53 protein-coding genes and 1 riboswitch (2 of these 54 only partly in view) are annotated in these 56,848 nt (G+C 71.1%); of the genes, 35 read left to right on the top strand and 18 right to left on the bottom strand.

The genetic code is table 11. The features are described 5' to 3' along the window. The 3 genes from ACIRR8_RS29175 to ACIRR8_RS29165 form a co-directional block, all read right to left on the bottom strand. Positions 1 to 647 carry the 5' portion of a S1C family serine protease gene (locus ACIRR8_RS29175; RefSeq protein ID WP_404070374.1) on the bottom strand. The gene continues 451 nt to the left of window position 1, outside the view, so only the first 647 of its 1,098 coding nucleotides appear in the window; the start codon lies at positions 645 to 647; its stop codon lies off the left edge, out of view. Positions 648 to 753: 106 nt separating this feature from the next. After that, the gene (locus tag ACIRR8_RS29170; RefSeq protein ID WP_404070403.1) at positions 754 to 1,458 is read right to left on the bottom strand and encodes a class I SAM-dependent methyltransferase; all 705 of its coding nucleotides are present in this window, start codon (positions 1,456 to 1,458) and stop codon (positions 754 to 756) included. A gap of 95 nt (positions 1,459 to 1,553) precedes the next feature. Continuing rightward, the gene (locus ACIRR8_RS29165) at positions 1,554 to 2,153 is read right to left on the bottom strand and encodes a DUF3043 domain-containing protein (RefSeq protein WP_404070372.1); all 600 of its coding nucleotides are present in this window, start codon (positions 2,151 to 2,153) and stop codon (positions 1,554 to 1,556) included. A gap of 298 nt (positions 2,154 to 2,451) precedes the next feature. Here ACIRR8_RS29165 and ACIRR8_RS29160 point away from each other — a divergent pair, with 298 nt between their 5' ends. From ACIRR8_RS29160 to ACIRR8_RS29140, 5 genes are all read left to right on the top strand, one after another. Then, positions 2,452 to 3,234: a PspA/IM30 family protein gene (locus tag ACIRR8_RS29160; protein WP_018511919.1), complete on the top strand. Its 783-nt coding sequence runs from the start codon at positions 2,452 to 2,454 to the stop codon at positions 3,232 to 3,234. A gap of 13 nt (positions 3,235 to 3,247) precedes the next feature. Continuing rightward, the gene (locus ACIRR8_RS29155) at positions 3,248 to 3,526 is read left to right on the top strand and encodes a hypothetical protein (protein ID WP_018511920.1); all 279 of its coding nucleotides are present in this window, start codon (positions 3,248 to 3,250) and stop codon (positions 3,524 to 3,526) included. Positions 3,527 to 3,726: 200 nt separating this feature from the next. Next, on the top strand, positions 3,727 to 5,067 hold the full coding sequence (locus ACIRR8_RS29150; protein WP_404070369.1) for a sensor histidine kinase: 1,341 nt from the start codon (positions 3,727 to 3,729) through the stop codon (positions 5,065 to 5,067). Next, on the top strand, positions 5,064 to 5,786 hold the full coding sequence (locus ACIRR8_RS29145; RefSeq protein WP_404070367.1) for a response regulator: 723 nt from the start codon (positions 5,064 to 5,066) through the stop codon (positions 5,784 to 5,786). Before ACIRR8_RS29150 ends, ACIRR8_RS29145 begins: the two co-directional genes overlap by 4 nt. Positions 5,787 to 5,985: 199 nt before the next feature. Next, the gene (locus ACIRR8_RS29140; RefSeq protein ID WP_404070365.1) at positions 5,986 to 9,144 is read left to right on the top strand and encodes an efflux RND transporter permease subunit; all 3,159 of its coding nucleotides are present in this window, start codon (positions 5,986 to 5,988) and stop codon (positions 9,142 to 9,144) included. A 143-nt stretch (positions 9,145 to 9,287) separates the two neighbouring features. Here the strand turns inward: ACIRR8_RS29140 and ACIRR8_RS29135 are convergent, their stop codons facing one another. Together ACIRR8_RS29135 and nadA are read right to left on the bottom strand one after the other, a co-directional pair. Then, entirely contained in the window at positions 9,288 to 11,717 is a 2,430-nt protein-coding gene (locus ACIRR8_RS29135; protein WP_404070363.1) for a tetratricopeptide repeat protein, read from the bottom strand. A 226-nt stretch (positions 11,718 to 11,943) separates the two neighbouring features. Then, positions 11,944 to 13,122 (bottom strand): quinolinate synthase NadA, encoded by a 1,179-nt coding sequence (gene nadA, locus ACIRR8_RS29130; protein ID WP_404070361.1) that lies wholly within the window; start codon positions 13,120 to 13,122, stop codon positions 11,944 to 11,946. 251 nt (positions 13,123 to 13,373) lie between these two features. On the opposite strand from nadA, the gene ACIRR8_RS29125 reads away from it, so the two are divergent. After that, complete coding sequence (locus ACIRR8_RS29125) at positions 13,374 to 13,730, top strand: iron-sulfur cluster assembly accessory protein (protein WP_003969624.1); 357 nt, start codon at positions 13,374 to 13,376, stop codon at positions 13,728 to 13,730. A gap of 80 nt (positions 13,731 to 13,810) precedes the next feature. Here the strand turns inward: ACIRR8_RS29125 and ACIRR8_RS29120 are convergent, their stop codons facing one another. Together ACIRR8_RS29120 and ACIRR8_RS29115 are read right to left on the bottom strand one after the other, a co-directional pair. Continuing rightward, complete coding sequence (locus ACIRR8_RS29120) at positions 13,811 to 15,244, bottom strand: hypothetical protein (protein ID WP_404070359.1); 1,434 nt, start codon at positions 15,242 to 15,244, stop codon at positions 13,811 to 13,813. 167 nt (positions 15,245 to 15,411) lie between these two features. Further along, entirely contained in the window at positions 15,412 to 15,609 is a 198-nt protein-coding gene (locus ACIRR8_RS29115) for a hypothetical protein (protein WP_404070357.1), read from the bottom strand. 156 nt (positions 15,610 to 15,765) lie between these two features. On the opposite strand from ACIRR8_RS29115, the gene ACIRR8_RS29110 reads away from it, so the two are divergent. Beyond that, the gene (locus tag ACIRR8_RS29110) at positions 15,766 to 16,740 is read left to right on the top strand and encodes a carbohydrate kinase family protein (RefSeq protein ID WP_404070355.1); all 975 of its coding nucleotides are present in this window, start codon (positions 15,766 to 15,768) and stop codon (positions 16,738 to 16,740) included. Here the strand turns inward: ACIRR8_RS29110 and ACIRR8_RS29105 are convergent, their stop codons facing one another. Further along, positions 16,741 to 18,123: a cysteine desulfurase/sulfurtransferase TusA family protein gene (locus ACIRR8_RS29105; protein WP_404070353.1), complete on the bottom strand. Its 1,383-nt coding sequence runs from the start codon at positions 18,121 to 18,123 to the stop codon at positions 16,741 to 16,743. Between the two features lie 271 nt (positions 18,124 to 18,394). Between ACIRR8_RS29105 and coxB the strand changes: the two genes are divergently transcribed. From coxB to ACIRR8_RS29085, 4 genes are all read left to right on the top strand, one after another. Beyond that, positions 18,395 to 19,366: a cytochrome c oxidase subunit II gene (gene coxB / locus ACIRR8_RS29100; protein ID WP_404070351.1), complete on the top strand. Its 972-nt coding sequence runs from the start codon at positions 18,395 to 18,397 to the stop codon at positions 19,364 to 19,366. After that, complete coding sequence (gene ctaD, locus ACIRR8_RS29095) at positions 19,363 to 21,099, top strand: cytochrome c oxidase subunit I (protein WP_404070349.1); 1,737 nt, start codon at positions 19,363 to 19,365, stop codon at positions 21,097 to 21,099. The genes coxB and ctaD overlap by 4 nt, the downstream gene beginning before the upstream one ends. Then, positions 21,096 to 21,494 carry a cytochrome c oxidase subunit 4 gene (locus tag ACIRR8_RS29090; protein ID WP_404070347.1) on the top strand — a complete coding sequence of 133 codons (399 nt, stop codon included), beginning with the start codon at positions 21,096 to 21,098 and terminating at the stop codon, positions 21,492 to 21,494. The genes ctaD and ACIRR8_RS29090 overlap by 4 nt, the downstream gene beginning before the upstream one ends. A gap of 127 nt (positions 21,495 to 21,621) precedes the next feature. Further along, positions 21,622 to 22,875, top strand: coding sequence for an Ig-like domain-containing protein (locus ACIRR8_RS29085; RefSeq protein WP_404070345.1), 1,254 nt, complete (start codon positions 21,622 to 21,624; stop codon positions 22,873 to 22,875). A 60-nt stretch (positions 22,876 to 22,935) separates the two neighbouring features. On the opposite strand, the gene ACIRR8_RS29080 is transcribed toward ACIRR8_RS29085, so the two are convergent. Beyond that, on the bottom strand, positions 22,936 to 23,337 hold the full coding sequence (locus ACIRR8_RS29080; protein ID WP_326706264.1) for a hypothetical protein: 402 nt from the start codon (positions 23,335 to 23,337) through the stop codon (positions 22,936 to 22,938). A 187-nt stretch (positions 23,338 to 23,524) separates the two neighbouring features. On the opposite strand from ACIRR8_RS29080, the gene ACIRR8_RS29075 reads away from it, so the two are divergent. From ACIRR8_RS29075 to ACIRR8_RS29050, 6 genes are all read left to right on the top strand, one after another. Beyond that, positions 23,525 to 24,145 carry a heme-copper oxidase subunit III gene (locus ACIRR8_RS29075; RefSeq protein ID WP_026241469.1) on the top strand — a complete coding sequence of 207 codons (621 nt, stop codon included), beginning with the start codon at positions 23,525 to 23,527 and terminating at the stop codon, positions 24,143 to 24,145. A 55-nt stretch (positions 24,146 to 24,200) separates the two neighbouring features. Beyond that, a complete protein-coding gene (locus ACIRR8_RS29070) occupies positions 24,201 to 25,010 on the top strand; it encodes a c-type cytochrome (protein ID WP_404070342.1) in 810 nt (269 codons plus the stop codon). After that, the gene (locus tag ACIRR8_RS29065) at positions 25,007 to 26,059 is read left to right on the top strand and encodes a Rieske 2Fe-2S domain-containing protein (RefSeq protein WP_404070340.1); all 1,053 of its coding nucleotides are present in this window, start codon (positions 25,007 to 25,009) and stop codon (positions 26,057 to 26,059) included. Before ACIRR8_RS29070 ends, ACIRR8_RS29065 begins: the two co-directional genes overlap by 4 nt. After that, positions 26,056 to 27,702, top strand: coding sequence for a cytochrome bc complex cytochrome b subunit (locus ACIRR8_RS29060; protein WP_404070337.1), 1,647 nt, complete (start codon positions 26,056 to 26,058; stop codon positions 27,700 to 27,702). Before ACIRR8_RS29065 ends, ACIRR8_RS29060 begins: the two co-directional genes overlap by 4 nt. A gap of 123 nt (positions 27,703 to 27,825) precedes the next feature. Further along, a complete protein-coding gene (trpD, locus tag ACIRR8_RS29055; RefSeq protein WP_404070335.1) occupies positions 27,826 to 28,890 on the top strand; it encodes an anthranilate phosphoribosyltransferase in 1,065 nt (354 codons plus the stop codon). A 75-nt stretch (positions 28,891 to 28,965) separates the two neighbouring features. Then, a riboswitch (SAM riboswitch) is annotated at positions 28,966 to 29,083 on the top strand. A gap of 205 nt (positions 29,084 to 29,288) precedes the next feature. Further along, a complete protein-coding gene (locus ACIRR8_RS29050; protein ID WP_404070333.1) occupies positions 29,289 to 30,668 on the top strand; it encodes an aminotransferase class V-fold PLP-dependent enzyme in 1,380 nt (459 codons plus the stop codon). Positions 30,669 to 30,733: 65 nt separating this feature from the next. Here the strand turns inward: ACIRR8_RS29050 and ACIRR8_RS29045 are convergent, their stop codons facing one another. Both ACIRR8_RS29045 and ACIRR8_RS29040 read right to left on the bottom strand, forming a co-directional pair. Then, positions 30,734 to 31,015, bottom strand: a complete 282-nt coding sequence (locus tag ACIRR8_RS29045) for an Lrp/AsnC family transcriptional regulator (protein WP_003969641.1) — start codon at positions 31,013 to 31,015, stop codon at positions 30,734 to 30,736. After that, complete coding sequence (locus ACIRR8_RS29040) at positions 31,012 to 31,776, bottom strand: rhomboid family intramembrane serine protease (protein ID WP_404070331.1); 765 nt, start codon at positions 31,774 to 31,776, stop codon at positions 31,012 to 31,014. Before ACIRR8_RS29040 ends, ACIRR8_RS29045 begins: the two co-directional genes overlap by 4 nt. Before the next feature lie 194 nt (positions 31,777 to 31,970). Between ACIRR8_RS29040 and ACIRR8_RS29035 the strand changes: the two genes are divergently transcribed. The 5 genes from ACIRR8_RS29035 to ACIRR8_RS29015 all read left to right on the top strand — a co-directional run bounded on the left by ACIRR8_RS29035 (position 31,971) and on the right by ACIRR8_RS29015 (position 37,496). Next, complete coding sequence (locus ACIRR8_RS29035; protein WP_015608051.1) at positions 31,971 to 32,213, top strand: hypothetical protein; 243 nt, start codon at positions 31,971 to 31,973, stop codon at positions 32,211 to 32,213. Between the two features lie 39 nt (positions 32,214 to 32,252). Next, positions 32,253 to 33,614: an NYN domain-containing protein gene (locus ACIRR8_RS29030; protein WP_404070329.1), complete on the top strand. Its 1,362-nt coding sequence runs from the start codon at positions 32,253 to 32,255 to the stop codon at positions 33,612 to 33,614. A gap of 289 nt (positions 33,615 to 33,903) precedes the next feature. Continuing rightward, the gene (locus ACIRR8_RS29025; RefSeq protein WP_404070327.1) at positions 33,904 to 34,938 is read left to right on the top strand and encodes an NlpC/P60 family protein; all 1,035 of its coding nucleotides are present in this window, start codon (positions 33,904 to 33,906) and stop codon (positions 34,936 to 34,938) included. A 256-nt stretch (positions 34,939 to 35,194) separates the two neighbouring features. Then, the gene (locus ACIRR8_RS29020; RefSeq protein WP_404070325.1) at positions 35,195 to 36,223 is read left to right on the top strand and encodes an NlpC/P60 family protein; all 1,029 of its coding nucleotides are present in this window, start codon (positions 35,195 to 35,197) and stop codon (positions 36,221 to 36,223) included. Between the two features lie 16 nt (positions 36,224 to 36,239). Next, positions 36,240 to 37,496: a hypothetical protein gene (locus ACIRR8_RS29015; protein WP_404070323.1), complete on the top strand. Its 1,257-nt coding sequence runs from the start codon at positions 36,240 to 36,242 to the stop codon at positions 37,494 to 37,496. On the opposite strand, the gene ACIRR8_RS29010 is transcribed toward ACIRR8_RS29015, so the two are convergent. Next, on the bottom strand, positions 37,472 to 38,713 hold the full coding sequence (locus tag ACIRR8_RS29010) for a glycosyltransferase 87 family protein (RefSeq protein WP_404070321.1): 1,242 nt from the start codon (positions 38,711 to 38,713) through the stop codon (positions 37,472 to 37,474). The two genes, ACIRR8_RS29015 and ACIRR8_RS29010, sit on opposite strands and share 25 nt — an antisense overlap. 123 nt (positions 38,714 to 38,836) lie before the next feature. Between ACIRR8_RS29010 and ACIRR8_RS29005 the strand changes: the two genes are divergently transcribed. Further along, positions 38,837 to 39,979, top strand: coding sequence for a glycosyltransferase family 4 protein (locus tag ACIRR8_RS29005; RefSeq protein WP_404070319.1), 1,143 nt, complete (start codon positions 38,837 to 38,839; stop codon positions 39,977 to 39,979). Positions 39,980 to 40,062: 83 nt separating this feature from the next. Here ACIRR8_RS29005 and ACIRR8_RS29000 read toward each other — a convergent pair whose 3' ends face one another. Further along, complete coding sequence (locus tag ACIRR8_RS29000) at positions 40,063 to 41,859, bottom strand: AMP-dependent synthetase/ligase (RefSeq protein WP_404070317.1); 1,797 nt, start codon at positions 41,857 to 41,859, stop codon at positions 40,063 to 40,065. 280 nt (positions 41,860 to 42,139) lie between these two features. Here ACIRR8_RS29000 and ACIRR8_RS28995 point away from each other — a divergent pair, with 280 nt between their 5' ends. The 6 genes from ACIRR8_RS28995 (at position 42,140) to ACIRR8_RS28970 (ending at position 47,176) form a co-directional block, all read left to right on the top strand. Then, a complete protein-coding gene (locus ACIRR8_RS28995) occupies positions 42,140 to 42,937 on the top strand; it encodes a metallophosphoesterase (protein ID WP_404070315.1) in 798 nt (265 codons plus the stop codon). 109 nt (positions 42,938 to 43,046) lie between these two features. After that, entirely contained in the window at positions 43,047 to 43,496 is a 450-nt protein-coding gene (locus tag ACIRR8_RS28990) for an SRPBCC family protein (protein ID WP_404070313.1), read from the top strand. A gap of 5 nt (positions 43,497 to 43,501) precedes the next feature. Beyond that, positions 43,502 to 44,695, top strand: coding sequence for an ArsA family ATPase (locus ACIRR8_RS28985; protein WP_404070311.1), 1,194 nt, complete (start codon positions 43,502 to 43,504; stop codon positions 44,693 to 44,695). Between the two features lie 108 nt (positions 44,696 to 44,803). Beyond that, positions 44,804 to 45,283 carry a DUF5304 domain-containing protein gene (locus ACIRR8_RS28980; protein ID WP_404070309.1) on the top strand — a complete coding sequence of 160 codons (480 nt, stop codon included), beginning with the start codon at positions 44,804 to 44,806 and terminating at the stop codon, positions 45,281 to 45,283. 119 nt (positions 45,284 to 45,402) lie between these two features. Continuing rightward, positions 45,403 to 46,344 (top strand): ROK family glucokinase, encoded by a 942-nt coding sequence (locus ACIRR8_RS28975; protein ID WP_018511956.1) that lies wholly within the window; start codon positions 45,403 to 45,405, stop codon positions 46,342 to 46,344. A gap of 79 nt (positions 46,345 to 46,423) precedes the next feature. After that, on the top strand, positions 46,424 to 47,176 hold the full coding sequence (locus tag ACIRR8_RS28970) for an endonuclease/exonuclease/phosphatase family protein (RefSeq protein WP_404070307.1): 753 nt from the start codon (positions 46,424 to 46,426) through the stop codon (positions 47,174 to 47,176). A 4-nt stretch (positions 47,177 to 47,180) separates the two neighbouring features. Here ACIRR8_RS28970 and ACIRR8_RS28965 read toward each other — a convergent pair whose 3' ends face one another. Next, complete coding sequence (locus tag ACIRR8_RS28965) at positions 47,181 to 47,894, bottom strand: hypothetical protein (RefSeq protein WP_404070305.1); 714 nt, start codon at positions 47,892 to 47,894, stop codon at positions 47,181 to 47,183. Next, entirely contained in the window at positions 47,887 to 48,666 is a 780-nt protein-coding gene (locus ACIRR8_RS28960; RefSeq protein ID WP_404070303.1) for an alpha/beta hydrolase, read from the bottom strand. Before ACIRR8_RS28960 ends, ACIRR8_RS28965 begins: the two co-directional genes overlap by 8 nt. Positions 48,667 to 48,858: 192 nt before the next feature. Here ACIRR8_RS28960 and ACIRR8_RS28955 point away from each other — a divergent pair, with 192 nt between their 5' ends. From ACIRR8_RS28955 to ACIRR8_RS28940, 4 genes are all read left to right on the top strand, one after another. Beyond that, a complete protein-coding gene (locus tag ACIRR8_RS28955) occupies positions 48,859 to 49,671 on the top strand; it encodes a lysophospholipid acyltransferase family protein (protein ID WP_404070301.1) in 813 nt (270 codons plus the stop codon). 31 nt (positions 49,672 to 49,702) lie between these two features. After that, a complete protein-coding gene (macS, locus tag ACIRR8_RS28950; RefSeq protein ID WP_404070299.1) occupies positions 49,703 to 50,950 on the top strand; it encodes a MacS family sensor histidine kinase in 1,248 nt (415 codons plus the stop codon). Between the two features lie 71 nt (positions 50,951 to 51,021). Next, complete coding sequence (locus ACIRR8_RS28945) at positions 51,022 to 51,708, top strand: response regulator (protein WP_404070401.1); 687 nt, start codon at positions 51,022 to 51,024, stop codon at positions 51,706 to 51,708. Positions 51,709 to 51,817: 109 nt separating this feature from the next. Next, positions 51,818 to 52,813 (top strand): 2-hydroxyacid dehydrogenase, encoded by a 996-nt coding sequence (locus ACIRR8_RS28940; protein ID WP_404070297.1) that lies wholly within the window; start codon positions 51,818 to 51,820, stop codon positions 52,811 to 52,813. Positions 52,814 to 52,823: 10 nt separating this feature from the next. On the opposite strand, the gene ACIRR8_RS28935 is transcribed toward ACIRR8_RS28940, so the two are convergent. After that, entirely contained in the window at positions 52,824 to 54,710 is a 1,887-nt protein-coding gene (locus ACIRR8_RS28935) for an anthranilate synthase family protein (RefSeq protein ID WP_404070295.1), read from the bottom strand. A gap of 129 nt (positions 54,711 to 54,839) precedes the next feature. Then, entirely contained in the window at positions 54,840 to 54,908 is a 69-nt protein-coding gene (locus ACIRR8_RS28930) for a trp operon leader peptide (protein WP_106429850.1), read from the bottom strand. Positions 54,909 to 55,010: 102 nt separating this feature from the next. Between ACIRR8_RS28930 and ACIRR8_RS28925 the strand changes: the two genes are divergently transcribed. Next, on the top strand, positions 55,011 to 56,357 hold the full coding sequence (locus ACIRR8_RS28925; protein ID WP_404070293.1) for a class II 3-deoxy-7-phosphoheptulonate synthase: 1,347 nt from the start codon (positions 55,011 to 55,013) through the stop codon (positions 56,355 to 56,357). Positions 56,358 to 56,533: 176 nt separating this feature from the next. Next, positions 56,534 to 56,806, top strand: coding sequence for a bacterioferritin-associated ferredoxin (locus ACIRR8_RS28920; RefSeq protein ID WP_404070291.1), 273 nt, complete (start codon positions 56,534 to 56,536; stop codon positions 56,804 to 56,806). 21 nt (positions 56,807 to 56,827) lie between these two features. Here ACIRR8_RS28920 and bfr read toward each other — a convergent pair whose 3' ends face one another. Next, positions 56,828 to 56,848 carry the 3' end of a bacterioferritin gene (gene bfr / locus ACIRR8_RS28915; protein WP_387550899.1) on the bottom strand. 459 nt of this gene lie beyond the right edge of the window, so 21 of the gene's 480 nt are visible here — the last part of the coding sequence; its start codon lies off the right edge, out of view; the stop codon is at positions 56,828 to 56,830.

Here is a 56,848-nt window from a genome sequence, read left to right as displayed (position 1 = left end):
TTGCCCGGGTTGATCGCGGCGGAGGTCTGCACCATGTCGGCGATCGTCGCGCCCGTCCCGCCGCCCGCCCGGCTCTCGCTCACCGTCCGGCCGAGCGCCGAGACGATGCCCTGGGTGACGCTGCTGGAGAGGCCGAGCGGAGAGCCCATCGCCATCACGATCTGCCCCACCTCGACCTTCTCCGCGTCACCGAACTTCGCCGGCTTCAGGCCCTCGGGCACCTCGTCCAGCTTGATGACCGCCAGGTCCTGCTCCGGATAGGAGGAGACCAGCGAGGCGTTCAGCACCGCCTCGCCGGTGGCGGCGGTGACCTTGAACTTCTTCTCGTCACCGATCACATGGGCGTTGGTGACGATATGGCCCTTGCCGTCGTAGACGATCCCGGAACCGAGGCTGTCCGACGCGTCGATCTGGACGACCGACGGCAGGACGTCCTTGATGACGTCCTGGTAGGCGCTCTCCAGGTCGTTGGTGGCGCGGGCCGCCGAGCCCTGGGCCGTACCGGAAGGGCTGGCCTGCGGGGCGGGAGCGGCCGCAGGAGACCCGCCGGAACAGCCGGCCGTCGCGGCCAGTGCGATCGCACAGACACCTGCGGACAGGAACAGCGGCACACGGCGCGCGGAGCGGCGGGAGGGGGATGCGTCCATATCCGGAGTCTGGTGGACCCACCCTTTCGGGTGCCTGCGCTGATGGGCCGAACGAGGCCCGTACGGTTTCTCAGGGCGTGTCCGGCGGATCAGGACCGGACACCCCCTAGCCGCGCACTCCGCACAGATGCAGCAGCGCCGCGACACCCCGGTACGGGTCGGTCCGCCCGGCCCGGTCCTCCAGGGCCAGCACCCGCTCCAGCTCGCCGGCGGGCAGCTCGGTCCCGTCGGCCACGTTGTCCGTGAAGACCCGCACGCCGTACCAGGCGTGCAGCGGCGCGGCGATCCCGGCCAGCGTGGCCCGCAGCGCGTCGAGCCGGTCGGCCCGCACGGTGAGGCCGAGGTCGTTCGTGTACGTCGCCGAGTCGAAGGCCGCCAGCGCCGCACCGAAGTCGCCGGTGAGGCCGGGGCGCATCGCGAGCGCGTCCGCGTTCCGTACGAGCAGCGAGAGCAGGCCGCCCGGCGCCAGCATCCGGGCCAGCCCGGCCAGCATCGGGTCGGGCTCCTCGACGTACATCAGGACGCCGTGGCAGAGCACCAGGTCGAAGCTGCCCGGCAGGAAGTGCACACCGGTCTCCCGGCCGTCCCCCTCGATCAGCCGGACCCGCTCCCGGATCCCCTCCGGTTCGCCTCCCAGCTCCTCGCGGGCCGCCCGCAGCAGCTCGGCGTCGGCCTCCAGACCGGTCACCGAGTGACCGGCCCGTGCGAGCCGCAGCGCCTGGACGCCCCGGCCCATGCCGACGTCCAGGACGCGCAGCCGCTGACCGACCGGGAACCGCCCGGCTATCTGCTCGTCCAGCTGCCGGGCCACGAGCTCCTGGCGGACGGTGTCCCGTACGCCCACGGCTCCACGCACACCACCGGAGCTCACCGGACGGACCCCGGTGGAGCCGGAGGTTTCCGTGCTCAGGGCCGCTCTCCGCGCTTGACCTGCGGCTTCGGGAGCCGCAGACGACGCATCTGGAGCGTGCGCATCAGGCCGTAGGCGACGGCACCGCGCTTGGGCGTGTCCGGGAAGCGCTCCCGCAGCTGCTTCTTCAGCCGGATCGACAGACCGATCGAGTCGATCACGATCAGGATGATCACGGCCATCCAGAGCATCAGCGAAATGGTCTGGATGTTCTGCACCTGGATCACGCTGAGGATCAGGATGACCACGGCGAGCGGCAGGAAGTACTCCGCGATGCAGAAGCGCGAGTCCACGAAGTCGCGGACGAAGCGCCGCACCGGGCCCTTGTCGCGAACCGGGAGGTACCGCTCGTCGCCCGAGGCGAGCGCCTCACGCTGCCGGGCCAGATCGGCCCGGCGCGCTTCGCGCTGGCGCTTCACGGCCGACTTGCGGTCGGCCGGAGCGCTGGACGCGGCACGCCGGCGCTGCGTCTGGGCCTCGCTGCGCTTGGGGGTGGGGCGACCCTTGGGAGCCTGCGGGTCGCGGGGCTGCTGGGAGAGATCCGCCGTCACCTTGTCGGTGGGGGTCTTCTCTGTCTTGGCACGGCTACGGAACACAAAACCCAAGGGTACGGGGTCGGCACACGGGTTCGCGGACCCGGGCGGGAACGATCCGGCAACGGACGGCGTCCCTGTAGGCACCCGACCCGGGCAGAACAGGCCTTAACCACCGGTTTCCCTGACGGCCACCTACACCCTGGGCGGGAGCGTCGGCGGTCCGCAGTCGTCCTTGGGGAGGAGCACATCGGGACTCGAACAGTGCGGTAATAGAGGTAGGGCCCGTACTGTGGGTTCTATCGGGAGTGCTGGAGCTCAGTCCGTCAGAAGGGGGCGCGCGAAGCCCATGAGCGGTGTCATGAAGCGTATGGGGATGCTTTTCCGCGCGAAGGCAAACAAGGCCCTTGACCGGGCCGAGGATCCGCGCGAGACCCTGGATTACTCGTACCAGAAGCAGCTGGAGCTGCTTCAGAAGGTGCGCCGCGGCGTCGCCGACGTCGCGACGTCCCGCAAGCGGCTGGAGTTGCAGCTGAACCAGCTGCAGGGCCAGTCGTCCAAGCTGGAGGACCAGGGCCGCAAGGCGCTGGCGCTCGGCCGCGAGGACCTGGCGCGTGAGGCGCTGTCCCGGCGTGCCGCCCTCCAGCAGCAGGTCACCGACCTGGAGACGCAGCACACGACGCTGCAGGGCGAGGAGGAGAAGCTCACCCTCGCGGCCCAGCGGCTGCAGGCCAAGGTCGACGCCTTCCGCACCAAGAAGGAGACCATCAAGGCGACCTACACGGCGGCCCAGGCGCAGACCCGGATCGGCGAGGCCTTCTCCGGCATCTCCGAGGAGATGGGCGACGTCGGCCTGGCGATCCAGCGGGCCGAGGACAAGACGCAGCAGCTCCAGGCGCGGGCCGGCGCCATCGACGAGCTGCTCGCCTCCGGCGCCCTGGACGACCCGACCGGCACGGCGAAGGACGACATCGCCGCCGAGCTGGACCGGATCTCCGGCGGCTCGGACGTGGAGCTGGAGCTCCAGCGCATGAAGGCCGAGCTGGCCGGTGGCTCCTCGTCCTCGCAGCAGGCGATCGAGGGCGGTGCCCAGGACGGCACGCAGCAGTCGCAGCAGTCCCCGCACAAGTTCGACAAGCAGTAGTGAGGGCGGCGTCATGATCGTACGGATCATGGGGGAAGGCCAGGTCAAGCTGGCCGACAGTCACTTCGTCGAACTCAACGAGCTCGACGACGTCCTGCTCAAGGAGATGGACAGCGGGGACGGTCCCGGCTTCCGCACCACGCTCCACGCACTCCTCGACAAGGTGCGCGAGCTCGGCACTCCGCTGCCCGACGACTCCCTGGAGCCGTCGGAGCTGATCCTGCCGGCGCCCGACGCGACCCTCGAAGAGGTGCGCGCCATGCTCAGCGACGACGGGCTCATCCCGAACTAGTCCATCTCGACCAGCTCATCTCGAACTGGCTCATCCCGAACTGGACGTACCTGCTCCACCAGCACTCGTGGTCACTCCTGTGCCCCGTGCCCGGTCCGCCGGCGCGGGGCACAGGCGTCACCGGTCCTGTGCGGTTCCGTGGCCGTACCGGCACACCGCGGAGACGGATCCGTACGCGACACGCCGTACCGTTGCTCGACGTGACCACCCTTCCCTCCGGGTTCGCGCGCGCCCGCCGCTGGCTCCGGGACCACCCGCTCGCGTTCGACGCGGCCCTGGCGTTCTGTGTTCTGATCGCGATGATCTGCGGTTCGTTCGCGGACCCGGGCAAGGGCCACGGGCCGACGTTCGGGACCCGCACGCCCGAGGCCTTCAGCGTGCTGCTGATGGTGCTCGCCGCCTCGGCGCTCGTCCTGCGCCGACGGCACTCCATGCCGGTCCTGGCGGTGACCGGTGGCCTCGCGGCCGTCGAGTACATCTTCATCGACCCGCCGGCCCCGGTCGTGATGAGCACCGTCATCGCGCTCTACACCGTCGCCTCGCGCACCGACCGCCCGACCACCTGGCGGGTCGGCCTGCTGACCATGGGGATCCTGACGGTGGCCGCGATGGTCTTCGGCTCGACGCCCTGGTACAGCCAGGAGAACCTCGGGGTCTTCGCCTGGACCGGGATGGCGTCGGCCGCCGGGGACGCCGTACGCAGCAGGCGCGCCTTCGTCGACGCGATCCGGGAGCGCGCGGAGCGGGCCGAGCGCACGCGGGAGGAGGAGGCCCGGCGCCGGGTCGCCGAGGAGCGGCTGCGGATCGCCCGGGACCTCCACGACGTGGTCGCCCACCACATCGCGCTGGTCAACGTGCAGGCCGGGGTCGCCGCCCACGTCATGGACAAGCGCCCGGACCAGGCCAAGGAGGCGCTCGCCCACGTCCGGGACGCCAGCCGCTCCGCACTCAACGAGCTACGCGTCACCGTCGGCCTGCTCCGCCAGTCCGGCGACCCCGAGGCCCCCACCGAACCGGCCCCCGGCCTCGCGGTCCTGGACGAGCTGGTGGCCACCTTCCGCAACGCCGGCCTCCCGGTCGAGGTGGTCGGCGCCGACCGCGCCCCGCGCCTGCCCGCCGCCGTCGACCTGGCCGCGTACCGGGTCATCCAGGAGGCCCTGACCAACGTACGCAAACACGCGGGCGCGGACGCCAGGGCCGAGGTCAGCGTCGTACGGGTCGGAACGACCGCCGAGATCACGGTGCTGGACAACGGCCGGGGGAGCGCGGCGCGGAGCCCGGGCGCGGCGAGCGGCGGCAGCGACCCGGCGGACGGCACCGGCACCGGCACCGGCACCCAGGCAGGAGGCACCGGCTCTCCGGACGGCGGCGGCCACGGCCTCCTCGGCATGCGCGAACGTGTCACCGCGCTCGGCGGCGCCCTCACGGCGGGACCTCGCTACGGAGGCGGGTTCCGGGTCCATGCGATCCTGCCCGTCGAGGCCCGCACGGGTGAACCGGAACCACCCGGTCCGGCGGCCGTGACGGGGGAGCGCCGATGAGTGAGTCCGTACAGACACCTGAGACACCTGAGGCACCCATCAAGGTGCTGCTCGCCGACGACCAGGCACTGCTGCGCAGCGCGTTCCGGGTGCTGGTGGACTCCGAACCCGACATGGAGGTCGTCGGCGAGGCGGCCGACGGCGCCCAGGCGGTCGAGCTGGCCCGGGAGACCGGTGCCGACGTGGTGCTGATGGACATCCGGATGCCGGGCACGGACGGGCTCGCCGCCACCCGCATGATCAGCGCCGACCCGGCACTGGCGGCGGTACGGGTGGTCATGCTCACCACGTTCGAGGTCGACGAGTACGTGGTCCAGGCCCTGCGTGCCGGCGCCTCCGGCTTCCTCGGCAAGGGCGCGGAGCCGGAGGAGCTGCTCAACGCGATCCGGATCGCCAACGCGGGCGAGGCGCTGCTCTCGCCGGCGGCGACCAAGGGGCTCATCGCCACTTTCCTTGCGCAGGGCGGGAGTTCGGGGGAGGGGCCGGACAGCGCGGAGTACGCGGAGAGGCTGGCCGCGCTCACCGTGCGCGAGCGGGAGGTGCTCGTCCTGGTGGCGGGCGGCCACTCCAACGACCGGATCGCCGAGCGGCTGGCGGTCAGCCCGCTCACCGTCAAGACCCATGTGAACCGGGCGATGGCGAAGGTGGCGGCCCGGGACCGGGCCCAGCTGGTGGTCATCGCGTACGAATCGGGCCTGGTACGACCCCGGGTGGAGTGACGGGCGGTCGCGGGACGCGGAGGGTGGAGAGACGGCGTACTCCACCTGCGGTATGCGCGGCATAAGAAGGCAGCCCGGGGACCGACGTCCGGGCGGACGGGGTCGGAGATCGTATAGGCGGGCGGGCTTGTCCCCGTAGCGCTCCGTTTTCCTCCCTCCCGCCCCTCCGCCTCGCACGCCACAGAAGAGAGACCCACCCATGTCCTGGCTGTCCAGATTCAGCCTCGCGCAGCGGGCCCTGATCGGGCTGATCTCGATCGTCGCGCTCGTCTTCGGCGCGATCGCGATACCGCAGCTCAAACAGCAGCTGCTGCCCACCATCGAACTCCCGATGGTCTCGGTCCTGGCCCCTTACCAGGGTGCGTCTCCCGATGTGGTGGAGAAGCAGGTCGTCGAGCCGCTGGAGAACTCCCTCAAGGCCGTCGACGGCGTCGAGTCCATCACCTCCACCGCCAGCGAGGGCAACGCCCTCATCATGGCCACCTTCGACTTCGGCGACGAGGGCACCAAGCAGCTCGTTGCGGACATCCAGCAGGCGGTGAACCGGGCCCGCGCCCAGCTGCCGCCGACCGTCGACCCGCAGGTCATCGCCGGTTCCACGGACGACATCCCGACCGTGGTCCTCGCCGTCACCTCCGACAAGGACCAGCAGGCGCTCGCCGACCAGCTGGACCGCACGGTCGTCCCGGCCCTCCAGGACATCGACGGCGTCGGCCAGGTCACGGTGGACGGTGTCCAGGAGCTCCAGGTCTCCGTCGTCCCCGACGGCAGGAAGCTCGCCGCGGCCGGCCTGGACGCCGGCGCGCTCGCCCAGGCGCTCCAGGCGGGCGGCGCCACGCTGCCGGCCGGCTCCTTCTCCGAGGCCGGCAAGAACCGCACCATCCAGGTCGGCGGCGGCTACACCTCGCTGAAGCAGATCGAGGACCTGCAGATCGCCCCCCAGCCCCGGTCCGGCGCCACGGAGCAGGGCCCGGCCGAACCGGTCCGGCTCGGCGACGTCGCCGAGGTGAAGCAGGAGCCGTCCACCGCGGTCTCCATCACCCGGACGAACGGCAGGCCGAGCCTTGCCGTGATGGCCACGATGGACAAGGACGGCAGCGCCGTCGCCATCTCCGACGCCGTCAAGGAGAAGCTCCCCGACCTCCGCAAGGACCTCGGAGCGGGCGCCGAGCTGACCGTCGTCTCCGACCAGGGCCCGGCCGTCTCCAAGTCGATCTCCGGCCTCACCACCGAGGGCGCGCTCGGCCTGGTCTTCGCGGTCCTGGTGATCCTGGTCTTCCTCGCCTCGATCCGCTCGACGCTGGTCACCGCGGTCTCGATCCCGCTCTCGGTCGTCCTGGCGCTGATCGTGCTCTGGACCCGCGACCTGTCGCTCAACATGCTGACGCTCGGTGCGCTGACCATCGCGATCGGCCGGGTCGTCGACGACTCGATCGTGGTGCTGGAGAACATCAAGCGCCACCTCGGCTACGGCGAGGAGCGCGAGACGGCGATCATCACGGCGGTCAAGGAGGTGGCCGGAGCGGTCACCTCCGCGACGCTCACCACCGTCGCCGTGTTCCTGCCGATCGGTCTGGTCGGCGGCATGGTCGGCCAGCTCTTCGGCTCGTTCTCGCTGACCGTCACCGCCGCACTGCTGGCCTCGCTGCTGGTCTCGCTCACGGTGGTCCCGGTCCTCTCGTACTGGTTCCTCCGCGCCCCCAAAGGCACCCCCGAGGACGCGGCGGAGGCCCGCCGCCTGGCCGAGGAGAAGGAGGCGGCGAGCAAGCTCCAGCGCCTGTACGTCCCCATCCTGCGCTTCGCGACCCGCCGCCGGATCACCAGCCTGGTCATCGCCGCGGCGGTACTGCTGGCCACCTTCGGCATGCTCCCCCTCCTCAAGACCAACTTCTTCGACGCGGGCGAGCAGGAAGTCCTCACCGTCAAACAGGAGCTGGAACCCGGCACCAGCCTCCAGGCCGCCGACGAGGCGGCGCGCAAGGTCGAGAAGGTCCTCTCCGAGGACAAGGGCGTCAAGGACTACCAGGTCACCGTCGGCTCCTCCGGCTTCATGGCGGCCTTCGGCGGCGGTACGGGCTCCAACCAGGCGTCCTACCAGGTCACGCTCAAGGACGCGGCGGACGGCGAGGCCGCTCAGGACCGCATCTCCGAAGCCCTCGGCAAGCTCGACTCCATCGGCGACACCACCATCGCCGCGGGCGACGGCTTCGGCTCCCAGGACCTGAGCGTGGTGGTCAAGGCGTCCGACGGCGACGTCCTGAAGAGGGCGGCGGAGGCGGTACGGACCGAGGTCGCCACCATCAAGGACGTCACCGACGTCCAGAGCGACCTGGCCCAGAGTGTCCCGCGCATCGCGGTCACCCCGAACGACAAGGCGGCAGCCGCCGGATTCGACGCGACCGCCCTCGGCGGGATCGTCGCCGGAGCCGTACGCGGCACCCCGGCCGGCTCCGCGATGCTGGACGACACCGAGCGCGACATCGTCATCAGGTCCGCGCGCCCGGCGGTCACCATGGCCCAGCTCAAGGCCCTCCCGCTCGGCCCGGTCAAGCTCGGCGACGTCGCCACGGTCGAACTGGTCCCCGGCCCGGTATCGATGACCCGCATCGACGGTCAGCGGGCGGCGACGATCACCGCCAAGCCGGTCGGCGACAACACCGGCGCGGTCAGCACCACCCTCGCCACGAAGATCGACGCACTGGACCTCCCCGAGGGCGCCACCGCCACCATCGGCGGCGTCACCGAGGACCAGAACGAGGCGTTCGCCCAGCTCGGCCTCGCCATGCTGGCGGCCATCGCGATCGTCTTCATGCTGCTGGTGGCCACGTTCCGTTCGCTCGTCCAGCCGCTGATCCTGCTGGTCTCGGTCCCGTTCGCGGCGACCGGCGCCATCGGCCTCCTGCTCATCACGGGCACCCCGCTGGGTGTCCCCGCGATGATCGGCATGCTGATGCTCATCGGCATCGTGGTCACCAACGCGATCGTGCTGATCGACCTGATCAACCAGTACCGCTCACGCGGCCTCGGCATCGTCGAAGCCGTCATCGAGGGCGGCCGCCACCGCTTCCGCCCGATCCTGATGACGGCCCTGGCCACGATCTTCGCCCTGCTCCCGATGGCGCTCGGCGTCACCGGCGAGGGCGGCTTCATCTCGCAGCCGCTGGGCGTCGTGGTGATCGGCGGCCTGATCAGCTCCACGGTCCTGACCCTGGTGCTGGTCCCGACGCTGTACGCGATGGTCGAACTCCGCAAGGAACGCCGAGCCGAGAAGAAGGCCGCCAAGCGCGCGGCCAGGGCGGGCGTCCCGGCGCAGGCGGAGCCGGAGGAGGCGAAGGAGACGGAGCCCGCGAAGGCCTGACGACCTGCCACACGGCAAAGGGGCCCGCCCCACGCAGGTGCGTGGGACGGGCCCCTTCCCGGCTTACTCGACCGCAGAGGCGAACGTGCCTGCGGATCGCGGCGAGCCGGGGCGGGCCGCTGGAGGGCGCCGGCTGAACGGGGTCAGGCGTCCCCGCCCAGGGCCTGGATGATCCGGCGCAGCGTCTCACCGTTCCGTTCCGGGTGGCGGGCGCCGACGGCGAGGGCCTCCTTCAGCAGGCGGATACGGGTCTCCTCGTCGGACTTGTACCGGAGCGCGGCCAGGTCGCCGGGGTCGAAGCCCTCGCTCTCGCCCGAGAGGACCAGGGCCACCTGGGCGTGGGTGAGGGAGGAGAGGCGGTCGCCGAAGACCTGGCCCTCGATGCCCCCGCCGTGCATCAGCGCGGTGCCGTCACCGGTCTCCAGCGACCGGTCCACGTACGCCTGGAGGGCCTCCCGGTCCGCCACCAGGCGGTACGCCGCGTCCAGGCCCTCCGCGCGGCTGATGTCGAGCATGGCCACGTGGGCCAGCGGGGTGTCCTGCGGCGGCGCCACGGTCAGCAGGCGCGGGTGCTCCTCCAGGTAGGTCCGGGACTCCGCCCAGTCCGCGCACTCCAGCCACTCCGCCAGCTGCTCGCTCAGGATCAGCGGATCGTAGGCGGCGGTCACCCCGTGGACGAGTACGGCGTCACGGAGCGCGGCGTGCCGTTGCGCGCCGCGCGGGTCCAGGACCGCCAGCTCGTCCAGGGCCGTCGCCGCCTCCGCGCCGGCGAGGGCCTCGGCGTTCTCGGACCAGAAGTCCCGTGACCGGGGCCAGTTGGGCGCGAACATCCACGCGCTGACCAGGTCCAGCATCTCCGGCCGCAGCGCGAGCCAGGCCGGTACGGGCGTGAACGTCTCCTCCTCCCACGCCGTGCGCACCGCAGCCCTGTCACCGTACGAACGCAGCGCCTGCCGGGCCCGTACGGTCACCGTGTCCGCGCCCTTGCCACCCTCCGCTTCGCGGTCCAGCCACGCCACCAGCTCGGTCAGCCCGTTCCCGGGCCAGTGGTCGGGGCAGCGCAGCAGGAAGACGTCCCGCTCCACGCCCAGGCGCCGCGCGGTCGCCGGGTCTCTCTCGTCGAACTCCTCGACGGTCTCCTCGTACTCCTCGATCGCCGCCATGTGCTCGCCGGTACGCACCAGAGCCCGGGTCAGGTCGTCGAGAGCCGAGGACAGCCGGTCGGCCGACGAGCCGGGGGCCTCCAGCGCCAGGGACTTGTGGAGCGCCACCGCCTCCCAGAACGCCTCCACAGCCCCGTCGGTGTCACCGTTCAGCTCCACGTACGTGCCGAGCACCTGGAGGCAGTCGGCCAGCTCGGGCAGGGAGGCGACCCCCTCCTCCCGCAGCAACTCCACGGCCTCCCGCACCGGAGGCAGCGCCTCCGCCGGGTCGCCGGTGTCCGCCAGGGTCCGCGCGAGGACCCGGAGGGCGGTGGCGAGGCCCGCGCGGTGGGCCTCGGGGTGCTCGGCCGCCGATTCGCGGTACAGGGCTACGGCCTCCCGTGCCGCCCGTACGCCCGCCGCCGGATCTCCGGCCTTGTCCAGATGGCCGGCCAGACCGGCCAGGGCCCCGGCCAGTTCCGTCCGAAAGGCGGCCGGTTCCGGGCGGGACGTGGCCGGGTTCGCGCGGAAAGTGGTCGAGTCCGTGCCGGCGGTGCCCGGCTCGGTGCCCGATCCGGTCGGCGCCGACCGCTGTACGGCGAGTTCGCGGAACAGGTCGCAGGCCTCCCGGGCCGCTTCCAGCGCCCCCGAGGTGTCGCTCACGGCCGCCCGGCGGCCGCCCAGCGCGTGGAGGGCGGTGGCCAGCCGGTGCCGGAACGCCTCCGGGTCCGCCGCGGCGAGGCTCCGGAGATGGCCGACCGCCTCCTCGGCCCGGGGCACGGCCTCCACCGGCTCGCCGGCGGCCGCCAGATGCCGGGCGTAGTTCAGCAGGTACTCCACGAGCGCCGGTAGGGACGCGTCCGGCTGCTCCTCCTCCACCAGCTCCCGCTGGAGCCGTACGGCCTGCTTCGCGAACGGCACGGGGGTCGTCCGGTCCCCGGTGTCGGCGATCCGGTCGCCCAAGGCGTCCATGGCCTCGGCCAGCTCGGCCTGGTAGCGGTCCGGGCGCTTCATGCCGAGCTCGGCGTACAGCGTCGCGGCCTCCTCCGCCGGGGGCAGGGCGGCGGCGTGGTCGCCGGTGGCGGCGATCCGGTTCGACAGCTGGTGCAGGGCTCCGGCCAGCGTGGGTACGAAGCCGTCCTCGGGGTTCTCGCCGAGCGACCGGTAGATCTCGACCGCCTCCCGTGCCGGAGCCACCGCCCCTTCCCGGTCCCCGGCCTCGGCCCGGAGCGCGGAGAGGACACCCAGGGCGGCCGCCAGCCCGGGCCGGCCGGTGGCAGGATCACGCTCGGCCGCGCCGAGCCGACTCCGCACCTCCTCCTCGGCCTGAGCGAGGCCGCCGGGCTCCACGCCGCCCCGGCCGTCCGCGACCCCCACGCCCGCCCCACGTGCCTCGTCGCCCGCACCCGTCCCACGGTCCTCGTAGCTCATGCCCGCCCCACCGTTCTCGCCGTTCCGTCACCATCCGGTCAGTGCCGCGCGCACCAAGGCCCGCTGCGGTGAGTAGCAGCGTAGTTACGGGGAGGAGGGGTCGGGGAGTGTATGGGGCAGATTCAGCCTCCCCGCGAACGCGCGAAAAGCCCCGCGGGCAGCGAAAAGCCCGGGTGTGCCGCACCTGCGGCATACCCGGGCTTTCCTGGCGGACGAGGCTCCGCCGCTACGGCAGCGCCAGCATCCGCTCCAGCGCGAGCTTCGCGTACTTCTCCGTCTCCGGGTCGACCTCGATCCGGTTCACCAGCTTGCCGTCGGCCAGCGACTCCAGGGTCCAGACCAAGTGCGGCAGGTCGATGCGGTTCATCGTCGAGCAGAAGCAGACCGTCTTGTCGAGGAAGACGATCTCCTTGTCCTCAGAGGCGAAACGGTTCGCCAGGCGGCGGACCAGGTTCAGCTCCGTACCGATGGCCCACTTCGAACCGCGCGGAGCCGCCTCCAGGGCCTTGATGATGTACTCCGTCGAGCCCACGTGGTCCGCGGCGGCGACGACCTCGTGCTTGCACTCCGGGTGCACCAGCACGTTGACCCCGGGCATCCGGGCCCGGACGTCCTCGACCGACTCGACCGAGAAGCGGCCGTGGACCGAGCAGTGGCCGCGCCACAGGATCATCTTCGCGTTGCGCAGCTGCTCGGCGGTGAGGCCGCCGTTCGGCTTGTGCGGGTTGTAGAGGACGCAGTCGTCCAGGCTCATCCCCATGTCCCGTACCGCCGTGTTGCGGCCCAGGTGCTGGTCGGGGAGGAAGAGGATCTTCTCGCCCTGCTCGAAGGCCCACTCCAAGGCCCGCTTCGCGTTGGACGAGGTGCAGATCGTGCCGCCGTGCCTGCCGGTGAAGGCTTTGATGTCGGCGGAGGAGTTCATGTACGAGACGGGCACCACATGGTCGGCGACCCCGGCCTCCGTCAGTACGTCCCAGCACTCGGCGACCTGCTCGGCGGTGGCCATGTCGGCCATCGAGCAGCCCGCCGCCAGGTCCGGCAGTACGACCGCCTGGGCGTCCGTCGTCAGAATGTCCGCGGACTCGGCCATGAAGTGGACACCGCAGAAGACGATGTACTCCGCCTCCGGGCGCGCGGCCGCGTCCCGGGCGAGCTTGAACGAGTCGCCGGTGACGTCCGCGAACTGGATGACCTCGTCGCGCTGGTAGTGGTGGCCGAGGACGAAGACCCGGTCCCCGAGCTTCTCCTTCGCCGCGCGGGCGCGGGCGACCAGGTCCGGGTCGGAGGGGGAGGGGAGGTCGCCGGGACACTCGACGCCCCGCTCGCTCCTCGGGTCGGCCTCGCGGCCGAGCAGCAGCAGCGCGAGGGGTGTCGGCTGTACGTCCAGGGGCTGGGCCGTGGTCACGTCACGCACCCTTTCTTCTCTGCGTTCTGCTCTGCGCTTCTGCGAACGCGCCTTTTCGTCTATTTGACGCTATCTATCATAGCTCCTTCGTGTCACTTTGACGATGCCGATAGCGTCGATGTGACGCATCCCCCGGGCGACCGGGTGTGCGAGCATGAAAAGGAACAGACAAGCGCTTGGCCCGGAATGAATCCGCGGCGCAGGCGGTTGAACCGTCGGCAAGCAGTCCGTACAACCCGGGAGAGAAGCAGATGTCCGTATCGGACGAGACCACCACCGTGAGCGACGGCATCCTCCTGTCCGACGCCGCCGCAGCCAAGGTCAAGGGCCTGCTGGAGCAGGAAGGCCGCGAGGACCTGGCGCTGCGCGTCGCCGTCCAGCCCGGCGGCTGCTCCGGCCTGCGCTACCAGCTCTTCTTCGACGAGCGTTCGCTCGACGGTGATGTCGTCAAGGACTTCGACGGCGTCAAGGTCGTCACCGACCGGATGAGCGCCCCGTACCTGGGCGGCGCCTCCATCGACTTCGTCGACACCATCGAGAAGCAGGGCTTCACGATCGACAACCCGAACGCCACCGGCTCCTGCGCCTGCGGCGACTCGTTCAGCTGACCGCTGCGAGCATGGCAACGTAACGACGAGGGCGGCCCCGGGAATCACTCCCGGGGCCGCCCTCGTACGTCACCGCACACTCAGCCGCGCGGCACCGTCGCCCCGCTCTCCGCGTCGATCACCGTCCGGTCGCCCAGCGGCTTCTCCAGCGTCACCGTCCGCTTCAGCTCCTTGGCGATCATGATGCAGGCGCCGCCCTTCTGCGGCTTCTCCGTGATCGTGATCCGCACCTGACCCGGGCTCTCCTCGGCGCTCGCCGTGTACGTGGAGCAGACGCTGCCCCAGAACGTCACCTCGACCGTCCGGCCGTCGGCCGCGTACGAGGTCGCCTTCCGGTCGCCCGAAGGCGTCGGCCCGGCCGGCTTCTCGACGAACTCCGGCGCCACCGCGATCTGCGTCACCGTGCTCTCCGGCCCGCCCGGCGCCTGCCGGACGTGGAACAGCCAGGACGGTACGAGGGTCTGCCGGCCGTCCACGTAACTCAGCGCCAGACCGAACACCGCGTCCTCGACCGTCTGCGTCACCGGCGCCCGCTTGCCGTTCGACGGCACGCACTGCGGGTCCGAGGGCTTCGGCTCACCCTCCAGCGGTACGGGAGTGGCGCATCCGCCGATGTCCCGGCTCGCGTCCCCCTCGGCCTTGCCCGCCTCGTTGAGCTGCTTCAGCGCCGCGTCGGCCCCGATCACCGGGTAGGTGGCGCCCTTCTCCAGCGCCTTCAGCTGCCCGCTGCCTCCGGCCACCTTGCCGTCCGGCCCGATCTGCACCCCGGTCGACCAGCCGTACGTCGGCAGCCCGTCCACCTTCGGATCGGCGTTCACCACACGTACGTCGCCCATGAGCTGGCCCGCGTTCAGCGCCGCGTCGTCCTGGCCGACGGCCTTGAGCACCGGCACCGCGGCGGCCTTCGCGGCCTTCTCGCTCACCGGCTGCCCCTCGGCCTCCGGCGGGCTCTGGTTCGCGCACATCTTCCCCGGGTCGCAGGGCTTGGAGGGCGTGGTGCGGGCGAACGTCCAGGTGCCCGGGGCCTGCTTGGTGACCCTCAGGAGCGCACCGGGCCCGTCCTCGTCACCGACCACCCAGGACGCGTCCACGGTCCGCGGGGTTCCCGGAACGCCGAGCGCCTCCGCCAGCCGGGCCACCTCCGCCGAGGCGACCGTCCCGGTGGCGCGGTGGACCGCCGCCTCGTCCGGCCCGTCGGGCAGCTGGCCCGCCGCCCGGTAGACCACCGGCGGACCGCCCGGGTCCGGCTCACCCGGTGCGATGCCCGGCGGCGGGCCGCTCGGGTCGCCGGGCGTGGCCGGGGCCGCCTCTGCGGCGTCCAGGGCCAGCACGGGAGCCTTGTCGCGGGAGGCGGAGCCGCTGTCCGCCGCGCTGCCGTCGCCGGAGGCGGTGGCGGCCCAGTAGGCCCCGCCGCCTCCGGCCAGCAGCACAGCCGCTGCCACCGAGGCCACCGCGAGCGGCGGACGCCGCCGCCGGGGGCCGGTCACGTCGTTGTCGGGTCGCTCGGTGCTCACCGGATCGCTCCTTCGACTGCGTTGCCGTCGCGTTCACTACCGCGTGCCCCCGGACGGGGACACCGATGGGACGGAGCGGAGGAGGATGCGGTTCCCGTACGCCGGTGAACCGGGCGCGGAGCCCGTACGGTTCCGGCCGAAAAACGCGCCGAGCTGCGCCGAAGTGCTCAGTCCCCGTACTCGGACATCGCGTCGATCAGCCGCGCCGAGGCGGGCGGCACCGTCACTCCGTGGATCAGGGACGGCTTCACCGGCGTGGTCACGGCCTTCTTGGGTGCGGCCCAGTGCGGAGCCATGCGCGCGCAGTCCCCGCGCAGCTCGGCCAGGCTCACTTCGGACTCTCGCGATGCGGTGTGGTTCGACATATCCGCACCGTAACCACGGTCACGCTCAGGTAGAAAGACCTACTATCGGGTAGTTTTCCCTTTTCCCACCCGGAGGAGTCACCCGGTAGCGTGAACTGTCACGCCGTCCCGGAGGGCGCACCTCGGCCCTTCGCCTTCCGCAGGAGAAGCCTCCCCGTGCGTATCGCAGTCACCGGCTCCATCGCCACCGATCACCTCATGACCTTCCCCGGCCGCTTCGCCGACCAGCTGGTCGCGGATCAGCTGCACACGGTCTCCCTCTCCTTCCTGGTCGACAACCTCGATGTGCGCCGGGGCGGTGTCGCCGCCAACATCTGCTTCGGCATGGGCCTGCTCGGCACCGAGCCGATCCTCGTGGGTGCCGCGGGCTCCGACTTCGACGAGTACCGCGCCTGGCTCGACCGGCACGGCGTGGAGACCGGCTCGGTCCGGATCTCCGAGGTCCTGCACACCGCCCGCTTCGTCTGCACCACCGACGCCGACCACAACCAGATCGGCTCCTTCTACACGGGCGCGATGAGCGAGGCCCGCCTGATCGAGCTGAAGAGCGTCGCGGACCGGGTCGGCGGCCTCGACCTGGTCTCGATCGGCGCGGACGACCCGGAGGCGATGCTCCGCCACACGGAGGAGTGCCGCTCCCGGAGCATCCCGTTCGCCGCCGACTTCTCGCAGCAGATCGCGCGGATGGACGGCGAGGAGATCCGCATCCTGCTGGACGGCGCCACGTACCTCTTCTCCAACGAGTACGAGAAGGGGCTCATCGAGTCCAAGACGGGCTGGAGCGACGAGGAGATCCTCGCCAAGGTCGGCCACCGGGTCACCACCCTCGGCTCGCGCGGTGTCCGGATCGAGCGGGCCGGCGAGCCGGTCATCGAGGTCGGCTGCCCCGAGGAGGACACCAAGGCCGACCCGACCGGCGTCGGCGACGCCTTCCGGGCCGGGTTCCTCTCCGGTCTCGCCTGGGGGGTCAGCCTGGAGCGCGCCGCCCAGGTCGGCTGCATGCTCGCCACGCTGGTCATCGAGACGGTCGGCACCCAGGAGTACACCCTGCGCCGCACCGCCTTCATGGACCGCTTCACCAAGGCGTACGGCCACGAGGCCGCCGCCGAGGTCCAGCAGCACCTGGCGTGATCAGCTGAGCCGGCGGACCACATAGGCCGAACCCCGGTCCGCCGGCTCCTCGCCCACGTACTCCTGCTCCCGCATCTCGCACCAGGCGGGGATGTCGAGCCGCGCCGCCTCGTCGTCGGCGAGGACCGTCACCGTGGCGCCCACCGGTACCTCTCCGATCACCTTTGCGAGCTCGATCACCGGGATCGGGCAGCGCCGGCCGAGCGCGTCGACCACCAGGGACCGGCCCGATGCGGGGGAGGGGGGTGCCGAAACCGGCGCGCCGAGCCGCTCCCGTACCTCCGCGACCACGCCGGGCACCACCTCCAGGAAGCGGTCCACGTCCGCCTCCGCCGTGCCCATCGGCAGCGACACCCGGACGTTCCCTTCCGACAGCACGCCCATCGCCTTGAGCACATGGCTCGGCTCCAGCGTGCTGCTCGTGCAGGACGAACCGGACGATACGGAGAAACCGTGCCGGTCCAGTTCGTGCAGCAGGGTCTCTCCGTCGACATAGAGACAGGAGAAGGTGACCAGATGCGGCAGCCGCCGCTCCGGATCGCCGACCACCTCCACATCGCCGACCCGCTCGGCCACCACCGTCCGGATCCGGTCGACCAGCCCGCGCAGCCGCACCGCCTCGGCCGCCGCCTCCTCCCGTACCGCACGGAGCGAGGCCGCCGCCGCCACGATCGCCGGCAGGTTCTCGAACCCCGGCGCCCGGCCCGACTCCCGCTCACCGGCCGGACCTTGCGGCGCGAACCGGACCCCCTTCCGTACCGCCAGCAGCCCCACCCCGGCCGGCCCGCCCCACTTGTGCGCGCTCCCCGTCAGCACCGACCAGCCGCCCGCCACCGGCCCCCACCCCAGCGACTGCGCGGCGTCCACCAGCAGCGGTACCCCGGCCTCGGCGCAGAGCGCGGCCACCTCGGCCACCGGCTGCCCGGTCCCCACCTCATGGTTGGCCGACTGGAGGCAGGCCAGCGCGGTGTCGGGCCGGAGCGCTCCGGCGTACGCCACCGGGTCCACCGCCCCCGACCGCTCCACCGGCACCTCGGTGAACGAGCCGCCCGCAGCCTCGTGCGCCGCAGCCGCATGCAGTATGGAGGAGTGCTCGACGGCCGAGAGGGCCAGATGGCGGCCGACACGCCGACGGCCCGAAAGGGCGCCGGCAATTCCCGCGTGGACGGCGGTGGTCCCCGAAGAGGTGAAGACCAGCTCGTCCGGACGGCAGCCGACCGCGTCCGCCGCGGCCTCCCGGGCGGCGTCCAGCAGCAGCCGGGCGCGCCGGCCCTCGCGGTAGAGCCGGGCTGGATCGGCCCAGCCCTCGTCCAGCGCGGCAAGCAGCGCCTGGCGTGCGACGGGGTGCAGAGGGGCGGCGGAGGCGGCGTCGAAGTAGGGCACACCGTCACGCTAGCCCGCACCGCCCCCCACCCCGGCGCCCGCCTGCCCGGCCGCCTGTCCTAGAGGGCGTCAGATGACGGCCGGAGGCCCGGATTCCACCCCTTCGGGGAGTCGGGCGGCGCGTTGGGCACCCTCCCCGCGCGACCCCAAATAGCGTCCAGTAGGGTTTGGTCCGCATAAACATCCAAACCCCTGCCCGCGACAGGGACGGCGACCGACCAGCGAGACGGGCGCGCCGACCGTGCGGGCGAGACTCTCGGGAAGGCGCTACGTGAGTCCCAACGGCTCCGACCGCTCGTCGCGGCGCCCGATGCGGCGGAAGCTGCCGCAGGTGCTGACTGCGGGCCTGGTCCTGGCGACGGCCTCCGGTTGTTCATACAACTGGGAGGATTTTCCCCGCCTCGGTATGCCCACCCCGGTAACGGAAGAGGCCCCTCGGATCCTCTCCCTCTGGCAAGGCTCGTGGGCGGCAGCGCTCGTCACGGGTGTCCTTGTCTGGGGGCTGATCCTCTGGAGCGTCTTCTTCCACCGGCGTAGCCGGACCAAGGTGGAGGTACCTCCGCAGACCAGGTACAACATGCCCATCGAGGCGTTGTACACCGTGGTACCGCTCATCATCGTCTCGGTGCTCTTCTACTTCACCGCGCGTGATGAGTCGAAGCTTCTTGAGCTCTCCGACAAGCCGGCCCACACCATCAACGTGGTCGGCTACCAGTGGAGCTGGGGCTTCAACTACATCGAGAAGGTGGAAGGCCAGCCCGCCCCGGCGGGCAACGAGATCCCCAAGGAGCTCGACGCCATCCCCAAGAAGTTCCAGGACGACTTCCCCGCTGACGCCACCGGCGTCTACGACGCGGGCATCCCCGGAACGCGCAACCCCCAGAACGGCAACCCGGGCCCGACCCTGTGGCTGCCGAAGGGGGAGAAGGTCCGCTTCGTCCTCACTTCGCGTGACGTCATCCACTCCTTCTGGGTGGTGCCGTTCCTCATGAAGCAGGACGTCATCCCGGGCCACACCAACGTCTTCGAGGTCACTCCCAACCGGGAGGGCACCTTCATGGGCAAGTGCGCCGAACTCTGTGGCGTCGACCACTCCCGGATGCTCTTCAACGTCAAGGTTGTCTCCCCGGAGCGGTACCAGCAGCACCTCAAGGAGCTGGCTGAGAAGGGTCAGACGGGCTACATGCCGGCAGGTATCGAGCAGACCGACCCGGCCAGGGATTCGGAGAAGAAGCAACTGTGAGCATCCTCAACGAACCTCAGGGTGCGGCACCGGCAGACGACTCGTACGAGGACGAGCTGCCCGTCCGCCGCAAGGAGCCGGGAAACGTCGTCATCAAGTGGCTGACCACCACTGACCACAAGACGATCGGCTCGCTCTACCTGGTCACGTCGTTCGCCTTCTTCATCATCGGCGGACTCATGGCGCTCTTCATGCGCGCCGAGCTCGCTCGTCCCGGCACGCAGATCATGTCGAACGAGCAGTTCAACCAGGCGTTCACGATGCACGGCACGATCATGCTGCTGATGTTCGCGACGCCGCTGTTCGCAGGATTCGCCAACTGGATCATGCCGCTGCAGATCGGCGCGCCCGACGTGGCGTTCCCGCGGCTGAACATGTTCGCGTACTGGCTGTACCTCTTCGGCTCGCTCATCGCGGTGGCCGGCTTCCTCACGCCGCAGGGCGCCGCCGACTTCGGCTGGTTCGCCTACGCGCCGCTGAACGACGCCGTCCGCTCGCCGGGCATCGGCGCCGACATGTGGATCATGGGTCTGGCCTTCTCCGGCTTCGGCACGATCCTCGGCTCGGTCAACTTCATCACCACGATCATCTGCATGCGCGCCCCCGGCATGACGATGTTCCGCATGCCGATCTTCACCTGGAACGTCCTGCTGACCGGTGTCCTGGTCCTGCTGGCCTTCCCGGTTCTCGCCGCCGCGCTCTTCGCGCTGGAGGCGGATCGTAAATTCGGTGCGCATGTCTTCGACTCCGCCAATGGCGGCGCGTTGTTGTGGCAACACCTCTTCTGGTTCTTCGGACACCCAGAGGTGTACATCATCGCCCTGCCGTTCTTCGGAATCATTTCCGAGGTCATCCCGGTATTCAGCCGCAAGCCGATGTTCGGCTACATCGGCCTGATCGCCGCGACGATCGCCATCGCCGGTCTTTCGGTGACGGTGTGGGCGCACCACATGTACGTGACGGGCGGCGTGCTGTTGCCGTTCTTCTCCTTCATGACGTTCCTCATCGCGGTGCCAACCGGTGTGAAGTTCTTCAACTGGATCGGCACCATGTGGAAGGGGTCGTTGTCCTTCGAGACACCGATGCTCTGGGCCGTCGGCTTCCTCATCACCTTCACCTTCGGTGGTCTGACCGGCGTCATCCTGGCCTCGCCGCCGATGGACTTCCACGTCTCCGACTCGTACTTCGTCGTCGCGCACTTCCACTACGTCATCTTCGGCACCGTGGTCTTCGCGATGTTCTCCGGATTCCACTTCTGGTGGCCGAAGTTCACCGGCAAGATGCTGGACGAGCGGCTCGGGAAGATCACCTTCTGGACGCTGTTCGTGGGCTTCCACGGCACGTTCCTGGTGCAGCACTGGCTCGGTGCCGAGGGAATGCCGCGTCGCTACGCGGACTACCTCGCCGCCGACGGCTTCACCGCGCTGAACACGATCTCCACGATCGCGTCCTTCGTGCTCGGCCTGTCGATGCTGCCGTTCTTCTACAACGTCTGGAAGACCGCCAAGTACGGCAAGAAGATCGAGGTCGACGACCCGTGGGGCTACGGCCGTTCGCTGGAGTGGGCGACCTCCTGCCCGCCGCCGCGGCACAACTTCCTCACCCTGCCGCGGATCCGTTCCGAATCCCCGGCGTTCGACCTGCACCACCCGGAGATCGCGGCGCTCGAACAGCTTGAGCACCACTCCGAGTCGGACAAGGCCATCGTCGGCGGCAAGGAGGCAGGCAAGTGAAGATCCAGGGACATCTGTTCCTCTGGCTGAGCGCCTTCATCCTCATCATGGCCGGCGTGTACGGCTGGTGGTCGAAGGAGCCGGTCGGCACCACCGCCCTCTTCCTGGCCTTCGGGCTCTCGGTCATGATCGGCTTCTACCTGGCCTTCACGGCCAACCGGGTCGACGCCATGGCCCAGGACAACAAGGAGGCGGACGTCGCCGACGAGGCGGGCGAGCTGGGGTTCTTCTCCCCGCACAGCTGGCAGCCGCTCTCCCTGGCCGTCGGTGGCGCCTTCGCCTTCATGGGCGTCATCTTCGGCTGGTGGCTGTTGTACTTCTCGGCTCCGCTGCTCCTGTTCGGCCTCTTCGGCTGGGTCTTCGAGTACTACCGGGGTGAGAACCGCACCCAGTGACACCCTCCCGAGGGTGACACCGCACTACCCCACGAGGGGCCCGCGTCGCAAGGAAGCGACGCGGGCCCCTCGCTCGTTCGGCGTCATTGAACGCGCTGGATCGGATGAATCTTCTTAGCGTGATGACATGAACCACACGCCGCGCATCCGCACCGTAGTGAGCTGCACTCTGCTGGTCGTGACCCTTGGCGCGGGTGCGACCGCCTGTGGTGAGCCCGACGGACACCCGCTGTCGACGAAGCCGTACGACGCCGGGGACCAGGTCTCCTTCAACGGCCCCTCCAAGAACGAGAAGGCCGACCCCGACAAGCCGCTCGAAGTCACCGTCAAGGGCGACGACGGCCGGATCACCGACGTCAGCGCTGTCGACACCGGCGGCCGCCACCTCGCCGGCGAGCTCTCCGCCGACGGCAGGCGCTGGCGCTCCACGGCCCCGCTGGCCGCCGGCACCGGATACACCGTCAGGGTCTCCACCGAGAACGGCGACGGCGCTCCCGGCACCCGTACGCTCTCCTTCGACACCTCCTCGCCCAAGAAGCTGCTGAAGGTCGCCTTCGGCCCGGAGGCGGGCACCTACGGCGTCGGCCAGCCCATCACCGCGGAACTCAGCGCTCCGGTCACCGACAAGGCCTCCAGGGCCACCGTGGAGCGCGCCCTGAAGGTCCGCTCCACCCCGGCCTCCACCGGTTCCTGGTACTGGGTCGACGACAAGAAGCTCCACTACCGGCCCCGGGAGTTCTGGCCCGCCAACGCCACCATCGAGGTCCGCTCCAACCTCACCGGCATCAAGGTGGCCAACGCCCTCCACGGGGCCGAGGCCAAACCCCTGAAGATCACCACCGGCGACCGTGTCGAGGCCCTCACGGACGCCTCGACCCACACCATGACGGTCCTGCGCAACGGAGAAGTGATCAACACCATCCCGGTCACCACCGGCAAACCCGGCTTCTCCACCCGCAACGGCGTCAAGGTGGTCCTCGCCAAGGAGCAGTTCGTACGGATGCGCGGGGAGTCCATCGGCATCGCGGCCGGCTCCTCGGAGTCGTACGACCTGCCGGTCTACTGGGCCACCCGGGTGACCTGGAGCGGTGAGTACGTCCACGCCGCGCCGTGGTCCGTCGGCTCGCAGGGCAGCGCCAACGTCAGCCACGGCTGCACCGGCATGAGCACGAGCAACGCCGAGTGGTTCTTCGACACCGTGCGCCAGGGCGACATCGTGAAGGTCGTCGGGAGCGCCGGGGAGACCATGACCCCATTCGACAACGGGTTCGGCGAGTGGAACCTCTCCTGGGAGAAGTGGCAGAAGGGCAGCGCCCTCAACGAAGGGGTGCCGGACAGCCCGCAGACGCTCCAGGCCGCCCGTCTGCGCCCGCATGTCTGACCGGACACACCAGGAGCGCCCCGCACGGCGGGGCGCTCCTCACGGGGTCACAGGGCCCTCTCAGGCCTCCACGGCGAGCCGCGCGCGCAGCAGGGCCGCCAGCGCGTCGGCGAACTCCACCGGGTCCACCGGCAGCGTCACAGCGGCCTCGGCACGGCTCCAGGTGGCCAGCCAGGCGTCCTGCGGACGGCCGATCAGCAGGAGGACCGGGGGGCAGTGGAAGATCTCGTCCTTGATCTGACGGCAGACGCCCATGCCGCCGATCGGAGCCGTCTCGCCGTCCAGGACGCAGACGTCGACCCCGCCGCCGTCCAGCGCCGCCAGGACGGCCGGAAGCGTCGCGCACTCCAGGAACTTCACCGGTGGCACGTCGGCGGCAGGCCTCCGACCCGCTGCCAGCTTCACCTGCTCGCGGATGTTGGCGTCGTCGCTGTAGACCAGGACCGTGGCGGTCGCCTGCATTGTTCCTCCGTGACATCTGTGTCTTCGGGGCTCTCGGGGCATGAACCGATGCGCGGATCGTACTCCGGTCGACCGGCCGTCAGCACCGGTAAGGACACCGATTCGATGGGCCGTTCGGGCAGGACACACGGGACTGACACACCGAACGGCACCCCCCGGAGTGAGGGCGGGATAAGCGACCGACATAATGTCGGTCGTGGCGACAGCAACGACAGTAGAAACCGGGCACGCGCACCCGTCGGTCAATCGGCCGAACCTCACCAGCGTCGGAACCATCATCTGGTTGGCGTCCGAGCTGATGTTCTTCGCGGCCCTCTTCGCGATGTACTTCACCCTTCGATCGGTGATGGGACCCGATTACTGGAAGGAGATGGCCGGGCATCTGAACTTCCCGTTCTCGGCCACGAACACCACGATCCTGGTGCTCTCCTCACTCACCTGCCAGCTCGGCGTCTTCGCCGCCGAGCGGGGCGACGTGAAGAAGCTCCGCACCTGGTTCATCGTGACGTTCGTGATGGGCTCGATCTTCGTCGGCGGCCAGGTCCTGGAGTACGTGGAGCTGGTCAAGGAGGCGGGGCTCTCCCTCTCGTCCGACCCGTACGGCTCGGTGTTCTACCTGACCACCGGCTTCCACGGTCTGCACGTGACGGGCGGTCTCATCGCCTTCCTGCTGGTTCTCGGCAGGACGTACGCGGCCAAGAGGTTCACCCATGACCAGGCCACCGCAGCCATCGTCGTGTCCTACTACTGGCACTTCGTCGACGTGGTGTGGATCGGCCTCTTCGCAACGATCTACATGATCAAGTAACCGGGCTCGCACCCACCCACCATCGACGCAGAAGATCCTGACACCGGGGTAATCCGTGAAAAAGCTCTCCGCACGACGACGCCATCCGCTGGCGGCGGTCGTCGTACTACTCCTCGCGCTGGCGGCTACCGGGGGGCTGTACGCCGCGTTCGCGCCTGCGGGTAAGGCGCAGGCCGAAGAAACCGCCCAGTCCCTCGCCATCGACGAGGGCAAGAAGCTCTACACCGTAGGCTGCGCCAGCTGCCACGGAACCGGCGGTCAGGGCACCACCGACGGGCCGTCCCTCGTGGGCGTGGGCTCCGCCGCCGTCGACTTCCAGGTCGGTACGGGCCGTATGCCCGCGCAGCAGCCGGGCGCCCAGGTACCGAAGAAGAAGGTCATCTACACCCAGGCGGAGATCGACCAGCTCGCGGCGTACGTCGCGTCGCTCGGCGCCGGTCCGATCACGCCGACCGACAAGCAGGTCGACCCGGCCGGCGCGGACGTCGCCAAGGGTGGCGAACTGTTCCGCAACAACTGCGCCCAGTGCCACAACTTCACGGGCAAGGGCGGCGCCCTGACCAAGGGCAAGTACGCCCCGGACCTCGAAGGCGTGAGCCCGAAGCACATCTACGAGGCCATGCAGACCGGCCCGCAGAGCATGCCCTCCTTCCCGGACACGACGATGCCGGAGCAGGAGAAGAAGGACATCATCGCGTACATCCAGACCGTGAACGGTTCGGAGACGGCGAGCCCCGGTGGCCTCTCCCTCGGCGGTCTGGGTCCGGTCAGCGAAGGTCTGTTCGCCTGGATCTTCGGGCTCGGCGCTCTCATCGCAACCGCCGTCTGGGTCGCGGCCCACACCGCTAAGGCCAAGAAGTCATGAGTAGCCAACAGATTCCAGAAGACAACCTGCCCGTAGTGCAGGAGACCGCGCACGGCGCGGTGGAGGGTACGGACGACCCGTTCGCCGACCCGGGGCTGCCGGCCCACAAGCCGCGCATCCAGGACCTCGACGAACGCGCGGCGAACCGCTCGGAGCGGGCCGTCGCGTTCATGTTCGTCCTCTCGATGCTGTCGACGGTGGGCTTCATCGCCTCCTACGTCATCTTCCCGGTGGACAAGATCGTCTTCATCTGGCCCTTCGGCCATGTGAGCGCGCTCAACTTCTCCCTGGGACTGACGCTCGGCTTCGCGCTCTTCTTCATCGGAGCGGGCGCCGTCCACTGGGCGCGCACCCTGATGTCCGACGTCGAGGTCGCCGCCGAACGGCACCCGATCGAGGCGCCGGCCGAGGTCAAGGCCCAGGTCCTGGCGGACTTCAAGGCCGGTGCCGAGGAGTCCGCGATCGGCCGTCGCAAGCTGATCCGCACCACCATGTTCGGCGCGCTGGCCCTGGTGCCGCTCTCCGGTGTGGTGCTGCTGCGCGACCTCGGTCCGCTCCCGGAGAAGAAGCTCCGGACCACGATGTGGGCCAAGGGCAAGCTGCTCGTCAACATGAACACGGGTGAGCCGCTGCGTCCCGAGCACGTGGCCGTGGGGTCGCTGACCTTCGCCAAGCCCGAGGGGCTCGAGGAAGACGCGCACGACTTCCTGTCGCAGATCGCCAAGGCCGCCCTGATGATCGTCCGCATCGAGCCGGACGACATCAAGGACAAGCGCCAGCGTGACTGGGCCCACGAGGGCATCGTGGCCTTCTCCAAGATCTGCACCCACGTCGGCTGCCCGATCAGCCTGTACGAGCAGCAGACACACCACGTGCTCTGCCCGTGCCACCAGTCCACCTTCGACCTCTCCGACGGCGCCCGCGTCATCTTCGGTCCGGCCGGCCACGCGCTCCCGCAGCTGCGGATCGGCGTGAACAGCGAGGGCAACCTCGAGGCGCTCGGTGACTTCGACGAGCCCGTCGGCCCTTCCTTCTGGGAGCGCGGATGAGTACTGCAGCAACCAACGAGCCCGCCGACCAGGCGGGACAGCGCAAGGCACCCGCGGGCGAGCGGGTCGCCGACTGGGCGGACGGCCGGCTCGGCATCTACGGCCTGGCCAAGGCCAACATGCGCAAGATCTTCCCGGACCACTGGTCCTTCATGCTCGGCGAGGTCGCGCTCTACAGCTTCATCATCATCATCCTCACGGGTGTGTATCTGACGCTGTTCTTCCAGCCGAGCATGAACGAGATCGTCTACCACGGTCCGTACGAGCCCATGCAGGGCATCCGGATGTCGGAGGCCTACGCCTCCACGCTGAAGATCAGCTTCGAGGTCCGCGGTGGTCTGCTCGTCCGGCAGATCCACCACTGGGGCGCGCTGATCTTCCTGGCCGCCATGTTCGTGCACATGTGCCGTGTCTTCTTCACCGGTGCCTTCCGCAAGCCGCGTGAGGTCAACTGGGTCTTCGGCTTCCTGCTCTTCGTGCTGGGCATGTTCACCGGCTTCACCGGCTACTCCCTCCCGGACGACCTGCTCTCCGGTACGGGTGTCCGCTTCACCCAGGGCGCGATCCTGTCCGTGCCGATCGTCGGTACGTACATCTCGATGTTCCTGTTCGGCGGCGAGTTCCCCGGCCACGACTTCGTGGCCCGGTTCTACTCGATCCACATCCTGCTGCTGCCGGGCATCATGCTCGGACTGCTGGTGGCCCACCTGATCCTGGTCTTCTACCACAAGCACACGCAGTTCGCGGGTCCCGGCCGGACCAACAAGAACGTCGTGGGCATGCCCCTGCTGCCGGTGTACATGGCGAAGGCCGGAGGGTTCTTCTTCCTGGTCTTCGGCATCATCGCGATCATCTCGGCCATCGCCACGATCAACCCGATCTGGGCGCTCGGCCCGTACCGCCCGGACCAGGTGTCCACCGGCGCCCAGCCCGACTGGTACATGGGCTTCGCCGAGGGTCTGGTCCGCGTCATGCCGGGCTGGGAGATCGTGTTCTGGGGTCACACGCTCAACCTGGGCGTGTTCATCCCGCTGGTCCTCTTCGGCCTGGTGCTCTCGCTGCCCGCGGTGTACCCGTTCATCGAGTCCTGGATCACCGGGGACAAGCGCGAGCACCACATCCTGGACCGCCCGCGCAACGCCCCCACCCGTACGGCGCTCGGTGTCGCCTGGATCACGGCGTACTTCATCGGCCTCGTCGGCGGTGGTAACGACCTGTGGGCCACGCACTTCCACCTGTCGCTGAACGCCATCTCCTGGTTCGTCCGGATCTTCTTCTTCGCCGGACCGGTCATCGCGTTCATCGTCACGAAGCGGATCTGCCTCGGCCTCCAGCGCCGTGACAAGGAGAAGGTGCTGCACGGTCGTGAGACCGGCATCATCAAGCGCCTGCCGCACGGTGAGTTCGTGGAGATCCACGAGCCGCTCTCGCCCGGTCAGCTGCACACGCTTACCGCGCACGAGCAGTACAAGCCGGTCGAGCTCGGCCCCGAGGTCGACGAGAACGGCGTCAAGCGCAAGATCTCCCCGGTCCAGAAGGTGCGAGCCAAGCTCAGCAAGGGCTACTACGGCGAGAACAACCAGATCGTCAAGCCCACCGCGGAGGAGTACAAGGAGATCACCTCGGGCCACGGCCACCACTGATCTCCTGACCTGATCGCCACCGTGAGAGCCCCGTCCATCCGATGGACGGGGCTCTTCGCGGTCCCGGCGGCTGGATAGGGTGGAGCCGTATCTTTCCCGGCTGTGGACCCCCTGGAGCGGACCATGAACGTTGTGACCCCGAGCGGCGGCGACAGCGTGGCGGACCGTTCCTGGCCCGGCCTGCTGAACCCCCTGCTCCGCGGCGAGAACCTCTCCACCGAGGAGACCGCCTGGGCGATGGACCGCATCATGAGCGGCGAGGCGACCGACGCGCAGATCGCCGGCTTCGCGGTCGCTCTGCGGGCCAAGGGCGAGACCGTGGAGGAGGTCACCGGCCTGGTGCGCGCGATGTACGCGCACGCCAACACCATCCACGTGCCCGGCCGCACCGTCGACATCGTCGGCACCGGCGGCGACCTCGCCAAGACGGTCAACATCTCCACCATGTCCGCGATCGTCATCGCCGGGACCGGCGCCAAGGTCGTCAAGCACGGCAACCGGGCCGCCTCGTCGGCGAGCGGCTCCTCCGACGTACTGGAGAAGCTCGGCGTCAACCTGGAGCTGACCCCGCAGCGGGTGGTCGAGGTCGCAGAGGCGGCGGGCATCACCTTCTGCTTCGCCGTGAAGTTCCACCCGGCCCTGCGGTACGCGGCCAAGGCCCGCCGGGAGCTCGGCGCGCAGACCACGTTCAACATCCTGGGCCCGCTCACCAACCCGGCCCAGGTGCGCTCCCAGGCCATCGGGGTGGCCGACGCCAGGATGGCGCCCATCGTCGCGGGCGTGCTCGCGGAGCGGGGCAACTCGGCGCTCGTCTTCCGGGGCGACGACGGACTCGACGAGCTGACCACCACCGCCACCTCGCGGGTCTGGGTGGTCCGCGACGGCACGGTCCGCGAGGAGCCCTTCGACCCGCGGGACGTCGGCCTCCCGCTGGTCCCCGTCGAGGCGCTGCGCGGCGCCGACGCCTCGTACAACGCCGATGTGGCCCGCCGCCTGCTGGATGGCGGGACCGGCGCGGTACGGGAGGCGGTGCTGCTCAACTCGGCGGCGGCGCTGGTCGCGCTCGACCCGGGCACCGGCACGCTGACCGAGCAGATCGCGGCGAAGATCCAGGTGGCCGCCGAAGCCGTCGACTCCGGTGCGGCGAAGCACGCGCTGGAGCGGTGGGTGGCGGCCAGCAACGCCTGAAACCGGCCAAGGGCGCAGTCCGGATGCCGGACTGCGCCCTTGCGCGTGCGCATACATATGGCAAGATGCTGCGCAGGTCATGAGTGACAGCGACTACGGCCCCGGCCCGCTGTCCGGCAACCCTCCGTCCGTGGCGGGGTGCCCCGGGTGAAGACCAGGCCGTAGGCAGCGAGGTCTGCGGCAAGCGCGGGCCCCTCGGCGTCCAGTGGACGTCAGCCCCCGGGGTCCTGGTCCCTAGGGAGCCTTCTGTGAGCAAGCGAATGCGTTAGGGCTCGTCCCAGGGCTTCTTCACGCCCTGAGCTGACCGCCCTTCTTCAGCGCGCCTTTCCCCCTTCCCCTCCTGCGTTGCCGCGTACCCGCCGACGCCGGATTTCGCCTGCCTGTTACGGGAGTTCGCCATGTCTGTCTCCACCGCTGCCATCGACCCGTCGGTTTGTGCCCCGCTGCCCGTTCTGGGGCAGGATGTCACCGTTCCGCTCGTCACCGGCGGTGAGGTCACCTACGCCGCACTCGACTACGCCGCCAGCGCCCCGGCCCTCCAGCGGGTCTGGGACGACGTGGCCGCGTACGCCCCGTACTACGGCAGTGTCCACCGCGGGGCCGGATACCTCTCGCAGCTCTCCACCGACCTCTTCGAGAGCAGCCGCCGCACGGTCGCGGAGTTCCTCGGCTGCCGCGCGGAGGACCAGGTCGTCTTCACCCGCTCCACCACCGACTCCCTCAACCTGCTGGCCGCCGCGCTCCCGGCGGACTGCCAGGTCTTCGTGTACGAGACCGAGCACCACGCCTCCCTGCTGCCCTGGCGCGACGCCCGGGTCACCTACCTCAACGCGCCCCGTACGCCGGGCCAGGCGGTCCAGGCGCTGGAGCGGGCGCTCGCCGACCGCGACCCCTACGGCCCGGCCCTCGTCTGCGTCACCGGCGCCTCCAACGTGACCGGTGAGCTGTGGCCGGTGAAGGAACTGGCCGCCGCCGCCCACGCGCACGGCGCCCGCATCGTCCTCGACGCCGCCCAGCTGGCCCCGCACCACCCGGTGGACATCGCGGAACTGGACGTCGACTGGGTCGCGTTCTCCGGCCACAAGCTGTACGCGCCCTTCGGCTCAGGGGTCCTCGCGGGCCGCGCCGACTGGCTCCAGGCGGCCGAGCCGTACCTCGCCGGTGGCGGTGCCTCCCGCAAGGTCGCCCGGCGCGCCGACGGCGGCGTGGACGTCGACTGGCACACCACGGCCGCCCGCCACGAGGCCGGTTCGCCCAACGTGATCGGCGTCTACTCCATCGCCTCCGCCTGCAAGGCCCTGACCGAGGCCGGCTTCGACACCCTGGTCGCCCGGGAGCAGGAGCTGGTGCGCCGGGTACGCGAGGGCCTCGCCGAGGTCCCCGAGGTCCAGGTGCTCTCGCTCTTCGGCGACGACGCGCCCCGCGTCGGCGTCATCTCCTTCGTGGTGCGCGGCTGGAACAGCTCGCACTTCGCCGCCGCCCTCTCCGCCGAGTACGGCATCGGCGTCCGCGACGGCCTCTTCTGCGCCCACCCGCTGGTCCGCACCCTCCTCGGCAGCGACCCGCAGGACCCGGGGGAGTGCGGCGCCCCGGAGGCCGAGCCGGGCGAGCGCTTGCTCAACGCGATCCGGGTCAGCTTCGGCGCCGGTACGCCGGACGAGCACATCGAGCGGTTCCTGCGCGCGGTCACCGAGCTGGTCCGCGAGGGCGCCCAGTGGAAGTACCGCACCGAGGACGGCCGCTGCGTCCCGGACCGGGGCACGGCCGCCCAGGTCTGAGGCCTGCACAGCACGTCGGCCGGGAACAGGCGCGCTGCCTGTTCCCGGCCGAGGTATGTCGGAGGTTACGCGTCCAGGCCGATGGCGAACGCCGCTTCCAGGTCGTGCTGGGAGTACGTACGGAACGCCACATGCGTGTCCGTGCCCTCGACGCCCGGGATCTTGCTGATCCGGCCGGGGATGACGTCGGCGAGGTCGTCGTGGCGGGCCACCCGGACCATGGCGATCAGGTCGTAGGTGCCGGTGACGGAGAAGACCTCGCTGACACTGTCCAGCGCGGCGATGGCCTCGGCGATCTCCGGAATCCGGTCCACGCTGGTCTTGATGAGCACGATCGCGGTGATCACGGCTGTCTGTCTCCCTCGGTCGCCGTGGCTGGAACCTTCACTCTAGTGCGTCCCCGATAGCGTCCCCAGGCGTACAGGAACCCCGCCGCGAACCCCGCCACATGCGCCAGATACGCCACCCCCGGCCCCGCGTCCGCCGCCTGCGCCGCCGCCCACTGGAGCCCGAACCAGAAGACCAGCACGATCCAGGCCGGAAAGCGCAGCGGCAGGAAGAAGAGGAACGGGAACAGGCTGGTCACCCGGGCCTTCGGGAACAGGTAAAGGAACGCGCCGAGCACCGCCGAGATCGCGCCCGACGCCCCGACCAGCGTCTGCTCCGAGTCCGCGTGCGCCGCCGCGTAGCAGACCAGCGCCAGGTAGCCGCACCCCACGTAGAAGAGGGCGAAGTGCACGTGGCCCATGCGCTCCTCGGCCATCGCCCCGAACACGTAGAGGAAGAGCAGGTTGCCCAGCAGGTGCAGCCAGCTGCCGTGCACGAACAGCGCGGTGAACGGCGTGGCCAGCACGCGTGCCGAGCCCTCCCACAGCTCGGCCGGGATCACGCCCCACCGCTCGAAGTACCCGGCCTGCGCGGCGAGCAGCGCGTCCTGGCTGCCGTAGGAGGCGCCGCCGAAGCCGGAGAGCGGGCTGATCACGAAGATCGCGCAGCACAGGGCGATCAGCCCGTACGTCACCGGCGCCCCGCCCACCGTCCCGCCCGCCGCGCTGTCCCGGACCTTCCCGGCCGAGGCCCGCCAGTCGAACCGCCGTACGTCGATCATGTACAGAGCATGACGTACCAGCGGAGAACGGGACGGAGCGCCTCGCCGTGCCGATGCCTATACGCGAGGCCGTAGGGTTACGCCAGGACTTCCGCAGTTCGACGGCGCACCGCGAGATCCTTGACGTAGGACAGGAAGCGACACGGCGGCACGCCCTGCGCGCGCTGTCGGAGACGACGAAAGAGGACGCAACGATGACGACGGTTCCCCTGCCGACCGACGGGACCCGCTGGCGCTGCACCCTGTGCGGCAATCTCACGCGCTTCGACGTGACGCGGTCCTCCAAGGTCGTGGAGTACGTGCACCTCGACCTGGCCGGTGAGTCCAGTGTCGAGGAGCGGGAGGTGGTCAGTGAGACCATCGAGTCGGTCCGCTGTCGTTGGTGCAACGCGGTGGACCAGATCGAACTGGTGGACAGGCCGGGTGCCGCCTCCTGAGGGAGCGCGCCGACAGACAGATCTATGGGGTGACGGACGGTGGATCAGCCGACCAGTGGCGCCGAATCGGCCGATGCGGCCGACGACGGTGCCGAGGCGCTCGACCGCCCGCTGCCCGAAGGCGTACGGCGGCGGGTCGTCGCCCTGGTCGCGGACGCCTTCGGCGGTCTGACCATCGCCGAACTGCCCGCCCAGTTGCGGCAGTACGCCCGGTTCACCCCGACCCGGCGGGCCAAGTTCGCCGGGAACGCGATGGCCGCCGCGCTGGAGAGCGACCCGCTCTTCCGCCAGCGCATCGGTGAGCGGCTGAGCCAGGCCCAGCCGGAGCTGGCCGGTGCGCTGGAGGCGGGTTCGCCGCCCGCCGCCGCCGACCCCGTCGATGTGGCCGCCGCCGCCTACGTGCTGCGCCCCGTCGGCTGGGTCAAGCTGGTCGAGGCGGCCGGCGAGGAGGTCCAGCGGGCCGACGCGGAGCGGGTGGAGGAGGAGGCCCGGCGCGAACTGCTCCAGCTGCGCGAGGAACTGGAGCGGGCGCGCGCCCACACCCGCAGCGAGACCGAGCGGCTGCGCGCCGAGCTGGACGCGGCCCGCAAGGAGTCCGAGTCGCTCCACCGCAAGCTCCGCTCCGCGCAGAGCGAGGTCAAGCGCGGCGAGGCCGCCCTGCGCCGCTCCACCGCAGAGGCGGAGGTGCAGCGGGCCGAGGCGGCCGCCCAGCTCTCCGCCGCCGAGAGCGAGTCGCGCCGGCTCAAGCACCGGCTCGGCGAGGCCGAGGCGGCCCTGGAGGCGGGCCGCAGGGCCTCCCGCGAGGGCCGTTCGGTGGAGGACATGCGGCTGCGGCTGCTCCTGGACACCGTGCTGGACGCGGCGTCGGGGCTCCGCCGCGAGCTGGCCCTGCCCCCGGTGACGTCCCGCCCGGCCGACAGCGTGGACGCGGTCGAGCCCGGCCGGATGTCGCCCAAGGACATCGCCGCCAGGGCGCTTTCGGACACCGACCCGGCCCTGCTCGACCAGCTGCTGGCGCTCCCGCAGGCCCACCTCATCGTGGACGGCTACAACGTCACCAAGACCGGCTACCCCCAGATGCCGCTGGAGAAGCAGCGGTTGCGGCTGCTGGGCGGCCTCTCGGTGCTCGCCGCGCAGACCGGCGCCGAGATGACCTGTGTCTTCGACGGCGCCGAGCTGGCCGCACCGGTGCTGCTCGCGCCGCCGCGCGGAGTGCGGGTGCTGTTCAGCAAGGCGGGGGTCACGGCGGACGAGCTGATCCGTCAACTGGCCCGCGCGGAACCGCCGGGACGGCCCGTGGTGGTGGTCTCCACCGACCGCGAGGTGGCGGACGGGGTGGCCAAAGCCGGTGCCCGGCCCGTCGCGTCCGTGTTGCTCCTCAAGCGGCTTTCGCGCGTCTAGGTACAGTTGTGCGACATGTGTGGCATGCCGGATTTTTGGGAACGTACCGTCAAGTCGCCGCTACACGTGGTGGAGTGAGAGTAAAAAAGTGCCTGATGTGACAAGAAAAATCCTGTGAGGATTTGAACTGATCACAAGATGGTCACTAGGTTTAGCCCTCGAACCTTCGCACGGTTGATCACCCATTGGGGGTGGCGGCGAAGGAACCGCCGAATCCGTGAGTGCACGGAGCCGGGGATTCTTTCCCCCAGCCCGGTAGGCGGCTCTGAGGAAGAAGGAGCTCGCCTTCGTGGCGTCCCACCGTCGTCCCAAGCAGCCGAGCCGCGCCCGTGTGACCGTGCTCACCGCGACCGCCGCCGCGGCTGTGGCCCTGACCTCCCAGGCCGCCCACGCCGACCCCAAGCCGACCAAGGACGAGGTCAAGGCGGAGGTCGACAAGCTCTACCACGAGGCCGAGGCCGCCACCGAGAAGTACAACGGGGCCAAGGAGCAGCAGGACAAGCTGAAGAAGCAGGTCGACGCGCTCCAGGACAAGGTCGCCCGCGGCCAGGACGAGCTCAACACCCTGCGCGGCGAGCTGGGTTCGATCGCCACCGCGCAGTACCGCTCCGGCGGCATCGACCCCTCGGTCGCCCTCTTCCTCGCCTCGGACCCGGACAGCTTCCTCGACCAGGCCTCCGCGCTCGACCAGCTGACGGTCAAGCAGACGGAGTCGCTGCAGAAGATCCAGGCCAAGCAGCGCACCCTCGCCCAGCAGCGCAAGGAAGCCCAGGACAAGCTCGGCGACCTCGCCGACGTCCGCAAGCAGCTCGGCGAGAACAAGAAGAAGTACCAGGGCAAGCTGGCCGACGCGCAGCGCCTCCTCAACAGCCTCACCGCCGCCGAGCGGGCGAAGATCCAGGAGGAGGAGGCGGCGAAGGACCGCGCCAGCCGCGCCACCAGTGAGCGCGTCGAGCTCGGCAACGAGGCTCCCGCGTCGGGCCGCGGAGCCGCCGCCCTCTCCGCCGCCGCCACCCAGCTCGGCAAGCCGTACGTCTCCGGCGGCTCCGGCCCCAACTCCTACGACTGCTCCGGGCTGACCCAGTGGGCCTTCGCCCAGGCCGGTGTCGGCATCTCCCGGACCACGTACACCCAGCAGAACGACGGCACGAAGATCGGCCGCAGCGAGCTCAGGCCCGGCGACCTGGTCTTCTTCAACGGCCTGTCGCACGTCGGCTTCTACGCCGGCAACAACCAGATCCTGCACTCCCCGAAGCCGGGCACCGTCGTCCGCTACGAGTCCATGGACTACATGGGCACCTTCCAGTTCGGCGTCCGCATCTGACGCGTCCGAACTGACGCCACGCCCGCCCGGAGCGACGCCCGAACGAGGGAATCGCCCCACCCCGCACTGACGCCCTGCCCCGCCCGGAGACCGAGGTCACCGGCGGGGCAGCGCCGTTTCGACGCCTCTTCCGCCACCGCCGGGGTCTTTGGCCGCCCGGTGGTCGTCCGATTACTGTCTGGCTGCTGCGCGGCTCCCGGTACGGACCCGCGCGTTCCTGCGTCAACTGCGTCAGCGGAAGGAAGTGCGGCTTCCTGTGGTGTCCCATCGCCGTCCCACCCAGTCCGGCCTCCATCGGGGCGTCCGCGTCACGGTCGTCTCGGCGGCCGCCGCCACCGCGGCCGCGACCCTGACCGGGGCCCCGGCGAGCGCCGACCCCCAGGACACCCGCGCGAGCGCCAAGGCGGCCGTCGACCGGCTCTACGGCGAGGCCGAGAAGGCCACCGAGCTCTACAACGAGGCCGGGGAGCGGGTGGAGCGGCTACGCGGCGAGGCGGACCGGGCCCAGGACGCGACCGCCCGCGGCCAGGAGGCCATCAACCGGATGCGGAACTCGCTCGGCGCGATGGCGGGCGCGCAATACCGCACCGGCTCGATCGACCCGGCTCTCGCGCTGCTGCTCTCCTCCGACCCGGACACCTACCTGGAGCGGGCCGCCGCGCTCGACCGGGCCGGGGTGCGCCAGGCGCTGACCCTGGACAAGCTCCGGCACGCCCAGCGCAAGGTGGCCCAGACCCGCGCCGAGGCCGGCCGCGCGCTGGCCGGGCTGGAGCGCGACCGGGCCGCCGTCACCCGCCACAAGCGGACCGTCGAGGCCAAGCTCCGCCAGGCCCGGCAGCTGCTGAACTCGCTGCCGGCCCAGGACCGCGCCGCCTTCGACCGCGCCTCCCGCACCGGCCGCGACGCCGCCCCCGACCTCTCCGGCGTCACGCCCGGTTCGGCCCGCGGGATGTCCGCAGTCGCCGCCGTACGCCAGGCGCTCGGCAAGCCGTACGTGTGGGGCGCCAACGGGCCCTCCGGCTTCGACTGCTCCGGCCTCATGCAGTGGGCCTACAGCCAGGCCGGCGTGAGCCTGCCGCGCACCTCGCAGGCACAGCGGTACGCCGGCCGCATGGTCCCGCTCTCCCAGGCCCAGCCCGGCGACCTGGTCGCCTACCGCGCCGACGCCAGCCACATCGGCATGTACGTCGGCAACGGCCAGGTCATCCACGCCCCGTACCCGGGCGCCGCGATCCGCTACGACCCCGTCGGCATGATGCCGGTCTCCTCGGTCACCCGGATCTGACCGTACGATCGGCAGGATGGCCGTACGAGGACGTGGTGCGCGACGGGGACGACCCCGGTCTCCTCGGCGTGCGGCGGGCCTGGTGCTCGCCGCTCTGCTGACCGCCTCGGGCTGTGTGGCCCCGGCCGATGCCGACACCTCGCTCACCGTCCGCGAGATCGACGCCACCCTGGAGCGCCGGGCCGCCGCCGTCCTGGCCAGGGACCCGGCGGGCTACCTCGACGCGCTGGCCCCCGACGCGGTGAAGCTGCGGGCCGTCCAGCGCACCGAGTTCGCCAACCTCGCCGACGTACCGCTGAAGTCCTGGTCGTACGAGGTGAAGGGCATCACCGAGGAGGACGGCGACTGGGCCACCGCCGAGGTGGAGCTGCGCTACCGGATCGACGGGTACGACACCGCGCCCGTCGCCGCCCGCCGGACCCTGGAGCTGATGCGCGACGGCGAGAAGTGGTACGTCAGCGCCGACCGGCCCGCCAAGGGCGCCTCCGAGCAGCTCTGGCACCAAGGGGAGGTGGAGGTCGTGCGGGGCGCCCACAGCCTCGTCCTGGGCGTCGGGCGGTCGCAGGAGGAGCTGCGCCAGGTCGCGGACACCGTGGACCTCGCCGTACCGGCCGTCTCCGACGCCTGGCCGGGGTCCTGGGCGCGCCGGGTGGTCGTCCTCGTCCCGGACTCCACGGAGTCCATGGCGGACCTGCTGGGCTCGCCGGAGACCAGCTACCGGGGCATCGCCGCCGTCACCACCGGCGAGGCCGGCGCCACCGGGGAGCGGCCGGCGCTCGCGGACCGGGTGATCGTCAATCCGCAGGCGTACGCCACGCTCGGCAGCTTCGGCCAGCGCGTCGTCCTGACCCATGAGACGGTCCATGTCGCCACCCGGACCAGCACCTCCACGGCCACACCGGTCTGGCTCTCCGAAGGGTTCGCCGACTGGGCCGCCTACCGGGGCGAGGACCGCACGCCCGACCTCATCGCCCCCGAGCTGACCGGCACGGTCCGGGCCGGTGACCTGCCCGCCGAACTCCCCGTCGACCAGGACTTCGGCTTCGACGGCGACCCGGCCGAGCTGTCCCGGGCCTACGAGAGCGCCTGGATGGCCTGCGAGCTCATCGCCGAGCGGTGGGGCCAGGAGAGGCTCACCGCCTTCTACGCGGCGGTGGGCGCCCATCCCGGGCGGGACGGGGCGGTGGAGCAGGCGCTGGGGTCGGTGCTCTCCACGACGCCGGAGCAGTTCACCGCCGACTGGCGCGACTACCTGAGCACCCGGCTCGGCTGATCCCCGCCGACCGGAGACAGGCCGGCCACCGCCCCCGGCACCGTCTCCCGCCACAGCCGCCGCGCGGCCATCACCGAGGCCGCCACCAGCAGCCCGTTCCGCACGGCGAGGAGCGCCACGCCCCACGCGTCGCTCGCCACCACCTCGGCGAAGTAAACCGGGAACTCCATCACCGTCACTCCGGCCGCCGCCAGCACCAGCACGGCGGGCCGCACCATTCCGCCGTTCCGGAACGCGAGGCAGACGGCCGCGAGTCCGACCAGCCAGACCACGTACTGCGGGCTGATCACCCGGCTCGTCGTGGTGAACAGCAGCACCGCCGTGAACGCGGCCTGCGCCGGGGTGTGCGCGGCGAACGTCCGGGCCCGCAGCCGCCACACCAGCAGCCAGCCCAGCGCGAGCACGGCCAGCCCCAGCGCGAGCGTCGAGACCAGCTCCACCTGCGGGCCGAGGAACTCCATCGAGCCGTAGTGCAGCTCCACCCGGCCCTCCCAGCCGACATGGCGCGCGAGGTGGAAGTACAGCGCGCCCAGCGACTCGATCTCCAGGCCCCGGTCCCGCTGGAACACCAGGAACGCGAACGCCCCCGGCATCCACAGCGCGAACCCCACCGCCAGACCGGCCCCCGTCAGCGCCGCCGCCGACCAGGCCGCCCGGGTCGGCCGCCCCCGCCGGACCCCGATCAGCACCAGCGCCGGCCACACCTTCAGCAGCGCCCCGAACGCGGCCAGCATCCCCAGCACCTTCGGGTGGCGCACCCCGGCCAGCAGCGCCGCCACCGCGACCGCCGTCACCATCAGGTCGTAACGCGCGTACACCGTCGGCCCCAGCAACGGCACCCCCACGACCCACACCCACACGCCCGCCGCCCTTATCCCCGGGCGCCGCCCCGCGTACAGCAGCAGGCCGAAGACCAGCGCGTCGCAGAGCAGCACGAGGACGTAGAAGGCGCTCGCGTACTCCCAGAAGGGCAGCAGGGCCGGGGAGAGGATCGCGAGGGCGGCGCCGGGCGGGTACTGCCAGGTGACGTCGTCCAGCGGATACGTGCCGGTCAGCAGCGTCTCGTACCAGCCCCGGTAGATCACCGACACGTCCACCGTGACATCGAGGCCGCCCGGGGTGAGCACCCCGAACACCCAGAGCAGCAGCGCCGCCCGGGTCAGCGCCCAGGCCGCGTACGGCAGGAGCCCCGCGCCCCTGGATGCCTGGCCCGTCATCCCGATGTCCGCCCCGTCATCGCCGCCGCCCTGGATCGTCTCCGGCTCCTGTCCGGCGGCCCATGATGCCGGGGGGTGAGGGCGTGGGCCGTGAAGCGCGGCCGTTCGGTACTGTCAGCCGCGATGGACAAGACCTTGATCGTGACCAACGACTTCCCGCCCCGCCCCGGTGGCATCCAGGCGTTCCTGCACAACATGGCGCTCCGCCTGGACCCCGACCGGGTCGTCGTCTACGCCTCCACCTGGAAACGGGGCGAGGAGGGTACGGCGGCCACCGCCGCCTTCGACGCCGAGCAGCCGTTCACCGTGGTGCGCGACCGGACGACGATGCTGCTGCCGACCCCGCGCGTCACCCGGCGGGCCACCGACCTGCTGCGCGAACACGGCTGCACCTCCGTCTGGTTCGGCGCCGCCGCGCCGCTCGGCCTGATGGCCCCGGCGCTGCGCCGCGCGGGCGCGAAGCGGCTGGTGGCCACCACCCACGGCCACGAGGCCGGCTGGGCCCAGCTGCCCGCCTCCCGGCAGCTGCTGCGAAGGATCGGGGAAGGCACGGACACGATCACCTATCTGGGGGAGTACACGCGCTCCCGGATCGCCGCCGCCCTCACCCCGGACGCGGCCGCCCGCATGGTGCAACTGCCCCCGGGCGTCGATGAGAAGACCTTCCACCCGGCCTCCGGCGGCGACCAGGTCCGGGCCCGCCTCGGCCTGACCGACCGGCCGGTGATCGTCTGCGTATCCCGCCTGGTGCCGCGCAAGGGCCAGGACACGCTGATCCTGGCCATGCCCGCGATCCTGGCGCGGATCCCGGACGCGGTGCTGCTGATCGTCGGCGGCGGCCCGTACGCCAAGGAGCTGGAGCGGCTCGCGGCGGAGACCGGGGTGGCGGACTCGGTGCGGTTCACCGGGCCGGTGCCGTGGGCGGAACTGCCCGCGCACTACGGGGCCGGGGACGTCTTCGCCATGCCGTGCCGGACCCGGCGGCGTGGGCTTGACGTCGAAGGGCTCGGGATCGTCTACCTGGAGGCCTCCGCGACCGGGCTGCCGGTGGTGGCGGGCGACTCGGGCGGCGCGCCGGACGCGGTGCTCGACGGCGAGACCGGGTGGGTGGTGCGCGGCGGTAGCGCCGAGGAGTCGGCGGACCGGATCGTCACGCTGCTCGGGGACGCGGAGCTGCGGCAGCGGATGGGGGAGCGGGGGCGGGCCTGGGTCGAGGAGAAGTGGCGCTGGGACCTGCTGGCGGAGAAGCTCAAGGCGCTGCTGTGACTACGGGCAAGACACCGCCGTGAGTACGCGGAAGGGGCCCGCGCTCTCGGAAAGCGCGGGCCCCTTCGTACGCGTGACACCGCTCAGGCGCGGTAGATCGACTCCACCTCGTCCGCGAAGTCCTTCGCCACCACGTTCCGCTTCAGCTTCAGCGACGGCGTGATGTGGCCCGCCTCCTCGGTGAACTGGGCCCGCAGGATCCGGAACTTGCGTACGGACTCGGCCTTGGAGACCGCCGCGTTGCCGTCGTCCACCGCCCGCTGCACCTCGGCCAGCAGCTCCGGGTCCTCGCGCAGCGACAGGGCCGTCGAACCGGCCGGCTTGCCGTGCTCCTCGGCCCAGCGGCCCAGGAAGTCCTCGTCCAGGGTGACCAGCGCGCCGACGAACGGGCGGCCGTCGCCGACCACCATGCACTCGGCGACCAGCGCGTGGGCGCGGATGCGGTCCTCGATCACCGCCGGCGCGACGTTCTTGCCGCCCGCCGTGACGATGATCTCCTTCTTGCGGCCGGTGATCGCGAGGTAGCCGTCCTCGTCGAGCGTGCCGATGTCCCCGGTGTGGAACCAGCCGTCGGCCAGCGCCTCGGCGGAGGCCGCCTCGTTCTTCCAGTACCCGGTGAACAGGTGCTCGCCGTGGAGCAGCACCTCGCCGTCGTCCGCGATCCGGACCACCGAGCCGGGCAGCGGCTGGCCGACCGTGCCGATCTTCTGCCGGTCCCACGGGTTGAACGCGGTCGCCGCGCAGCTCTCGGTGAGGCCGTAGCCCTCCAGGACCGTGAAGCCGATGCCCCGGTAGAAGTGGCCGAGGCGCTCACCGAGCGGGGCGCCGCCGGAGATCGCGAACTCGCCCTTGCCGCCCAGGACGTTGCGCAGCTTCCCGAAGACCAGCTTGTCGAAGAGCTTGTGCTTGAGCTTCAGCCCGAGAGAGGGGCCCTGCGCAGTGGACAGCGCCCGGCTGTAGGCGATCGCCGTGTCGGCGGCCCGGTCGAAGATCTTGCCCTTGCCGTCCGCCTGCGCCTTGGCGCGCGCCGCGTTGTAGACCTTCTCGAAGACGCGCGGCACACCGAGGATCAGCGTCGGCCGGAAGGAGGCCAGCTCATCGGTGAGGTTCTTGATGTCGGGGACGCAGCCGAGCCGGATCGGGGCCATCACCGACGCCACCTCGACCATCCGGCCGAAGACGTGCGCCGCAGGCAGGAACAGCAGCACCGAGCACTCGCCCGTACGGAACAGCGGCTTCAGCCGCTCCACCACGTTGCCGCACTCCGCGAAGAAGCTGCGGTGGGTGAGCACACAGCCCTTGGGGCGGCCGGTCGTACCGGAGGTGTAGACGATGGTCGCCGGGTCGTCGGCCTTGGCGCTGACCATCCGCAGGTCCATGGTCTCGTCCGAGACCTCGGCGCCCGCCTCGCCCAGGGCCTTCACCGCGCCCGCCTCGATCTGCCAGACGTGCGCGAGATCCGGCAGCCCCTCCCGCACGGAGGCCACCGCCGCCGCGTGCGCGTCGCTCTCCACGAACACCGCCACCGCGCCGGAGTCGCTGAGGATCCACTGCACCTGCTCGGCGGAGCTGGTCTCGTACACCGGCACGGTCACCCCGCCCGCGCTCCAGATCGCGAAGTCCAGCAGCACCCACTCGTACCGGGTGCGCGACATCAGGGCGACCCGGTCGCCGGGCTGCACGCCCGAGGCGATCAGCCCTTTGGCGGCGGTGCGCACCTCGGCCAGGAACTCGGTGGCGGTGACATCGGACCACGCACCGGCCACCTTGCGGCTCATCACCGCCACTTCGGGATGCTGAGCGGCGTTGCGGCGGATCAGATCCGTCAGATTGCCGTCCGTCGGGACCTCGTACAGGGCCGGAAGGCTGAACTCGCGCAAGACTGCTGCTCCTCATCGGGCTCCGGTGCCACGGCTCTGTGTGACGCACCGGCTGCGGTCCAAGAATGGCGGTGCTCAGTGGGGTGAGCACGACTGGACTGCCCGGACGTTACCCACCGGTACTGGGTTCCCGATAGGGGGTTCCGGCCAGATGTCTTATGCATCACACAGGTAAATGGCCCTTTTCGCGCACACTAGTCCACCGGCCCGACGACTCGAAAGTATCCGCAGGTCCGGCCGGATCTACCCGCACGCGGGCGGCCGTCCTAGGGTGATCCGTATGCGAGGCAGCGAAGCGGACGGGCCGGCGGCCCGCACCCGGATCCACGTGGTCAGTGACGTGCACGGCAACGCGGAGGCCCTGGCCCGCGCGGGGGAGGGGGCCGACGCCCTGATCTGCCTCGGTGACCTGGTGCTTTTCCTCGACTACGCCGACCACTCGCGCGGCATCTTCCCCGCCCTCTTCGGCAAGGAGAACGCCACCCGCATCGTCGAGCTGCGCACCGCCCGCCGCTACGAGGAGGCCCGTGCCCTCGGCCGCGAGCTGTGGGCGGGCCGCGACCGCTTCACCGAGATCATCGGCGCCGTACGCACGCAGTACGCCGAACTCTTCGCCGCCTTCCCCACCCCGACGTACGCCACCTACGGCAACGTCGACGTCCCCGACCTGTGGCCCGAGTACGCCCGCCCCGGCACCACCGTGCTGGACGGGGAGCGGGTGGAGATCGGCGGCCGGGTCTTCGGCTTCGTCGGCGGCGGCCTCAAGACCCCGATGAACACCCCGTACGAGATCAGTGACGAGGAGTACGCCGCCAAGGTCGAGGCGCTCGGCCCGGTCGACGTGCTCTGCTCGCACATCCCGCCCGAGGTCCCCGAGCTGACCTACGACACCGTCGCCCGCCGCTTCGAACGCGGCTCCACCGCCCTGCTGGAGGCCATCCGCACCACCCGCCCCCGGTACGCGCTTTTCGGCCATGTTCACCAGCCGTTGGTCCGCCGGATGCGGATCGGTACCACCGAGTGCGTCAACGTCGGCCACTTCGCCTCCACCGGCACGCCCTGGGCGCTGACCTGGTGACCGGAAGGGCCCGGGGCGTGGACCGGAGCGCGGCGGGCACGCGATAGCCTGCACAGCGGCAGGCTTCTGCCGAACGCGACCGGTAACACCGCACTGGAGGGCCACGGCGATGGCTGAACACACCAGCTCGAGCATCACGATCGAGGCGGCACCGGCCGACGTCATGGCGGTGATCGCCGACTTCGCCCGCTACCCGGAGTGGACCGGCGAGGTCAAGGAGGCCGAGGTCCTGGCGGTGAACGACCAGGGCCGCGCCGAGCAGGTCCGCCTCGTCCTGGACGCCGGAGCCATCAAGGACGACCACGTCCTGCAATACACCTGGCTCGGCGACAAGGAAGTCAGCTGGACCCTGGTCAAGTCCCAGATGCTGCGCTCGCTGGACGGCACGTACGCCCTCGCGTCGATGGCCGGCGGCGTGCGCACCGAGGTCACCTACAAGCTCGCCGTGGACGTCAAGATCCCGCTGCTCGGCATGATCAAGCGCAAGGCCGAGAAGGTCATCATCGACCGCGCGCTCGCCGGTCTGAAGAAGCGCGTCGAGTCCGTCCCGCAGGGCTGAGAGCGATGCGTACGGTCCTGGCCACCGGTCCCGGCGGTGCGGGCCGTACCACGCTCGCCGCGGCGACCGCCCTGGCCGCCGCGGCCGCCGGCCACCGCACCCTGCTGGTCTCCGCCGAGCCGATACCCGGCATCCCCGCAGGCCCCGAGCCCACCGCCGTCACCGACCGCCTCGACCACGCCCGGATCGACTCCGGCGCCCACTTCCGCGCCGAACTCACCGAGCTCCAGGAGCGCGCATCCGGCGTCCTGGACCTGCTCGGCGCCGGCCGCCTGGACGGCGAGGAGCTCACCGAACTTCCCGGCGCCCCGCAGCTCGCCCTCCTCCACACCCTGCACCGGGCCGCCGCCGGCGACTGGTCCACCGCCGGCTACGACACCCTCGTCGTCGACCTCCCGCCGCTCGACCAGGCCCTCGCCCTGCTGGCCCTGCCCGAGCAGCTCCGCCGCTACCTGCGCCGCCTGCTCCCCGCCGAACGCCAGGCCGCCCGCGCCCTGCGCCCGGTCCTCGCCCAGCTCGCCGGGGTCCCGATGCCCGCGCAGTGGCTGTACGAGGCCGCCGCCCGCAAGGACGAGGAGCTGGCCGCCGTCCAGGCCCTGGTCGAGGACGGCGCCACCACGCTCCGCCTGGTCGCCGAGCCCGGGCCCGCCGCGGAGGACGCCCTGCGCACCGCCCGCACCGGCCTCGCCCTGTACGGGCTCCGCGCCGACCTGCTGGTGGCCAACCGGGTCCTGCCGCGCCACTCCTCCGACCCCTGGTTCGCCGATCTCGCCGCCCGGCAGGAGAAGTGCCTGGGCCACTGGCACGAGGAGTGGGCCCCGCACGTCCCGGTCCACGAGGCCGCGCACCTGGGCCGCGACCCGCGCTCCGCCGACGACCTGGCCGCGCTCGCCGTCCCGGCGCCCGACGAGCGCGTGCCGGGCCGGGCGGAGGACCCGTGGTGGATCGAGGAGGAGCCGGGCGAGGAGGGCGGCCCGTCCGTGCTGGCCTGGTGCCTGCCGCTGCCCGGCGCGGTGAAGCAGGACCTGCGCCTGGTCCGCCGCGGCGAGGAACTGCTCCTGACCGTGGGCCCGTTCCACCGCATCCTCAAGGTGGCCTCGGCCCTGCGCCGCTGCACCGTCTCCGGCGCGGCCCTGACCGACGGCGTCCTGCGGGTCCGCTTCACCCCGGACCCGGCGCTCTGGCCGCGCACCCCGTGACCCGTACTTCCTGAACGGTCCACGGCCATTCGGGTAACGTCGGTGGTACGAGTTCGAGCCCGGCCGGCCGGCGCCGGCAGCCTCCATCCCGCGTCGCAGGAGTCCGCCATGAGTGAAGCCACCGATCGTCCCGTCGACGGCGACGCGTGGGCCGACGCCTGCGCCGAGGACCTCGCGGAGGAGAAGGCCCGCCGCCGCGCCCAGTACGGCCCGCAGCCCGGCTCCGCCGCCGAGGAGCTGCGCAAGCTCGTCGACGCGGTCGCCGACAAGGTCTCCTCGCTCCAGTCGCCGCTGCTCGGCGTCGCCGCCCAGGGCGCGGTCCAGCAGGCCATCCGGCAGGCACGCTCCGCCGTGGAGCCGGTCATCGAGCGCAACCCGCAGGTCTTCGACCACCTCGCCGCCGCCGGCAACGAGCTGCTCGCCGCCTACCGCTCGGCGGTGGAGGGCCAGGAGAGCCGCTGGACCCGCACCGCCGCCGACCCGGCCAAGCCCGCCCCCGCCGAGAAGGCCGCCGACGACCCGTCCGATCCGCGTGACGACGGCCGCGGCGAAGGCCCCTCCGGCACCGAACGCATCGACCTGGACTGACCGGACGAGCCGGCCGGCCACGCGTTCCACTTCGGCCGGGACCGACCGGTCCCGGCCGGGCCGGGCGCTGCCTCGGGTACGGTTGCCCTTAGCGGGGCTCGACCGAAACTGAGGGATTCATGGGACTCACCATCGGCGTCGATATCGGCGGCACGAAGATCGCGGCTGGAGTGGTCGACGAAGAGGGCCGGATCCTCTCGACGTTCAAGGTGGCGACGCCCCCGACGGCCGAAGGCATCGTCGACGCGATCTGCGCGGCGGTGGCCGGAGCGAGCGAGGGACACGAGGTGGAGGCCGTCGGCATCGGCGCCGCCGGTTACGTCGACGACAAGCGCGCCACCGTGCTCTTCGCACCCAACATCAACTGGCGCCACGAGCCGCTCAAGGACAAGGTCGAGCAGCGCGTCGGCCTGCCCGTCGTCGTCGAGAACGACGCCAACGCGGCCGCCTGGGGCGAGTACCGCTTCGGCGCCGGCCAGGGTCACGACGACGTCATCTGCATCACGCTCGGCACCGGCCTCGGCGGCGGCATCATCATCGGCAACAAGCTGCGCCGCGGACGCTTCGGCGTGGCCGCCGAGTTCGGCCACATCCGGGTCGTCCCGGACGGCCTGCTCTGCGGCTGCGGCAGCCAGGGCTGCTGGGAGCAGTACGCCTCCGGCCGCGCGCTCGTCCGGTACGCGAAGCAGCGCGCCAACGCCACCCCCGAGAACGCGGCCATACTGCTGGGCCTCGGCGACGGCACGGTGGACGGCATCGAGGGCAAGCACATCAGCGAGGCCGCCCGCCAGGGCGACCCGGTCGCGGTCGACTCGTTCCGTGAGCTGGCCCGCTGGGCCGGCGCCGGACTGGCCGACCTCGCCTCGCTGTTCGACCCGTCGGCGTTCATCGTCGGCGGCGGCGTCTCGGACGAGGGCGAGCTGGTCCTCGACCCGATCCGCAAGTCGTTCCGGCGCTGGCTGATCGGCGGCGAGTGGCGCCCGCACGCCCAGGTGCTCGCCGCCCAACTCGGCGGCAAGGCAGGCCTCGTGGGCGCGGCCGACCTGGCCCGCCAAGGCTGATCCCTCTCCCGTACGACGCATACGGCGCCCGTCGCCGCCCTCCGGGGCGGTGGCGGGCGTCCGTCGTATCGTGGCCCGCATGGTTCTGACGCCGCTGCCCGACTCCCGTACCGAGCCGGACGGTTCAGCCGTGATCCGGGTGCTGAGCTACAACGTCCGCTCGATGCGCGACGACACCGCGGCCCTGGCCCGGGTCATCCGCGCCTGCGCCCCCGACCTGGTCCTCGTCCAGGAGGCGCCGCGCTTCTTCCGCTGGCGCAAGGCGGCCGCGCGGCTGGCCAAGAGCAGCGGCCTGGTGGTCCTCGGCGGCGGCGCCACCGCCGCCGGGCCGCTGCTGCTCTGCTCGCTGCGCGCCACCGTCGAGCGCACGGAGGACGTCCTGCTGCCGCTCACTCCGGGCCGGCACCGCAGAGGCTTCGCCACCGCTGTCGTCACGATCGGCGGGGTCCGGCTCGGGGTGCTGAGCTGCCATCTGAGCCTCCAGCGCGAGGAGCGCCTCACCCAGGCCGGTCTGCTGCTGGAGCAGCTGGCGTCCCTGGGCGTCCAGCACGCCGTGGCGGGCGGCGACCTCAACGACGTACCGACCGGAAAGGCGTTCCAGCACCTGGCCGGCCACCTTCAGGACTGCCGGGCCGTCGCCCCGTGGGGCGGTGAGCTGACGTTCCCGCCCGACGGGCCCCGTAAGCGCATCGACGCCGTCTTCGCGACGCCGGGCATCGAGGTGCTCGGCTGCGGAGTCCCAACCGGGCTTTCCGGCGTCAGCGACGCGGACCTGAGGGCGGCCACCGACCATCTGCCGGTCCTGGCCGCCCTCAGAGTGCCTGTCGGCTGAGCTTTCAGACCACCGCGCCGCGGCCCGGGTCGCCGTAGGTGTCGTCATCGTCGTCGTGCGGCATCCGGGCCACCAGCGTGGCGAAGCCGCCCAGGAAGCCGCCGATGCAGAGCGTGGTGAGCCACCACGTCATCTCCCACTGGAGCAGCACCGCGAGCAGCATCAGCACCGGCCCGCCGAGCACCGCGAGCCAGGCGAACTTCGCCGTCGTGTCGGCCTCCGGCAGCGGCGGCGGCTCCGGAGGCACGAAGTGGCCCTCCTCGCCGTCGTCCGGCGCGTCGATGCCGTCGTCCTTGGACTCGGGCAGCTCGTAGTCGCGCGGACCGGCGACACCGGGCGCGAAGACGACGGAGCTGCCGAGCGGCTTCTTCTCCGGCGGCTTCGGCGGCTTCCCGGCCCCCTTGTCCGCCGGACTCCCGGCCCGGCCGTCCTCCGGCCCCACCACATTGCGCTGGTCGTCCTCCAGCAGGGCCAGATCCTCGACGGACTTGAACGGCTTGGCCCCCGGCGGGTCCGGCGGCTCCTCCCCGTACCCCGCGACGATCGCGGCCCAGGCCGCGTCCTCGTCGATCACCCGCTCCTCGTCGGGCCGCTTCTCCGGCTCGGTCCCTTCCGGGACGGCCGGCTTCGTCGTCCCCTCCGGGACGGCCGCGCTCTCCGTGGGGCGCGGTTCGCGCTCCTCGTCGCTGCCTGTGCGTTCCGCGTCGTGCTCAGCCACCGGACGTGCTCCCCTTCATCCCGACGCTCGGTGCGAGACGGCCGATGAACCGGTAGCTCTCATCGAAGATCCGCTCCGCATCATGGTCCAACGTCGCCACGTGGTAGCTCTGTTCCAGCAGGATCTCGGAAACGTCCGTGGAGGAGATCCGGCTGAGGATCCGCGCGCTGTCCGCCGGCGGCACGACATGGTCCTGCGGGCTGTGCAGCACCACCACCGGCTGGGTCACCTGCGGCAGCTCGCCGTCGACCAGCCGGAAGAACTTCCGCACCGAGTGCGCCGCGTGCAACGGCACCTTGTCGTAGCCGACCTCGTGCGAGCCCGGCAGCGCGATGTCGTCGGCCAGGCCCTTCGTCGTCCGCACCAGATGGCGGGCGACCGGCAGCGCGTACGCCGAGAGGCCGTGCACCTTGTTGGCCGGGTTGACCAGCACCAGACCGCTGATCGCGTCCCCGTGCTTGGCCGCGAGCCGCAGGGACAGCGCGCCGCCCATGGAGAGGCCGAAGACGAAGACCCGCTCGCACTTCTCGCTGAGCACCCGCAGCTCGCGGTCCACCTCCGCGTACCAGTCCTGCCAGCCGGTGACCGCCATGTCCTCCCAGCGGGTGCCGTGGCCGGGCAGCAGCGGCAGCGAGACGGTGAGCCCGCGCTCGGCGAGGTAATCGGCCCAGGGACGCAGGGACTGCGGCGAGCCGGTGAAGCCATGACAGAGGAGGACGCCGACCTCTCCGCCCTCGTGGCGGAACGGCTCGGCTCCAGGGAGGACCGGCACCAGGGTCTCCTGTTCGTGAGGTGAGGCGGGGGCGGGGCGCGCACCGGGGGCGTGCTTGACGGATGACTTCACCGTACGCGACCGGACCGACACCGACCAGGGCCGTCGCGGACCCCGCGCACGCCCCGGGTCGCGGACCCCGCGCACGCCCCGGGATATGGTCTGAGCCACAGCACACAGGAGGCAGAGCAGTTGATCTACGGCGCAATGAAGTTCTCCATCGGCGGCTCCTTGAAGCTCGCCTTCCGGCCGTGGGTGGAGGGCCTGGAGAACATCCCCGAGCGGGGGCCGGCGATCCTCGCGAGCAACCACCTCTCCTTCTCCGACTCGTTCTTCCTCCCGGCCGTCCTGGACCGCAAGGTCACCTTCATCGCCAAGGCCGAGTACTTCACGGCCCCGGGCGTCAAGGGCAAGCTCACCGCCGCCTTCTTCAAAGGCGTCGGCCAGCTCCCCGTCGACCGCTCCGGAGCCCGCGGCGCCGGTGAGGCAGCGATCAAGGCGGGCATCCAGGTCGTCGAGAGCGGCGGCCTCTTCGGCATCTACCCGGAGGGCACCCGCTCGCCCGACGGCCGCCTCTACCGCGGCAAGCCCGGCGGCCTGGCCCGCGTAGCGCTGGCCACCGGCGCCCCGGTCATCCCGGTCGCGATGATCGACACCGAGAAGATCCAGCCGCCCGGCCAGGTGGTGCCCAAGCTCATGCGCCCCGGCATCAGGATCGGCAAGCCGCTGGACTTCAGCCGTTACCAGGGCATGGACGGCGACCGCTTCATCCTGCGCTCGGTGACCGACGAGGTCATGTACGAGATCATGAAGCTCTCCGGCCAGGAGTACGTGGACATCTACGCCACCGCCGCCAAGCGCCAGATCGCCGACGAGGCGAAGGCGAAGGCGGAGGAGGCCAAGCGGGAGCGGAAGCAGGCGCAGGCGGCGGGCGACGGCAGCGGGCACGAGCAGGGCCGGGGGCACGCGGCCGACGAGAGCGGAACGGAACGGTCCGGCGCGTAGGCGCGTCGTACACCGTCGGGGGTGGGGCGAAATGGCCAGGCGTGAGCGGGTCGTACGGATGTCGGTCGAGCAGCCGCTGTGGCGTGCGCTGACGGGCTACCGCGTGCTGACGATGGTCTACGCGGTGCTGCTCGCGATCTTCGGGAAGGACAACTTCGGCCAGCAGAGGTTCGAGCGGCCCTGGGTGGCCTGCGCCTACCTCGCGTTCCTCTTCGTGTGGACGCTCGCCACCCTGCCCAAGGTCCGCTCCGCCGCGAGCTGCACCAAACGCTTCCTCGGCGCGGACCTCGTCGTCGCGCTGACCGGGATCATGCTCACCCCGGTGGCCGACATCCACTCCCAGACCTTCGACGGCCCCACGCTGCCCTCGATCTGGACGGCCGGAGCGGTCCTCGCCTTCGCCATCAAGGGCGGCTGGCGGTGGGCGGCCTTCGCCTCCACCTTCGTCGCCGTCGCCAACATCATCCAGCGCGGCGACCCCAGCCGGGACACCTTCCACAACGTCCTGCTGGTCTGGGTCGCCTCCATCGCCATCGGGTACGTCGTCGAGGTCGCCCGCGCCAGTGAACGCACCCTGGCCCGCGCTCTGGAGATCGAGGCCGCGACCCGCGAGCGCGAGCGGCTGGCCCGGGACATCCACGACAGCGTGCTCCAGGTCCTCGCCATGGTGCAGCGCCGGGGCACCGCGATCGGCGGTGAGGCGGCCGAGCTGGGCCGGATGGCCGGCGAGCAGGAGGTCGCCCTGCGCACCCTGGTCTCCAGCGGCCTGGTCCCGCCGACCCGGGTCTCCGAGGACGCCGCCGAGGGGGCCGTCGTCCGCACGGTCGAGGTGGACGACGGCTCCGGCGCCGAGGCCGCCACCTGCGACCTGCGCGCCCTCCTCGCCCCGCACGCCGGCTCCCGCACCAGCCTCGCGGAGCCCGGCGCTCCGGTGGTCCTGCCCGCGGAGGCCGCCCGCGAGCTGGCCGCCGCTGTCAGTGCCGCGTTGGACAATGTGCGGGTGCACGCCGGCGACGGGGCGCAGGCGTGGATCCTGGTCGAGGACGAGCCCGGTGAGGTCGTCGTCACGGTCCGGGACGACGGCCCCGGCATCCCGGAGGGCCGCCTCGCCCAGGCGGAGGGGGAGGGGCGGATGGGGGTCGCGCTCTCCATCCGCGGCCGGTTGCGCGATCTCGGCGGCACGGCCGAGGTGATCTCGGTGCCGGGACAGGGCACCGAGGTCGAGTTGAAGGTTCCGAAAGCACAGGTTTCCCGGGGGAAGGCAGGATCGGCCCGATGAGCACGCAGAACGCAGCACAGGACGCGGCGGCGCAGGATGCATCTGATCAGGACGCACCTCGGAGCGCACCGATGCAGGACGGCGCCGAGGCCACCGACCGGCCGATCAAGGTCATGGTCGTCGACGACCACCCCATGTGGCGCGACGCCGTCGCCCGCGACCTCGCCGAGTCCGGCTTCGACGTCGTCGCGACCGCCGGGGACGGCCCGCAGGCGGTCCGCCGCGCCAAGGCCGTGGTCCCGGACGTCCTGGTCCTCGACCTGAACCTGCCCGGCATGCCCGGCGTCCAGGTCTGCAAGGAGCTGGTCCCCTCCCACCCGGGCCTGCGCGTCCTGGTCCTCTCCGCGAGCGGCGAGCACGCCGACGTCCTGGAGGCGGTGAAGTCCGGCGCCACCGGCTATCTCCTGAAGTCCGCCTCCACCCAGGAGCTGACCGACGCCGTCCGCTCGACCGCCAACGGCGACCCGGTCTTCACCCCCGGCCTCGCCGGCCTGGTCCTGGGCGAGTACCGCAGGCTCGCCTCCGACCCCGCGCCCGCCGCCTCCGACGAGCCCAAGGCCCCGCAGCTCACCGACCGGGAGACCGAGGTGCTGCGGCTGGTCGCCAAGGGGCTCTCGTACAAGCAGATCGCGGAGCGCCTGGTCATCTCGCACCGCACCGTCCAGAACCACGTGCAGAACACCCTCGGCAAGCTCCAGCTGCACAACCGGGTGGAGCTCGTGCGGTACGCGATCGAGCGTGGCCTCGACGACGTCTGACCGGGACCCGGGGCCGACCCTCGGGGCTGGGGCCTGTGAGGACGTGCGGCCCGGCCGGCGGGCCGTCCGGCCGCAGGCGCGCTCCGGTGCGGAGCCTTATATTCGCGCTATGGAGATCCTGGCGTTCGGTGTGCAGTCAGACGAGAAGCCCCTGATCGAGAAGGCCTTCGCCGGGTCGCACGAGGTGCGCTGCCTGGACGTCTTCCTGAACCGGGACACCGCTCCCATCGCGGCCGGGTACGAGATCATCTCCACCAGCGTCAACGCCGACCTCGGCTCCCAGGTCCTCCAGACCCTGGCCACCGGCGGCACGCAGATGATCGCCCAGCGCTCCACCGGCTTCAACAACATCGACCTGGACGTCGCCGAGCGGCTGGCCCTGCGCGTCGCCCGGGTCTCGTACTACTCGCCGTACTCGGTCGCCGAATTCGCCTGGACCCTGGCCATGGCGGTCAACCGGCGCGTGATCCGGGCCGCGAGCCGCACCCGCGACTTCGACTTCCGGCTCGACGGACTGCTCGGCCGCGACATGCACGGCCGGACCGTCGGCGTGGTCGGCACCGGCAAGATCGGTGAGGCGTTCGCCAGGATCGCCCACGGCTTCGGGATGAAGCTGCTGGGCTGGGACGTCGTGGAGAACCCGGCCTGCCTGGAGATCGGCATGGAGTACGTGGAGAAGGAGCGGCTCTTCGCCGAGGCCGACCTGATCAGCCTGCACGTCCCGCTGCTCCCCGCCACCCAGCACATCATCAACGAGGCGGCCCTCAAGTCGATGAAGGACGACGCGATCCTGGTCAACTCCAGCCGCGGCGGGCTCGTCGACACCGCCGCCCTGGTCACCGAGTTGCGGGCCGGACGGTTCCTCGGCGTCGGACTCGACGTGTACGAGGCGGAGGCCGGGCTCTTCTTCCTGGACAAGTCCCTGGAAGGCGTCGACGACGACACCCTGGCCCGGCTGGTGACCTTCCCGAACGTCATCGTCACCTCGCACCAGGCGTACTACACCGAGGACGCGGTGGGCCAGATCATCGACGCGACCGTACAGAACGTCACCGACTACCTGGCCCGCCGCCACAGCGAGAACGTGCTCGTGCCGCGTAGGTGAACGTGGAGGCTCAGCTCAGCACCGGCAGCCCCGCCAGCAGCTCCGTCACGATCGCGGCCCCTCGCACGGTCAGCACCGACTCCGGATGGAACTGCACCGAGGCGAAGCCCGGCCCGCGCAGCGCGTGCAGCTCACCGCTCTCCTCGTCCCGGCTCACCGCGATGCCGTGCGCGGCCAGCTCCACGGCGGCGGGGGAGTCGCACCGAGCGGTGAAGCTGTTGTAGAAGCCGACCGTCTCCGGCCGCCCGAACAGCTCGATCCTCGTCTGCGCGCCTTGGTACGGCACCGCCTTGCGTACGATCTCCAGCCCCAGCTCCGCCGCGATCAGCTCATGGCCGAGGCAGACACCGAGCAGCCCGTGCCGGTGCTCCCGGACCAGTTCGGCCGTCAGCTCCCGCAGCAGCCGCATCTTCGGGTCCGCGAGATCGCCCGGATTCCCGGGGCCGGGTCCCAGCACGACCGGTCCCTGATGCGCCCGCACCACCTCGCGCAGCCCCGGCTCGTCGTACCGGCGCACCGACACATCGAGCCCGGACGAGCGCAGCAGGTGGGCCAGCATCGCGGTGAAAGTGTCCTCGCCGTCCACCACCAGCGCGTGCCCGGACAGCTCCCGGGTGCGCTCCTGCATCCGCAGCCAGAACGGGGCGAGTGAGCCGCGCCGGTCGTCCAGCGCCGCCTGCACCCGGGGATCGGCGGCCAGCAGCGGACGGCCCGCCTCCGCCTCCGGCCGTCCCGGCCGCACCCCGAGCGCCGCCAGCACCCCGGCGGCCTTGGCGTGCGTCTCGGCGACCTCGCTCTCCGGGTCCGAGTGCCGTACGAGAGTGGCGCCGACCGGGACCTTGAGCGAGCCGCCCGGAGCGATGTCGGCGGTCCGGATCAGGATCGGGGAGTCCAGCGTCTGCGCCCCGTTCGCGTCCCGGCCCAGCAGCGCCAGCGCGCCCGCGTAGTAGCCGCGCCCGCCGAGCTCGTACCGCTCGATGACCCGGCAGGCGTTCTGCACCGGTGAGCCGGTGACGGTCGCCGCGAACATGGTCTCGCGCAGTACCTCCCGTACGTCCAGGGAGGACCGGCCCCGCAGCTCGTACTCCGTATGGGCGAGATGGGCCATCTCCTTGAGCCGGGGTCCGACGACCACCCCGCCCATGTCGCCCACCGTGCACATCATCTTCAGCTCCTCGTCGACCACCATGGACAGCTCCTCGCTCTCCTTGCGGTCTCCGAGGAACGCCAGCAGGCTTGCCGCGGTCGGCCCTTCGGCCGGGTAGCGGTAGGTCCCGCTGATCGGGTTCATCACGACGGTCCCGCCGGACATCCGCACATGCACCTCCGGGCTCGCCCCCACCAGCGTCCTGTCCCCGGTGTGCACCACGAACGTCCAGTACGCGCCCCGCTCACCCGCCAGCAGCCGCCGGAACAGCGCCAGCGCGTCGGCCCGCCCGAACCCCGGGATCTCACCCCGGAACGTCCGCCGGATCACGAAGTTCGCGCCCTCGCCCTGCCCGATCTCGTCCCGGATCACCCGCCGCACGATCTCCGCGTACTCCCCGTCCGGCACATCGAAGCCGCGGTCCTCCACCGTCACGTCATGCGCGGGCAGGGCGGCCAGCACCTCCGTCAGCTCCAGCTCGTGACTCTCGTCGGCGACCAGCACGCTCAGCGGCGTCCCGTCGTCCCGCACGTCGAAGCCGCGCTCGGCGATCTGCCGGAACGGCACCAGCGCGAGCGCGGGCCGCTCGCCCACCGGCAGATCGGCCAGCCGCTCCGCCTGACGCACCTGGCCGATCAGCACCTCCACGTGATCGTGGTCACGGCCGGGCGTACGCCGGCGCAGCAGGGCGAAGGGCGGAGCGTCGTCGGCCAGCAGCCGGCGGACGAGTTCAACGGCGGTACGGGACATGGGAGCGGGTTCCTTCCGGACGGTCCGTACGAGGGCCTCGTACGGGATTCACGGGGGAGAGGAACGGCTCCGAAACGCAGGAAAGGCCGCCCCTCGGGCGGCCTTCGCGGTGTCTGTCAGCGCGATGATTCAGCGGGCCGCCGGATGAGCGGTCCACCACCAGTTCTGGATCGAGATCTGGATCTGTTGCGTCGACATGGTGCGACCCTAGCGGACGTTCCGGGCATCGGAGCGGGTGTCTCAACTATTGAGCGCTCGAATGGACGCCCCGCGCGACCCCGTAATGTGGTCCATGTGACCGTGAACGCCAATACCTCCGTCGCCGGTGGCAACACCTGGCGAGACCTTCCCGCGGCGCAGCAGCCCGAGTACCCCGACTCCGAGGCCCTGCGCGATGTACTCGCGGACCTCGCGTCGTATCCGCCGCTCGTCTTCGCGGGCGAGTGCGACCAGCTGCGCGCCCGTCTGGGAGCCGTCGCCAAGGGCGAGGCGTTCCTGCTGCAGGGCGGCGACTGCGCCGAGGCCTTCGACGCCGTGTCCGCCGAGCACATCCGGGCCAAGCTGAAGACGCTCCTCCAGATGAGCGCCGTCCTGACCTACGCGGCCTCCGTGCCCGTGGTGAAGGTCGGCCGGATCGCGGGCCAGTACTCCAAGCCGCGATCCAAGTCGACCGAGACCCGCGACGGCGTGACCCTGCCGACGTACCGCGGCGACTCGGTGAACGGCTTCGCCTTCACCGAGGAGGCCCGGATCCCGGACCCCGCGCGGCTGAAGCAGATGTACCACGCGTCCTCCTCGACGCTGAACCTGGTGCGCGCCTTCACCACCGGTGGTTACGCGGACCTGCGCCAGGTGCACGCCTGGAACCAGGACTTCGTGAAGTCGTCCCCGGCCGGCCAGCGCTACGAGGCCCTGGCCCGCGAGATCGACAACGCGCTGAACTTCATGAAGGCGTGCGGCACCGACCCGGCCGAGTTCAAGGCGGTCGAGTTCTACGCCTCGCACGAGGCGCTCCTGCTGGACTACGAGACGGCGCTGACCCGCACCGACTCGCGCACCGGCGAGCTGTACGACACCTCCGGCCACATGGTCTGGATCGGTGAGCGCACCCGGCAGATGGACGGCGCGCATATCGAGTTCGCCTCCAAGGTCCGCAACCCGATCGGCATCAAGCTCGGCCCGACGACCACGGTCGACGAGGCGCTCGGCTACGTCGACCGCCTGGACCCGGACCGCGAGCCCGGCCGCCTGACCTTCATCGTCCGCATGGGCGCCGACAAGGTCCGCGACAAGCTCCCCGAGCTGGTCGAGAAGGTCACCGCGTCCGGCGCCACCGTGGCGTGGGTGACCGACCCGATGCACGGCAACACCTTCGAGGCCGCCTCCGGCCACAAGACGCGCCGCTTCGACGACGTCCTGGACGAGGTCAAGGGCTTCTTCGAGGTCCACAAGGGCCTCGGCACCCACCCGGGCGGCATCCACGTGGAGCTGACCGGCGACGATGTCACCGAGTGCGTGGGCGGCGGCCACGAGATCTTCGTGGACGATCTGCACCAGCGCTACGAGACGGCCTGCGACCCGCGGCTCAACCGCAGCCAGTCGCTCGACCTGGCCTTCCTCGTCGCCGAGATGTACCGCGACCAGTAGGACTCCCCGGCGGGTGTTCCCGCCGGACGCACCTGTGGGGCACGGATCGATGTGATCCGTGCCCCACAGTCCGTTCCCGGGCTTTTGCGCGACTCGCCAGGCGGGTAAGGTTAGGTTAGCCTCACCGATGAAGACGGGGACGGCTCCAGCGACCGGCCCGCAGGGAGGTGAACCGCATGTACGTCTGCTCCTGCTTCGGCATCACCGAGGCGCAGGTCAAGAAGCATGCGGACGCCGGGGCCTGCACCCCGCGCCAGATCGCCTCGGCCTGCAAGGCCGGCACCGACTGCGGCGGCTGTGTCCGCCGGATCCAGGCCCTGCTGGGGCGCGACTGCTCGCGCCGCGACCTCGTCAGCCAGCAGCGGGAGCCCGTGGCGGCCTCCGTCGGCCACCCGGTGGCCCTGCCGGTGGCGGCGGTCCAGGACACCCGTCTTCCCGACGCGGCCTGACCCTTCCCCGTACAGCGGCTGTCAGCTCTCCGGCTGCTCGAT

This window comes from Streptomyces sp. NPDC101178 (assembly GCF_044767965.1).
Taxonomy (GTDB): Bacteria; Actinomycetota; Actinomycetes; order Streptomycetales; family Streptomycetaceae; genus Streptomyces.
Note: the sequence above shows the minus strand (reverse complement) of the source record. Positions and strands in the feature narration are given on the sequence as shown.

Coding starts and splice junctions, on each gene's coding strand:
- ACIRR8_RS29160 (WP_018511919.1), top strand. CDS start 2,452: ATGAAGCGTATGGGGATGCTTTTCCGCGCGAAGGCAAACAAGGCCCTT.
- ACIRR8_RS29155 (WP_018511920.1), top strand. CDS start 3,248: ATGATCGTACGGATCATGGGGGAAGGCCAGGTCAAGCTGGCCGACAGT.
- ACIRR8_RS29145 (WP_404070367.1), top strand. CDS start 5,064: ATGAGTGAGTCCGTACAGACACCTGAGACACCTGAGGCACCCATCAAG.
- ACIRR8_RS29140 (WP_404070365.1), top strand. CDS start 5,986: ATGTCCTGGCTGTCCAGATTCAGCCTCGCGCAGCGGGCCCTGATCGGG.
- ACIRR8_RS29135 (WP_404070363.1), bottom strand. CDS start 11,717: ATGAGCTACGAGGACCGTGGGACGGGTGCGGGCGACGAGGCACGTGGG.
- ACIRR8_RS29125 (WP_003969624.1), top strand. CDS start 13,374: ATGTCCGTATCGGACGAGACCACCACCGTGAGCGACGGCATCCTCCTG.
- ACIRR8_RS29115 (WP_404070357.1), bottom strand. CDS start 15,609: ATGTCGAACCACACCGCATCGCGAGAGTCCGAAGTGAGCCTGGCCGAG.
- ACIRR8_RS29085 (WP_404070345.1), top strand. CDS start 21,622: ATGAACCACACGCCGCGCATCCGCACCGTAGTGAGCTGCACTCTGCTG.
- ACIRR8_RS29080 (WP_326706264.1), bottom strand. CDS start 23,337: ATGCAGGCGACCGCCACGGTCCTGGTCTACAGCGACGACGCCAACATC.
- ACIRR8_RS29075 (WP_026241469.1), top strand. CDS start 23,525: ATGTCGGTCGTGGCGACAGCAACGACAGTAGAAACCGGGCACGCGCAC.
- ACIRR8_RS29065 (WP_404070340.1), top strand. CDS start 25,007: ATGAGTAGCCAACAGATTCCAGAAGACAACCTGCCCGTAGTGCAGGAG.
- ACIRR8_RS29060 (WP_404070337.1), top strand. CDS start 26,056: ATGAGTACTGCAGCAACCAACGAGCCCGCCGACCAGGCGGGACAGCGC.
- trpD (WP_404070335.1), top strand. CDS start 27,826: ATGAACGTTGTGACCCCGAGCGGCGGCGACAGCGTGGCGGACCGTTCC.
- ACIRR8_RS29050 (WP_404070333.1), top strand. CDS start 29,289: ATGTCTGTCTCCACCGCTGCCATCGACCCGTCGGTTTGTGCCCCGCTG.
- ACIRR8_RS29040 (WP_404070331.1), bottom strand. CDS start 31,776: ATGATCGACGTACGGCGGTTCGACTGGCGGGCCTCGGCCGGGAAGGTC.
- ACIRR8_RS29035 (WP_015608051.1), top strand. CDS start 31,971: ATGACGACGGTTCCCCTGCCGACCGACGGGACCCGCTGGCGCTGCACC.
- ACIRR8_RS29015 (WP_404070323.1), top strand. CDS start 36,240: ATGGCCGTACGAGGACGTGGTGCGCGACGGGGACGACCCCGGTCTCCT.
- ACIRR8_RS29010 (WP_404070321.1), bottom strand. CDS start 38,713: ATGACGGGCCAGGCATCCAGGGGCGCGGGGCTCCTGCCGTACGCGGCC.
- ACIRR8_RS29005 (WP_404070319.1), top strand. CDS start 38,837: ATGGACAAGACCTTGATCGTGACCAACGACTTCCCGCCCCGCCCCGGT.
- ACIRR8_RS28995 (WP_404070315.1), top strand. CDS start 42,140: ATGCGAGGCAGCGAAGCGGACGGGCCGGCGGCCCGCACCCGGATCCAC.
- ACIRR8_RS28990 (WP_404070313.1), top strand. CDS start 43,047: ATGGCTGAACACACCAGCTCGAGCATCACGATCGAGGCGGCACCGGCC.
- ACIRR8_RS28985 (WP_404070311.1), top strand. CDS start 43,502: ATGCGTACGGTCCTGGCCACCGGTCCCGGCGGTGCGGGCCGTACCACG.
- ACIRR8_RS28980 (WP_404070309.1), top strand. CDS start 44,804: ATGAGTGAAGCCACCGATCGTCCCGTCGACGGCGACGCGTGGGCCGAC.
- ACIRR8_RS28975 (WP_018511956.1), top strand. CDS start 45,403: ATGGGACTCACCATCGGCGTCGATATCGGCGGCACGAAGATCGCGGCT.
- ACIRR8_RS28970 (WP_404070307.1), top strand. CDS start 46,424: ATGGTTCTGACGCCGCTGCCCGACTCCCGTACCGAGCCGGACGGTTCA.
- macS (WP_404070299.1), top strand. CDS start 49,703: ATGGCCAGGCGTGAGCGGGTCGTACGGATGTCGGTCGAGCAGCCGCTG.
- ACIRR8_RS28945 (WP_404070401.1), top strand. CDS start 51,022: ATGCAGGACGGCGCCGAGGCCACCGACCGGCCGATCAAGGTCATGGTC.
- ACIRR8_RS28940 (WP_404070297.1), top strand. CDS start 51,818: ATGGAGATCCTGGCGTTCGGTGTGCAGTCAGACGAGAAGCCCCTGATC.
- ACIRR8_RS28935 (WP_404070295.1), bottom strand. CDS start 54,710: ATGTCCCGTACCGCCGTTGAACTCGTCCGCCGGCTGCTGGCCGACGAC.
- ACIRR8_RS28920 (WP_404070291.1), top strand. CDS start 56,534: ATGTACGTCTGCTCCTGCTTCGGCATCACCGAGGCGCAGGTCAAGAAG.